At 43.7% G+C, this 57671-nt stretch carries 58 protein-coding genes and 1 pseudogene (1 of these 59 running past the window's edge); 20 read left to right on the forward strand and 39 right to left on the reverse strand.

The window, feature by feature from the left end:
• Positions 1-104: 104 nt before the first annotated feature.
• From HUJ19_RS09340 to HUJ19_RS09400, 13 genes and pseudogenes are all read right to left on the reverse strand, one after another.
• Positions 105-1211: a serine hydrolase domain-containing protein gene (locus tag HUJ19_RS09340; RefSeq protein WP_290623733.1), complete on the reverse strand. Its 1107-nt coding sequence runs from the start codon at positions 1209-1211 to the stop codon at positions 105-107.
• Positions 1192-2670, reverse strand: a complete 1479-nt coding sequence (locus HUJ19_RS09345; protein ID WP_290623735.1) for a serine hydrolase domain-containing protein — start codon at positions 2668-2670, stop codon at positions 1192-1194. The genes HUJ19_RS09340 and HUJ19_RS09345 overlap by 20 nt, the downstream gene beginning before the upstream one ends.
• 71 nt (positions 2671-2741) lie before the next feature.
• Positions 2742-3803 (reverse strand): serine hydrolase, encoded by a 1062-nt coding sequence (locus HUJ19_RS09350; protein ID WP_290623737.1) that lies wholly within the window; start codon positions 3801-3803, stop codon positions 2742-2744.
• 144 nt (positions 3804-3947) lie between these two features.
• A complete protein-coding gene (locus tag HUJ19_RS09355; RefSeq protein ID WP_290623738.1) occupies positions 3948-5255 on the reverse strand; it encodes a serine hydrolase domain-containing protein in 1308 nt (435 codons plus the stop codon).
• Complete coding sequence (locus HUJ19_RS09360) at positions 5252-5464, reverse strand: helix-turn-helix transcriptional regulator (protein ID WP_290623740.1); 213 nt, start codon at positions 5462-5464, stop codon at positions 5252-5254. Before HUJ19_RS09360 ends, HUJ19_RS09355 begins: the two co-directional genes overlap by 4 nt.
• Positions 5464-6102, reverse strand: a complete 639-nt coding sequence (locus HUJ19_RS09365) for a DUF2975 domain-containing protein (RefSeq protein ID WP_290623742.1) — start codon at positions 6100-6102, stop codon at positions 5464-5466. Before HUJ19_RS09365 ends, HUJ19_RS09360 begins: the two co-directional genes overlap by 1 nt.
• Positions 6103-6317: 215 nt before the next feature.
• A complete protein-coding gene (locus HUJ19_RS09370) occupies positions 6318-6983 on the reverse strand; it encodes an FISUMP domain-containing protein (RefSeq protein WP_290623744.1) in 666 nt (221 codons plus the stop codon).
• An 8-nt stretch (positions 6984-6991) separates the two neighbouring features.
• Positions 6992-7606, reverse strand: a complete 615-nt coding sequence (locus HUJ19_RS09375) for a DUF2807 domain-containing protein (RefSeq protein WP_290623746.1) — start codon at positions 7604-7606, stop codon at positions 6992-6994.
• 351 nt (positions 7607-7957) lie between these two features.
• Positions 7958-8710, reverse strand: a complete 753-nt coding sequence (locus HUJ19_RS09380) for a class I SAM-dependent methyltransferase (protein WP_290623748.1) — start codon at positions 8708-8710, stop codon at positions 7958-7960.
• 15 nt (positions 8711-8725) lie between these two features.
• A pseudogene (locus HUJ19_RS09385) lies at positions 8726-9331 on the reverse strand (alpha/beta hydrolase fold domain-containing protein); the annotation flags it as partial.
• A gap of 89 nt (positions 9332-9420) precedes the next feature.
• The gene (locus tag HUJ19_RS09390; RefSeq protein WP_290623750.1) at positions 9421-10524 is read right to left on the reverse strand and encodes a hypothetical protein; all 1104 of its coding nucleotides are present in this window, start codon (positions 10522-10524) and stop codon (positions 9421-9423) included.
• A 183-nt stretch (positions 10525-10707) separates the two neighbouring features.
• On the reverse strand, positions 10708-11298 hold the full coding sequence (locus tag HUJ19_RS09395; RefSeq protein WP_290623752.1) for a hypothetical protein: 591 nt from the start codon (positions 11296-11298) through the stop codon (positions 10708-10710).
• Between the two features lie 339 nt (positions 11299-11637).
• Positions 11638-13020 (reverse strand): diguanylate cyclase, encoded by a 1383-nt coding sequence (locus HUJ19_RS09400; RefSeq protein WP_290623755.1) that lies wholly within the window; start codon positions 13018-13020, stop codon positions 11638-11640.
• 288 nt (positions 13021-13308) lie between these two features.
• Between HUJ19_RS09400 and HUJ19_RS09405 the strand changes: the two genes are divergently transcribed.
• On the forward strand, positions 13309-13518 hold the full coding sequence (locus HUJ19_RS09405; protein WP_290623757.1) for a hypothetical protein: 210 nt from the start codon (positions 13309-13311) through the stop codon (positions 13516-13518).
• Here HUJ19_RS09405 and HUJ19_RS09410 read toward each other — a convergent pair.
• The 10 genes from HUJ19_RS09410 to HUJ19_RS09455 form a co-directional block, all read right to left on the reverse strand.
• Entirely contained in the window at positions 13513-14298 is a 786-nt protein-coding gene (locus HUJ19_RS09410) for a sulfotransferase family 2 domain-containing protein (RefSeq protein WP_290623759.1), read from the reverse strand. The two genes, HUJ19_RS09405 and HUJ19_RS09410, sit on opposite strands and share 6 nt — an antisense overlap.
• Positions 14299-14712: 414 nt before the next feature.
• On the reverse strand, positions 14713-15075 hold the full coding sequence (locus tag HUJ19_RS09415; RefSeq protein ID WP_290623761.1) for a VOC family protein: 363 nt from the start codon (positions 15073-15075) through the stop codon (positions 14713-14715).
• Positions 15076-15142: 67 nt separating this feature from the next.
• On the reverse strand, positions 15143-15484 hold the full coding sequence (locus tag HUJ19_RS09420; RefSeq protein ID WP_290623762.1) for a hypothetical protein: 342 nt from the start codon (positions 15482-15484) through the stop codon (positions 15143-15145).
• Positions 15485-15614: 130 nt separating this feature from the next.
• Complete coding sequence (gene bla, locus HUJ19_RS09425; RefSeq protein ID WP_290623764.1) at positions 15615-16412, reverse strand: subclass B1 metallo-beta-lactamase; 798 nt, start codon at positions 16410-16412, stop codon at positions 15615-15617.
• Positions 16413-16524: 112 nt separating this feature from the next.
• Entirely contained in the window at positions 16525-16803 is a 279-nt protein-coding gene (locus HUJ19_RS09430) for a DUF3817 domain-containing protein (protein ID WP_290623766.1), read from the reverse strand.
• A 66-nt stretch (positions 16804-16869) separates the two neighbouring features.
• Positions 16870-17520 (reverse strand): IS1595 family transposase, encoded by a 651-nt coding sequence (locus HUJ19_RS09435; protein ID WP_290623768.1) that lies wholly within the window; start codon positions 17518-17520, stop codon positions 16870-16872.
• 286 nt (positions 17521-17806) lie between these two features.
• Complete coding sequence (locus HUJ19_RS09440; RefSeq protein WP_290623770.1) at positions 17807-18913, reverse strand: serine hydrolase domain-containing protein; 1107 nt, start codon at positions 18911-18913, stop codon at positions 17807-17809.
• A 67-nt stretch (positions 18914-18980) separates the two neighbouring features.
• Positions 18981-19292, reverse strand: a complete 312-nt coding sequence (locus HUJ19_RS09445; RefSeq protein ID WP_290623772.1) for a DUF2695 domain-containing protein — start codon at positions 19290-19292, stop codon at positions 18981-18983.
• Positions 19293-19400: 108 nt separating this feature from the next.
• A complete protein-coding gene (locus HUJ19_RS09450; protein ID WP_290623774.1) occupies positions 19401-20198 on the reverse strand; it encodes a hypothetical protein in 798 nt (265 codons plus the stop codon).
• A 118-nt stretch (positions 20199-20316) separates the two neighbouring features.
• Complete coding sequence (locus HUJ19_RS09455; RefSeq protein ID WP_144820884.1) at positions 20317-20610, reverse strand: hypothetical protein; 294 nt, start codon at positions 20608-20610, stop codon at positions 20317-20319.
• 254 nt (positions 20611-20864) lie between these two features.
• On the opposite strand from HUJ19_RS09455, the gene HUJ19_RS09460 reads away from it, so the two are divergent.
• From HUJ19_RS09460 to HUJ19_RS09475, 4 genes are all read left to right on the forward strand, one after another.
• On the forward strand, positions 20865-21830 hold the full coding sequence (locus HUJ19_RS09460) for an integron integrase (RefSeq protein WP_290623777.1): 966 nt from the start codon (positions 20865-20867) through the stop codon (positions 21828-21830).
• Between the two features lie 16 nt (positions 21831-21846).
• Positions 21847-23376, forward strand: coding sequence for a YifB family Mg chelatase-like AAA ATPase (locus HUJ19_RS09465; protein ID WP_290623779.1), 1530 nt, complete (start codon positions 21847-21849; stop codon positions 23374-23376).
• 172 nt (positions 23377-23548) lie between these two features.
• Positions 23549-24337 carry a hypothetical protein gene (locus HUJ19_RS09470; protein ID WP_290623781.1) on the forward strand — a complete coding sequence of 263 codons (789 nt, stop codon included), beginning with the start codon at positions 23549-23551 and terminating at the stop codon, positions 24335-24337.
• An 84-nt stretch (positions 24338-24421) separates the two neighbouring features.
• Positions 24422-25327 (forward strand): hypothetical protein, encoded by a 906-nt coding sequence (locus HUJ19_RS09475; protein WP_290623783.1) that lies wholly within the window; start codon positions 24422-24424, stop codon positions 25325-25327.
• Between the two features lie 62 nt (positions 25328-25389).
• Here the strand turns inward: HUJ19_RS09475 and HUJ19_RS09480 are convergent, their stop codons facing one another.
• Positions 25390-26745: a S8 family serine peptidase gene (locus HUJ19_RS09480; protein WP_290623784.1), complete on the reverse strand. Its 1356-nt coding sequence runs from the start codon at positions 26743-26745 to the stop codon at positions 25390-25392.
• 258 nt (positions 26746-27003) lie between these two features.
• On the opposite strand from HUJ19_RS09480, the gene HUJ19_RS09485 reads away from it, so the two are divergent.
• From HUJ19_RS09485 to HUJ19_RS09510, 6 genes are all read left to right on the forward strand, one after another.
• Entirely contained in the window at positions 27004-27465 is a 462-nt protein-coding gene (locus HUJ19_RS09485; protein ID WP_290623785.1) for an RNA polymerase sigma factor, read from the forward strand.
• Positions 27462-28193, forward strand: a complete 732-nt coding sequence (locus HUJ19_RS09490; RefSeq protein ID WP_290623786.1) for a hypothetical protein — start codon at positions 27462-27464, stop codon at positions 28191-28193. The genes HUJ19_RS09485 and HUJ19_RS09490 overlap by 4 nt, the downstream gene beginning before the upstream one ends.
• A gap of 27 nt (positions 28194-28220) precedes the next feature.
• The gene (locus tag HUJ19_RS09495; RefSeq protein WP_290623788.1) at positions 28221-28733 is read left to right on the forward strand and encodes a hypothetical protein; all 513 of its coding nucleotides are present in this window, start codon (positions 28221-28223) and stop codon (positions 28731-28733) included.
• 143 nt (positions 28734-28876) lie between these two features.
• A complete protein-coding gene (locus tag HUJ19_RS09500) occupies positions 28877-30340 on the forward strand; it encodes an aminotransferase class V-fold PLP-dependent enzyme (protein ID WP_290623790.1) in 1464 nt (487 codons plus the stop codon).
• 45 nt (positions 30341-30385) lie between these two features.
• Positions 30386-30721 carry a metalloregulator ArsR/SmtB family transcription factor gene (locus tag HUJ19_RS09505; protein ID WP_290623792.1) on the forward strand — a complete coding sequence of 112 codons (336 nt, stop codon included), beginning with the start codon at positions 30386-30388 and terminating at the stop codon, positions 30719-30721.
• The gene (locus HUJ19_RS09510) at positions 30721-31104 is read left to right on the forward strand and encodes a rhodanese-like domain-containing protein (protein WP_290623794.1); all 384 of its coding nucleotides are present in this window, start codon (positions 30721-30723) and stop codon (positions 31102-31104) included. The genes HUJ19_RS09505 and HUJ19_RS09510 overlap by 1 nt, the downstream gene beginning before the upstream one ends.
• 71 nt (positions 31105-31175) lie before the next feature.
• Here HUJ19_RS09510 and HUJ19_RS09515 read toward each other — a convergent pair whose 3' ends face one another.
• From HUJ19_RS09515 to HUJ19_RS09530, 4 genes are read right to left on the reverse strand one after another with little or no spacing between them, the layout of a single operon-like run.
• Positions 31176-31388: a DUF2892 domain-containing protein gene (locus HUJ19_RS09515; protein WP_367273999.1), complete on the reverse strand. Its 213-nt coding sequence runs from the start codon at positions 31386-31388 to the stop codon at positions 31176-31178.
• Positions 31389-31414: 26 nt separating this feature from the next.
• Positions 31415-32734, reverse strand: a complete 1320-nt coding sequence (locus tag HUJ19_RS09520; protein ID WP_290623799.1) for a hypothetical protein — start codon at positions 32732-32734, stop codon at positions 31415-31417.
• A 14-nt stretch (positions 32735-32748) separates the two neighbouring features.
• Entirely contained in the window at positions 32749-33591 is an 843-nt protein-coding gene (locus HUJ19_RS09525; RefSeq protein WP_290623801.1) for an outer membrane lipoprotein-sorting protein, read from the reverse strand.
• An 11-nt stretch (positions 33592-33602) separates the two neighbouring features.
• Positions 33603-36116, reverse strand: coding sequence for an MMPL family transporter (locus HUJ19_RS09530; RefSeq protein WP_290623803.1), 2514 nt, complete (start codon positions 36114-36116; stop codon positions 33603-33605).
• Positions 36117-36240: 124 nt separating this feature from the next.
• Between HUJ19_RS09530 and HUJ19_RS09535 the strand changes: the two genes are divergently transcribed.
• Positions 36241-37104 carry an MBL fold metallo-hydrolase gene (locus HUJ19_RS09535; RefSeq protein WP_290623805.1) on the forward strand — a complete coding sequence of 288 codons (864 nt, stop codon included), beginning with the start codon at positions 36241-36243 and terminating at the stop codon, positions 37102-37104.
• A 97-nt stretch (positions 37105-37201) separates the two neighbouring features.
• On the forward strand, positions 37202-39226 hold the full coding sequence (rep, locus tag HUJ19_RS09540; protein WP_290623807.1) for a DNA helicase Rep: 2025 nt from the start codon (positions 37202-37204) through the stop codon (positions 39224-39226).
• A 6-nt stretch (positions 39227-39232) separates the two neighbouring features.
• On the opposite strand, the gene HUJ19_RS09545 is transcribed toward rep, so the two are convergent.
• From HUJ19_RS09545 to HUJ19_RS09560, 4 genes are all read right to left on the reverse strand, one after another.
• Positions 39233-39595, reverse strand: a complete 363-nt coding sequence (locus HUJ19_RS09545; RefSeq protein ID WP_290623809.1) for a VOC family protein — start codon at positions 39593-39595, stop codon at positions 39233-39235.
• Positions 39596-40102: 507 nt separating this feature from the next.
• Entirely contained in the window at positions 40103-41269 is a 1167-nt protein-coding gene (gene fadA / locus HUJ19_RS09550; RefSeq protein WP_290623878.1) for an acetyl-CoA C-acyltransferase FadA, read from the reverse strand.
• A 17-nt stretch (positions 41270-41286) separates the two neighbouring features.
• Positions 41287-43443 (reverse strand): fatty acid oxidation complex subunit alpha FadB, encoded by a 2157-nt coding sequence (fadB, locus tag HUJ19_RS09555; RefSeq protein WP_290623811.1) that lies wholly within the window; start codon positions 43441-43443, stop codon positions 41287-41289.
• Positions 43444-43445: 2 nt separating this feature from the next.
• Positions 43446-43697 (reverse strand): hypothetical protein, encoded by a 252-nt coding sequence (locus HUJ19_RS09560; RefSeq protein WP_290623813.1) that lies wholly within the window; start codon positions 43695-43697, stop codon positions 43446-43448.
• Between the two features lie 11 nt (positions 43698-43708).
• Between HUJ19_RS09560 and pepQ the strand changes: the two genes are divergently transcribed.
• The 4 genes from pepQ to HUJ19_RS09580 are packed head-to-tail and all read left to right on the forward strand — an operon-like array spanning position 43709 to position 46309.
• On the forward strand, positions 43709-45028 hold the full coding sequence (pepQ, locus tag HUJ19_RS09565; RefSeq protein ID WP_290623815.1) for a Xaa-Pro dipeptidase: 1320 nt from the start codon (positions 43709-43711) through the stop codon (positions 45026-45028).
• 9 nt (positions 45029-45037) lie between these two features.
• Positions 45038-45691, forward strand: a complete 654-nt coding sequence (locus HUJ19_RS09570; RefSeq protein WP_290623817.1) for a YigZ family protein — start codon at positions 45038-45040, stop codon at positions 45689-45691.
• 17 nt (positions 45692-45708) lie between these two features.
• A complete protein-coding gene (locus HUJ19_RS09575) occupies positions 45709-46050 on the forward strand; it encodes a SirB2 family protein (RefSeq protein WP_290623819.1) in 342 nt (113 codons plus the stop codon).
• A 16-nt stretch (positions 46051-46066) separates the two neighbouring features.
• Positions 46067-46309 (forward strand): accessory factor UbiK family protein, encoded by a 243-nt coding sequence (locus HUJ19_RS09580; protein WP_290623821.1) that lies wholly within the window; start codon positions 46067-46069, stop codon positions 46307-46309.
• A gap of 36 nt (positions 46310-46345) precedes the next feature.
• Here the strand turns inward: HUJ19_RS09580 and HUJ19_RS09585 are convergent, their stop codons facing one another.
• The gene (locus tag HUJ19_RS09585; RefSeq protein WP_290623823.1) at positions 46346-46903 is read right to left on the reverse strand and encodes a hypothetical protein; all 558 of its coding nucleotides are present in this window, start codon (positions 46901-46903) and stop codon (positions 46346-46348) included.
• 121 nt (positions 46904-47024) lie between these two features.
• Positions 47025-49004 carry a GspE/PulE family protein gene (locus tag HUJ19_RS09590; RefSeq protein ID WP_290623825.1) on the reverse strand — a complete coding sequence of 660 codons (1980 nt, stop codon included), beginning with the start codon at positions 49002-49004 and terminating at the stop codon, positions 47025-47027.
• Between the two features lie 152 nt (positions 49005-49156).
• Here HUJ19_RS09590 and HUJ19_RS09595 point away from each other — a divergent pair, with 152 nt between their 5' ends.
• Positions 49157-50620, forward strand: a complete 1464-nt coding sequence (locus HUJ19_RS09595) for a helicase HerA-like domain-containing protein (protein ID WP_290623827.1) — start codon at positions 49157-49159, stop codon at positions 50618-50620.
• Between the two features lie 75 nt (positions 50621-50695).
• On the opposite strand, the gene HUJ19_RS09600 is transcribed toward HUJ19_RS09595, so the two are convergent.
• A complete protein-coding gene (locus HUJ19_RS09600) occupies positions 50696-50899 on the reverse strand; it encodes a dodecin family protein (protein ID WP_290623829.1) in 204 nt (67 codons plus the stop codon).
• Between the two features lie 157 nt (positions 50900-51056).
• Between HUJ19_RS09600 and HUJ19_RS09605 the strand changes: the two genes are divergently transcribed.
• On the forward strand, positions 51057-51533 hold the full coding sequence (locus tag HUJ19_RS09605) for a hypothetical protein (RefSeq protein WP_290623831.1): 477 nt from the start codon (positions 51057-51059) through the stop codon (positions 51531-51533).
• Between the two features lie 83 nt (positions 51534-51616).
• Complete coding sequence (locus HUJ19_RS09610; protein WP_290623880.1) at positions 51617-51985, forward strand: hypothetical protein; 369 nt, start codon at positions 51617-51619, stop codon at positions 51983-51985.
• Positions 51986-52071: 86 nt separating this feature from the next.
• Here the strand turns inward: HUJ19_RS09610 and gyrB are convergent, their stop codons facing one another.
• The 4 genes in view from gyrB to dnaA are tightly spaced (at most 33 nt apart) and all read right to left on the reverse strand, a layout consistent with a single transcriptional unit that may run on beyond the window.
• Entirely contained in the window at positions 52072-54498 is a 2427-nt protein-coding gene (gene gyrB / locus HUJ19_RS09615; protein ID WP_290623833.1) for a DNA topoisomerase (ATP-hydrolyzing) subunit B, read from the reverse strand.
• A gap of 29 nt (positions 54499-54527) precedes the next feature.
• Positions 54528-55640, reverse strand: coding sequence for a DNA replication/repair protein RecF (recF, locus tag HUJ19_RS09620; protein ID WP_290623882.1), 1113 nt, complete (start codon positions 55638-55640; stop codon positions 54528-54530).
• 33 nt (positions 55641-55673) lie between these two features.
• Positions 55674-56777 carry a DNA polymerase III subunit beta gene (gene dnaN / locus HUJ19_RS09625; protein ID WP_290623835.1) on the reverse strand — a complete coding sequence of 368 codons (1104 nt, stop codon included), beginning with the start codon at positions 56775-56777 and terminating at the stop codon, positions 55674-55676.
• 15 nt (positions 56778-56792) lie between these two features.
• Positions 56793-57671 carry the 3' portion of a chromosomal replication initiator protein DnaA gene (gene dnaA, locus HUJ19_RS09630; protein WP_290623837.1) on the reverse strand. Its footprint extends 516 nt past the window's final position, so only the last 879 of its 1395 coding nucleotides appear in the window; its start codon lies off the right edge, out of view — the gene reads right to left on this strand; it ends in the stop codon at positions 56793-56795.

A 57671-nucleotide genomic window follows, 5' to 3' on the forward strand; every position in this document is an offset into this window, starting at 1 on the left:
TCTTGGTGCATAATAACACCTCTAATTAGGTGGCCAAATTTAGTTTGCCACTACACTCCGGCCTACCATCATTACCCAGAATATTCTGTTTACATGAATCCTACTTACATATAAAACCAGGTATCATCAAGATGCTCTACAATTTCTTGTGCCAAATTTGAAGAGAATAGATTATCTGAATTTCCAAACATAACGATGCCATAACCTTTTTCCTTATAGAAATGGCAATAGGCTCTGAAGTCACCGTTATTTCCAGAATGGTAATATCTCAAACCCTTTGTTGTTTGCTTAACTGGAAAGCCCAGGCTACGATGCATCTCACCCTCTTCACTCGGCATTTGAGTTTGGAGCGAAAGAAAATCCTCAACCAGCTTTCTCTTTGAAGCTGGTGGTTTCATGAGTGTAATCAAAAATTTCGCATAATTCTCTGCTGATGTATTTAAGCTGTAGGATGCTCCAAAGTTCATGTCGTGTTTGTGATTATCTGTTGGCAATCCCTTTCGATGGCCAAATGCTTTCCGTGACGGAATCTCATCATCCCATGTATACATCATAAAGTCGGCTCCGATTGATTCGACGACTTCTTTATCAACTAATTCTTGTAAACCATCATCATCGACTTGCAACAACTCCTGAAGCACTCTTCTTAAATACTCATATCCTTCACCTGAATACTGAAACTGAGTCCCTGGCGTGAATAGTACCTCTAACTCATCACCCGGATTCTTTCTCCAATTTACTAATCCTGAAGTATGCGTTAGTAGCATACGTGCCGTTATCTGTTTATGGCGGCTATCGATTAAAAGGTGTTTATTAGGATGGTATTGATATAAAGGTTCATCCAGTTCGATCAGCCCTTTTTGAACTTGTAGCATTACAAAATAAGCAAATAGAGGTTTGGAGAGAGATGCCGCTTCAAAAATTGTTTTGTTTGTTATTTTTTCTCCTGTCGAAGTGTTTTTTACTCCAAAGGCTCCCTTATAAGCAATACTACCATCTTTAATAATTACGACTGAAACACCAGGCACCTTGAGTTTTTTCATTCGCTCTTCAATAAATCGATCAAGCTTGGCTGCCTCAAGTGAATCAGCAGATTCTTTTTTGATTTCTCTGGGATTGCTTTGACACGCAGTCAAAGCAATGATTAACATGCTAACCGCTAACCAATCCCCAAATTTCATTAATCGATACTCAATATTTAATAAGGTCATAGTTCCAGCCACTTTCATGAGTAACACGCACCCACTTAATGGAACCGTCCCTGCCTTGTATGAATTCGTAAGTGGTGTATTCAGATGGTAGTATAAATTTATTGATCGCGATTGGTATTAACTCTTGACCCAGCTTCTCAACTTCCGACGATAGATAAAATTTTCCATCTTTAATTGAAAACTGGCTTACTGCACCATCTTCTTTACCATCACCGAATTTACCCAGATACCTTGCTAAGCTATCTTCATCTATTGATACAGGCTCATATACTTTTGGTTTAAGCAATTTCCAGTCATATTCTTGCGCTACCGCTCTAGCTATTGCGGCCATCAGCGCAAAGCCATTATCACTGTTGGTCATCACCACCAATCCCTGTTTATCCTCGAGAGAGCCGACCATATAGGAGGTAAACCCTGCATTGCTTCCCCAGTGGTCAAAGATCAAATCATTTCCTTCATCGCTATACTTCTTTGTAAAGCCAAGTCTGTTCTCTGTTCTGGCAAATATTTGCTGTGCCATCTTCTTTGATACCAACACATTACTTCCTTCGTGATAGTCATTCATTAGAGCATTCATGAATTTGGCTAAATCATCAGGCGTGGTCCATATTCCACCGGCCGCTCTCCATGGAAATATTTTATATGGATAGGGTTGTAATTCATTCGAATAGCCAATTGCTTTTCTCTTCTTTAAATACTCCGGTATAGGCTGCACAAAAGAACTGTCTTTCATGTTTGCTGGCGATAATACGCCTTCTTCAACAATCTCTTCGAAGCTTTTGTCAGTCACATCTTGTATCAGTTGTTCAATGATGTAATAGCCGGGATTTGAATACTTGTACCGTTCACCTGGTTCTGCCATCATCGTAATAGCAGGATCGACAGAAGGAGCTTCTCCTGCCAACATTTGTGCTACTGTTGGAATCTTCTCTTCTGTACCGTATGAAGACCCGACGAGATTCATTACACCAGCAGTATGACCTATCAAGTGGCGTAGGGTGACTTTTTGTTTTTTTGTTAAATCACTTTCCGGAACTTTCCAGCTCTCCAGCTTAAGATTAACATCCTCATCCAGCTCTAACTGCCCCTGATCTACTAATTGTAATGCTGTGATTGCCGCTATTGGTTTGCTCAAGGATGCTCCTGTGAAAACTGTTTCAGGAGTTACTTTCTCAAGCTTTACCAAGTCTGCATAGCCATAAACCTTACGCCATGCAATTTTTCCATCATCTATAAAAACGATGCTTACTCCCGCAATCTTATCTTGTAGCATCACCTGCGGAATTGATTTTTTTGTCACATGACCTTTCAGATAATGTATTGGCAAAAGATTACTTTCTATTTTCTCAGCCACTTTATTTTTTGAAGTCATATTCTCGGCAGTATTAGAAGCCATCGCCTCTACTCCGACCGTAAGTAATATCAAAACGATTGCTTTCACTAAAGTTTTTCCTGACATATACTTTATCCTTTCTATAATCTATATCATGAATAAGTTAATTCGTTGTATCTTACAACTTAATCTAAAAATTACTTTTCCAGCATCAGCTGATATAATTTTTGAATGTCTGCAGGATGGCCCTGCTTTTTTAATCCTATAAAGATCAAAAAACCCAGCATTGAATTGCCGGTGTCACGACGCGTAACCAGTACCAAATCCTGCTCACGATTAACCAACATGAACTGTCCGCCCCAACCATCGGCTGCCACAGCATCAAGCTCAGAGTTCAACCACCATGAGTAGCCAAATCCGTCATAGAAATAATTGTTTGTCTCTGAGTATGGCTTGACGCTTTTCTCGATCCACTCCTTTGAAATTAGCTGTTTTCCGTCCCATATTCCATCTTGAGCGACTAAAGCGCCTAACCGCGCAAGATCACGTGCACTCATATGAATCCGATAGGTTCGAAAATCCGAGTCGGAACCCTGCTTATCATAAAAAACATGTTTTTGACTATAATCTTGCATACCCAAAGGTATTGCCAGCCAAACTTCCAGTGCTTCCCCAATAGACAGCCCAGTTTCTTTTTCAAAAACTGCACCCAGCACATTGAAGTCCCAGTTGTTATAAAAATAATGCTCACCGGGAGCATATTGCCCACGGCCCGGACGACCATCCTTTATCTCTACCGTTTCTGCACCAGACTGCAGGTAAATCCCTGAGCGAGCCTGTAAAAGCTGTTCGATAGTCGCCTGCTTTTCAATTTCTGTCAGTGGGTTGCCAGTTTCATCAATGCCCAGTTCAGCAAGCGTTTGCTCTATATCAATCAGACCACGATCCGATGCGATGCCAAACAACAAACTCAGCACACTTTTTCGGGCAGAGGCCAGATTCATTGGCGTACCCACTTCGCCATATTGCATTAAAGCCCTTTCACCGCGCAACATCACAAAAGCATCTATACCATCGGCTTCATTCTCAATAAAAGTTTTAATCTTCTCTGCTTGGCCTTGTGGCAAAGGCGCTTCTTTCAGCGGAACAGGATTCGCTGCTTCTGCATCTCTGTCAATAAAGGGACGAAGCCCAATCACCACCGCAATGACTAGAACTACCAGCATTACAATACCGATATACTTTATAATTTTTCGCATACCAAGTGTTCCTTGTTAACTTTTATTATTCATCAGCTTTAACAAACATGTATTTGCTTGCAAGGCTAGCAGCACAGAGTTTCTTCCACGTACATCTTAGTTAGATGCTTAATAACTCATACGGGTTTAGTTAGTGGCTAGTGACTAGTTCTGCTTCTTTACTAAATGATATTCCTGGTCTTGAAACTTCATCACTGCATCATAGTCTTTTGACTCAGTCATTAAGAAGTTAATGGTTAAGGGTATCTCTGCCAGTTTGAACTGGTGCTCATTCATTCCATACATTCGTGTTCTTCGAACCAGATCTCCCTCAGCAGTTTCTTCAATGTAAATCATTCGTCCATCACTATTTTGAAAAGTAAATGAATTGCCTTCGAGATCATCTTTTATGTAATAAACGCCGACAAAAGGTGCTAACTCTTCATCGGAATATTGTCTTGCTGGCGGGCTATCAAACTTGGGTAAATCAATCGTAGGATCGAGAAAATGCAGTGCTACTTGTTGCAATGCATCATCGGCGCTTGAGTTGCTTAATAAGACAATACCCACTTTATTATCTGGACGGTAGCCTACAAACGCCTGATTACCATTGCCATCACCACCGTGGTAATAGCTGACAAAGTCTTTTTCTTCATATTTCTTCCAACCAAGATTGTTATAACCATTCTGATTCGAATTTTCCGATGTGTTGATTTGGTGCTCTATAAACTTTGCTAAATCACGCGCTGTTGAATAGAGTCCGCCTGCTCCTCGCGCGACATCAACGGTAGACATGTTCGGCTGCTTTACCGGCTCCATGACTCGATGCATGCCAACTAACCATTGCGTGTCAGGCTCATAACTGGTTTGTTTTAAATCCAATGGCTTGATGATCGTCTCCGCCATTAGAATTGCAATATCCTTTTCTTTCACTTTCGCCAGCGATAATGCCAATATAGCCATCCCTGCATTGGAATACTCATATTCTGCCGGCAATGATTGGCTACGATTCAAAGTTGCCAACAATAGTCGCACATCATTATTTGCCAATGCTTCAAAGGGAATCTTTCTGGGTAACGCAGCTTTATGACTCGCTAAGTGCCATAGCTGAGTGTCACTTCCATCAACCACACCAGGCCAAATATCTTTAACCTTGGTTTCATAGCTCAGAGTTTCATCCTCAACCACTTGTTGAAAAGCTTCGGCTGTGAATAATTTAGTTAGCGATCCAATGGCAAACTGCGAGTCCGCCGAAAGCTCTTTATTCTCACCGGCAACTGCGCTGCCATAACTATAAAAGTAAGTGCCATTAGGATTGATTAAAGCAACAACCACTCCTGGGCGATGACCACCATCTACCGCTTTTTGGATACTGTCTTTAACTTCTTGTGGGATCTCGGTTAACTTCTCAACCCTATAACTTTCACATCCAACTACCAAAAAACAAAGGATAAAGGCTTTTAATAATTTCATTCTGTATCTTCCCTGTACTCTAAGATGTTACCCGGCTGACACTCGAGCACTTTGCATATTGCTTCCAAAGTTGCGAATCGTATGCCTCGCACATGACCATTTTTTAACAACGACAAATTAGTCGTTGATACACCAACCGCTTCCGCCAGATCTTTCATCTTCATTTTGCGGCGAGCCATCATCACGTCTAAGTTAACAATAATCGCCATCAGATAATCTCATCACTATCGCGTTGCAGCTCGATCCCAATTTCAAATGCTCTTGCTATCACCAAAACGAAAACACCCGCTATCAACAAACCCACATTAAAGTCCGGATAAATGCTCATTCCTGCACTACCTTCTGTTAAAAGCTGAATATGTGTAAACCGAAATTCCGATACATCCGTAGCGTTTGGCATAAACACATAAAATCGAATAAACACTTCGAGGAATAACCAAATCGGTAAAGCAATTAATAAATAACCCGCTCTCTTCAAGTATTGGGCGCTATTAAGATTGAAGGGCCTTTCACTTCGCACATCCCCGACCACGCGTCGTAGATTGCAGATTATGGTCACCACTATTCCCCAAACAACCAGTATGTTTAAGGCTCTGCTGACACCCAGCTCCCAGGCGGTTGTGCCCACCGACAACACCCCCTGGCTTGGTTCGAGACTCCAGGCTGTAATTGGCGCTGGATCTATAACTGAGTTATACAGCTCAGGGTCATAAGACACCTGCCAAGTGGTTAAAAGAGGCTCATTCAGGATCGGCAAAGCAATCGCAATAACCATTGTCAGCACTGCGATAAGGGCAGAAATCACCAGAGATAAGGTTAAAAGAAAGTACAAACTTCGAGCGGTCATTATCATACTCAGTCACCAATAGCATGCGGCTACTTTAGAACAACAAAGTATGTTTTTCAAACGAATTATTATGTTTTACGTAATATTTTTTGCCTTTTATAATACTTTTCCCTTGACGATGACATTGAGAGTGCATTAACCGTCTTATTATGGAATCAGTATAATGCTCTGAATAATGCCTTCTTATCCCTTTATTACCCTAATTGTTGAGTCCATTAATTCTTTATATACCTGACGCTAAACCCACATCCTTTATTTCCAGCGGCTCTTCCAATTTTGCCATTATTTACCCCTATCATACGCTCACATGCTCCTCCTTCACTCATATCATCAGAGCACCAGAAATTGGCATGTTGATTGATGTAGTTGAACTGTCCATAGTCCGTCATCCAGCCACCGAAAAGTACATCCAGGCCAGTGTCGCCCTTTACTTTTAACCTGTCAGCCTCATTATTTGCACCTCGCCACTGTTTACTTTCTATATCATCAGGAGCGATACCAATATTTCGTTCTAATTGTTTCCACTCCTCATCGCTAGGTAAGTGCCATCCTTCCGGAGCCAGCTCCTTTGCTGCGCTCCAGCTATAGAGTGCACCAAAGGTTTTGTACTCTTCAGTTTCTTTTGCTTCTGAAAGTTGCTCACCAGAATAGTTATAAACCCAGACACCGCAATTATAGGCATCAGACTTACACACGTAAGGTAGGTAGGCGAAGTTTTCAGCAAACCATTCCTGGTCACCAATTTTCACCGTTTTATAAGTTCTATTATCTCTTGGATCGATGAATGCACCATATTCAATTTTTGAACTTTGCTTTTGTGGCTCAGAAGCCAAACCTGTTGATAGGGATAGCAGCAATAATAAAAAGGAGAGCATTTTCATAAATGTCCTCACTGACTAATTTTGTTTATTGAGCCACCACCAGCTGAAATATTGGATAGCACTTCGGGATTACCCTGGTATCCAATTGTCCCCCCTCCATTTATCTCGGCCTTAAGCTGTTTATCAACGTTAAGAAGCATTGTTCCACCACCATTTATCGTAGCGGAAAACGAATTTACTTTTAGTGCTTTCATATCGACGTTCCCACCGCCATTCAAAACATAGCGAAATGAATCGGCAACATCGAATCCTGCATTAACTTTAACATTGCCTCCGCCTCCTTGCTGTATGCTCACCAGCTCTGGTGTCCTGACATAATATTTTAATTGGCAATCTTGCAGGTTGTTATTTTCTCGTTTAATCACCAGGGTTTCGGAGTCCACCTCTGCATTCACCAATGACAAACAGGTTGAACTTCCCACTATCTTTAGTGTTGTCACTGGAGATTGGCTAATAAATAGCTCGCCACCACCAGCCAAGTCCACTTTGTTAAAATACTCAAACGTATTTTCCTGCTCGACAATGGAACCATCTTGCACCTCAATGGTATTGGTTTGTGCAGCGCAGGAGGTTATTAAACCCAATAACGTTATTGGTAGAAATGTTTTTATTTTTTCCATCATGTTTTCTCTTTGCGGGATTGATGCTTCTAAACTAGCATAACGATCCAATTTATCTTTACGTTTACTTCACTTTTTTGTAAGTAGGTTTTTCTATTTATCGAATGAGTGAGGTCTAGTGTTACAAGCTATTATTTTCTTTGTCAGATTGTAAGCGACTGTTATCTTTGTTCCGGCTTTTTTCCTATTTTTTCTGCACTACCTTGTAATCCTAAGGCTCTCTACCCAAATTAATTCACAAGCACCTTGTCCAATTTCATGTCTATTTAAGATAGTGTTCCTCCACTAGTCACCCATGTTCAAGACAATAAGCAATAGATAAACCAGTGGCTTTCCAGTGTTTCAAGCTAATGACTAATTCAGTTTTCTGGCAACATAAAAACCATAGCTATAATAGTCTTTATACTTTTTATATAAGGCAATCTCTTGTCTTTCCGCTTCGGCTATCTCAGTGGCTCTTTCACAATTGTCATGTCGCTTTAAAAAGTCCTCAAGGCTCTTTTCTATTGGTTGGTAATAATTATCTAACCAGCATGATTCAGGCAGAGTGAAGTATCCGATGGGTGAATAATCACTCTCTTCCAGCTGCTGTATTTTAGCCGAGGCGGTGTTGATTTCAGGGTATTCACTTTCCCAGTGCTGCTGAATTTCTTGTGGGCGTCGAGCTGTTGTCCAAGTTATTTCTGAAGCGACTAACAGTCCACCTGGTTTTAAAAACTGACGCCATTCTTTGATGCCTTTTTTAAATCCAATATTATAAATAGCACCTTCTGACCAAATGATGTCAAACTCTTGATCATTAAAAGGCAGACTCTCCATCGAACAGCACAAAGTTTTAATCTTCTCGCTTACACTCTCTTTCTTGGCTCGCTCCCTCAATACAACAAGAAACTCCTCAAGAAAATCCACTGCAGTAATTTCTGCGTTTAATGATTTTGCCAAGATCAAACTCGATGCACCCGTTCCACAGCCTATATCTGCAATCTTTAATCGTGTGGTTGCATTAATACCTGTTAAATCAATGGCCTTTCTTGTTTCGAGCTCAGCACCGGGGCCTTGCCGTTCATGACTCTTATGTAAATCAACCAACAGTTTAAATTCATCCACTATTTAGTCCTGTGTTTATCTGGTTTCATCGCTTTCTGGTGCTAGCCCATTCCTTTTTAGGAAGTCGAAAGTCATGGTTAGCCGCCCCTGACTGCCTATCGAGTTTTTAGCTATCTGGTTATACACATGATTAGCAAAAGGAATGCTTACCAGCTCTATTGGCAGCCCTTCGCTTCTGGCTTTTTCAACAAACTGATAAACCGACCATGCTGGAACCAGACCGTCCTTATCCGGCTCAATAATCATCGTTGGTGGAGCCTTCTCATTGATATAAGAATAAGAACTAACGGTCTCTACTCTTTCTGGATACTCGTATGGGCTTCCGCCAATATATCCTTCCACTAACATTTCCGGCTCAAAACCTTTTATCGGGTAGTCATGCTCATAGATAGCGAGCGGATCGACAGCGGGGTATTGAACTACAACGCCTTTAGGCTGCGGTAACTCGCCCTGACATGCTCGATCTTTTATTCCGCCCGCAACAGAGTATGCAAAATTAATTGCAAGATTACCTCCAGCAGAGTCTCCCAATATAGCCAGGCGACTAAGATCACCACCATGCTTTTCAGCATTGTTCTGTACCCACTCAGCTGCGCACTCAATATCAGCAGGTGCTAAATTCCAGGTGGGTTGATCCTTTAACTCTACCTTGACCTTCGTCCATTATCTCCAGCTGCTCATCTGACGCTCACCGTAGTAAGCTTTATTTCCTATTCCTTACCGATACGCTTTTCTAATTCTTTAATTTGTGCTGCCGCCTCTGGATGCTTCAGTCTCTCCGCTATTCGAAACTGATACAGTGCTTTCTCCAAATCGACTTCGGTGCCAATTCCATCGCGATACATCACACCCATATAGAACGAAGGATAGGTATCTTTATATTGATACGGCTGAAATGCTTTAAATGCTCTCTTTTGATCTTCCTCTGAACCATCCATCAATTTAATGACTGCGTTAAGAAATGAATTGTAATGACCTAAGTCCCACCCTTTCTGAAACCACTTCATGGCTTCTTCATGATCAACTTCAGTGTTAACGCCGTTGTCATAAATTAAGCCAAGCCTATATGCTGCTTCAGCATTCTTTGCATTCGCCAGTCTCTTCAGATCCTTAATGCCCTGGTCTTTCATCTTCAAAGTTGGTGTTGTAGCTCGCAAATAGGCAATCGAAAATTCTGCATGAGGCGAACCGCGCTCCTGCGCACGCTGCAACCACTTCATTGCTTCAGCTTCAGCCCCTGGTAATTCTCCTGCTTTCCCCCACCATAACCCAAAGATTCTTTCTAGTAGTGAATAATCAGCGCCATTTTTATAGGCATCTTCCCACCACTCGGTTGCTTCATTACGTCGTATTTTGTTATCACTGCCGCGCATCCACGTTACGACGCCCATTCCAACTTTGCCTGCATTATCATCGGCTTTAGCGGCTATCTTGAAGAAATATTCGCCATGGTCCAAATTACAGGAGCCGAATAGCCCATCCGAAGGATCACAACTTACCCACCTGAAGCCCTGCTCAACCGCCCACTCAACCAGCTCATCCTCTGGCACTTTCGTTAACCAGTAGCCGTAATCCAGATGTTCGTGCTTTCCCCACAATGCCTTACCATTGGTTGAAAACAATCGAAGCGTTTCTGAAAACTCCAATCGACTTTCTGCACCACCAGAAACCGCTTGTTGATATTCATGAACATAGCCTTCATAGCCATTATCTCTTAACAGTTGAGCGACATATTGACTGTAATTTACTGCCTTGACTGCTAAGCTTGAAACTAGCGCAACTAAAGCAATTGCTAAATAAAGTACATTCTTCATTTCTTTATCCCCATATTATTATTGGACTTAGCCCCCGATACCTATTTCAACAGTGCCCACTAATCGTCATCAGCAACCAATGCGTTTTCAATCTTTATCAATTCTAGATACAAAATCACTTCGGCTCAAATATTCACCAAGCCACATCTTAATAGTTACCCAGGCACTCTGAATTGGACCTCTTTATTTCATAATTGTCAGGCTATCCACCCAAATTAATTCACAAGCGCCATTTCCCGTATCATTCCTGGTTAGCGAACTGCTCCAAAACCAACCATCTTTTGCTTTCACATTCACCAGACTGCCAGATAACTCAATAATCTCCCCTTCTCGAATATCATCAATCAGGTGCTTAACATATTCATCAGCAGGTATCAGATGCATATTAGCACTGTGTGTTTCTATTTCACGACGAGGTATTGGAAATGACTCAACACGCCAGCGATAAAAGCGGCCTGATTGAGTGATGTTGATATGCTGTAAAATACTTTCATCCGACATTCTGCCCCAGCCCAAGGCCAGATCAGTTGGCGAAACCTCCGCCTCACGACCAAAATAGTAATTTTCCTTTGCTAATACTTTCGCTTTAATCCGAAAGTTCGCAATCTTAGTAACAGTGAACCCCTGGTGATTGAAACTTATTGGAGGGTCTAAATTTTTTTGCAGTGGTATCTCAGGTGCCATAACGCCGGGACCTAAGGATACCTCTCTGGAGTAATTCCAGAATCCCCAAACAACGACTATGAGCAAAACCACTAACAGAATTTTTTTCATGAACTAACTATAAGTTAATTCTACCTCTGATTGTAGTTCCTATGTTCTTTTATAGCTTTAACAGGGCTTTTCACTATCGACTTTCCGGGGAATCCAACAACCTTACAACCAGCCGTCATTGTTGGGCCTGACCGACAATACAGTGACGTTAATAGATTTATTATCTATAAAAATGTTAAGAAAGAAACTTTAATTTTTTTGTTAGAAATTTTTTTTACTCAGCGGTATCGCTCGTGCGTCGCATACCATTCTGCCTTGTCGCGGTACATGTCCTCATCTGCAACAGCTAACACCTTTTCGGGCTCTATATGGCTGGAGCTAGCCAAACCAATGCTAAGTTCAAGGGGTACAGCAGCCTTCCCCCTGCTCTCCATCCGGCAGTCGAATTTGGCGCCCCAATACCTCACGCCTAATCCGTTCTCGCAGTCCTTTTGCATCGTCACGACTACTGCCACGGCAAATAACCACAAACTCATCACCACCATAACGTCCGAAGGCATCCGTGGCACGACAAACTTTCTGCAGTGCGGCCGCAGTTTCTCGGATAAGCACATCCCCGGCTTCGTGGCCATATTTGTCGTTGACTTCCTTCAAGCCGATCACATCGATCATTAATACCGCAAACTCCATGGCACCGTGCTGCTTACGGCTTCGTATGGCAGAAGCTAGCTCGGCGTCAAGGCGTCCACGGTTGAAGACACCTGTCAGAGGATCCCGCTCTGCCGCATATTTCAGATCAAGCGCGAGCATCTTGTTCTCGATGTGTACTCCGAGCATTTCAAGAGACAGCCGGGTAGCTTCGCGGAGCAACGAACTGATCATTCGCGCACGTATTACCATGATGCCTTCATTGCCACGAACTCGGCTATTATCGAAGACCATTTGAAATATGATTCCATTGTCAGGATTGACCCAGGTTAACTCTCGGCTATCTGGTGTGTGTCTAGCAGACAAATACTTCACCACCGCATTCTGCTCTTCCTCAGAAATCCCCACGAATTCCACGAAACGCAGGACTCCTGGCCGCTTCACATCCCGCACTACCATCCCCAGGCCATACTTTGGGTAAAGGTCATGAATTCGTTGTAGCGCATCCTGGATGAATTCTTGCACCTCCCCCACAAGATCGGCGCTTGACGAAATCTCTACCAGCACCTGAAAGACACGATTTCGTTCCTCTACCCCACGGGTTGTGCTGACCAGACGGGCATTCTGATTGTACGCAAGGAAGCCCACACCAAGCACATAGCCCAACAGGAGGGCCATGGACATTATGTCTAGATAGAAAGGGCCTTCAATCTGCAACTTCCAACCGTTGATGATACCACCTGCAATTGCGCCTAATGTGTACAGAGCCAGCGAAAGCATCAGCTGCCTACTACCGCCAACAACTGACGCGTTCAAGGCAATAGCGACCATGAACCCGAAAGATAACCAAAGGTAAAAGTTAACGTAGGCTGCCAGGAAACCTAAAATCAGGGAATCGGCGAGGATGGCTCTTGTTTCAAATCGAGCAGTTGCCGAGAGAAGCCCACCAGCCACAACAAGCAGGTGTGGGTATATGAGAAGATACAGCGCAGGAAATGCAAGATACCAAACGCCCCAACCCCGTTCTTCAGCCAGGAGCGCAATAATTACAAAGCTTATGGTAAAGGCAATAGCTCTTGGAGCGTAATTGACGCGAGACAGGCGGTGCGCACCCGCCATGAAGTCTTTAAACATGCTCAACTCCTATTGTTACCTGGCCGTCGTCTGATATACAACCGGCCTAACTATGAGTCGATGTCACCTAGCTCTTTCCATATTGCTACATCCGATAAAGTGTTCACCTATAAACAAATATGATTCATGTCCTGCTTCATACCATTCAATCTACTGTGTATTTGCGTATCTACACATAATTTTAAAAACTCACACTTATGACCATATTCTCATTGTTAAATTTTTACAAGTATCGGCTTCCCCTCACTATGGGTTAACTCTCGCACTTGTTTAGAAATCAATGAATAAATGAAGGAATCTTCTGGCACCCTTAATGATTTGAGTAATACTGCACCCAATGACGGAGTCGCTCGAACATGGTTGGTCAAATCTGCTCTTGCCCACATCGGCCAGCAAAGAGCATCATTCGTAGGGGCGACTCGTGCCGAGTCTTTTTCAACCTACCAGAATACCACTACCCGGCAATCCAGTGACATTGCTGTACTGATCGCCTTATAAATTTTCCCAGGACTGCCGTGAATATCCGAAGTGTTCAAAATCTTTCTGATAAAGGTTGTAAATACGGTCGGCCAACTCGGAATTTAAAACAGGGGCAGCTAGAGGGCCGCTGGCATTAGCTGGACGCGAAAGCTGCTGCCTAATCCAGTCTGGCGACACTCCCAGAGGTTGCAAGAGATGCATTACCCCCTGAACCATTCCAGTTTCTATTTGATGGATATGGGTATAACACACCTTTTCTAAGCAAAGGACACTCGTCTGCGTATCCCAATGCTGGTTACGTTTCCCTTCTGGCTGAGATTCGATATAGCTCAAAAATGTCGCAAACGGCACTGGTGCCTCCTCGCTCGCCCCCAGCAGATTATTATCCCTTGCATAACGACGAATTTGCGGCACCAACTTTCTCATACTGGGCGGATATTGTGGTGCATAAAAGCCCTTAACCAGCTTGTCATTCCATGCAGATATCACTCGTGTGTAAGGGTTACGGACAAAACAATGGAATTCGTATCGTTGCGGGTGAGCAAAAGCATCAATATAGTCGCGTAGAGGAGCGGTCATGTAACGTCGCTTGCTATTCATCGGCCAACCGCGTCCTCGTGCGGGAGGTATTCCCTGCTGTTTCATTGCTGCAACGACAATCTCGCGAAATGCCGTGGAGCCCACCTTTGGATTTAAAAACACCACCCGCTTATGGTCACTCTGAATATAAACTTTATAGGGGCTAAAGTGAGGAAGACGAAAAACAGGTAACGCGGTTTTAAGGTCCTTTAATAGCACTGTGACTCCGACATTTTACAAAATTTGGGACATCCAAACTGTAGTTGATAACTCAAGTTCAGGCAAATAATCTTTTAGCTACAAGTTAATGCAGTACTATTATACTGATGAATATTTACTGAATGACTAATTAGTGTACGCCGAAAGCTTAATCATATAAAACACCACTAATTACCATATAAAGAGCAGTCTTCATTGCTGTGATAGCACCTAATAAAGCTGCCCATAAATTGGACGCACCCATTTGGCGGCATGATTGATTACTTAATCCCATAACTTTGTCACCATATGTCATTGTCGGGCGTGACCCGATAAGCCAGCGACTTTAATAAGGTTCTCGCCTATCAACAATGTGCGGAATAAACTTTAATTTGTCCGTGTGCAAATTTTTAGTCGATGCCACACTGAGTAAAATTACTCATCTTGTTTGAACTCACGCAGCTGAATATGATTACCGTCTGAATCGGCAATATTGCAAACACTGAACAAAGGATTTGACCAAGCACCATCAAAAGCCTTTCCACCTAACTCCACCGCTTTTTCCTTAGCTGCTCCAAGATTATCCACTGTTAGAAATAGCTTTACGGTATTTACATTTTGCTGCGGGATTATTGTTGGCGGCGTATGAACAATGACGTTGAATCCATCTTTTGCAAGACTAATAAATTCTGAAGTTTCTCGAATAACCTTCATCGAAAACAGTTCGGTGTAAAACTGAGCAAGCGCCTTTATATCGCTTGAGTAAATTATTGCCCCATACTTTACTGGACCGTTCATTAGTTTTCCTTAGAAGATTAATTTATGGATACGTCTTATGCTTGAATGAATTATTAGGCCGTGTTCATCAGGACTGCGGGTCGAGCCCGAATACACGTAGCTCTTGGTCACAACGACAAGCCTTCGCGATGCGCGCGGCCCACGCGATGGCTTCATCGCGTGAGGGTAGTTCGAGCACAGTGAAGCCACCATCAAGCGGTGGCGCCCATGGATAACCGCCCTCAGCGACCGACCCATTGGCTGAAACTAGAACGGGGGGCACCGTTTCGTCAATACCACCACCAAAGACATAGACTCCAGCGGCTTTCGCCTCATCGATCACGGCGTGTGCGTCGCGACCCACCGCCTCCAACTCACTATCGGATACATTCATTGCAGCACTGGGGAATGAAATTAAATATTTTGCCATAAGCTTCTTTCTCTAAAGACTTTGTAGCTGGTGATACAGGTCATGTCTAACGCCTCCAGCAGAGAAGGCAAAAACATAGCGAAGGAGCGATTTTGACTTCCCTTTGGCTGACATTGATATGCTGCATACCTTATTTACTCGGTACGCTAACTTTGTGTGCTTCAACAATATTGGCGGTGTGTTGAAGCAACTCCAGGCCTCCTGGTAGACCATGCCCAGGGACAATAACTTCAACCTCAGAATAGCGTTGCTTAATTCGTTCAATGGAAACGGGCCACTCCATCAGATCAGCATCAGCAACATTACCTGCGGTTGTGCGTGAAGCTTCGTGAATAGCACAACCTCCAAACAACACGCGTGCCGAGGGAACGTATACCACTAGATTATCGGGAGAGTGCGCCGCACCAGGGTAGAAAACCTCAACAGGACCAAAGTGCACTACATCTCCACTTGAGGAAAACTCTCCCAGCGAGTGGGCAGGCACCTCGCTACCTTCCGCCTTAGCTAGTCGGCGTGTCAGATCTGATGCGTATGTTTCCACGCCAGCTTTCCCAAGAACCTGGACTCCGCCGACCCGGTCGTCATGGAAGTGTGTGGAAATGGCGCGCGTTACGGGAAGCCCTATCTGCTTTTCTATTGCTACCAGAAGAGCCGCAGTGCTATCAGCGCCCCACGCTGAATCAATCAACAACAACTCATCACCGTCACGAACGATTAGCCCATTAGACGGATAAGCCACTTCACCAAAGTTCTGCGTTGAGATATGAGACCAAATTCCATCGTCAATCTGAAAAATCCGAACCTGCCCAACCGGCACTTCATCGGCTAACGGGTATGCACGTTCCGGCTCCGCAGCAACAGCAAGCGAAACGAATACGGCTATAAGATAGAAACCGAGCCCAAAAATAAAACGGCGAGTTTGCATCATCAATACCTCCTAAGAATCAACCGCGGCATCAGCCCGCATTTGAGGCCACAGTAAAGCTTAACAGAGCAAGAACCCGACAGAGTCGAACTATGTACGGTTATCACAAATTACTCTAATCATTTTTAGTGAGTTCTCTTTTGATAAATATTTCCACTGGTATAAAAGCAAAGGGAATAATAGATGCCAAGAAAACCATCAACCAAATGCCCAAAGACCAATTTTGGCGATGCGAAGCTAGCAGTGATAATACGAAATACAAAAGAAATATAACGCCATGCCCCATACCAATAATGAAAACATAATCTCTACTAATAACGCCTAGCGTTACACACAATATAAGCAGATATGAAATGCCTTCTATCAGGCTGACGACTCTAAAAACCTTTAACATTGAAGATACTCTTGTTACTCAGGGAGGGATAATTTTTATTATATAAATTGGGGCTGATCCAGATAACTAGCCCATTCCGTCTTTAACCCATTGTTTTAATTGCTTTAATTGAAGCTTTGGGTCGCTGTAATTAAATCGCCACTCACATTCCTTCAAATAGAGTGGAAACTGCTCTTTCGGAATACCATTAAACTGGCGTAAATGTCTCTTTGCCTGGTTCCAAAAATTCTCTATTCCATTGATGTGATTATGCTTATCTGCGAACAACTGACTATGGTTGATTCGATAGTGCTTAAATTCACTCACATCCAACGCGTTATAGCTGCGAAAAGTATCAGTATAAACAATGCTGTCTGGCTTCACTTTGTCACGAATAATAGGAAGCAAAGTCTGCTCTTTAGCATCGGGTATAATCACCGTAAAAACCTTGCCTCCACGCTTTAAAAGGCCAAACACTGGTATTTTACCTGCTGCGCCTCGACCTCGTTTTCCTTTGCGTTTACCACCGAAATAACTCTCGTCAACTTCAACCTCACCAAGTAGCTGCTCTGATGGTTCACTATACTTAAAAATCAACTGCCTTAAACGCTGATAATAGTAAATAGCTGTCTTAACATTTACGCCAATCAACTGGGCAGCACAACGAGCTGTTGTACCAGCCACAAAGTGCTCGATAAGGCGGTTCTGTTTGTATTGGCTGAGTCTACTTTTATTCATTTCCAGATAATACTAAATTATAGTTATCTGGATCAGCCCCTATAAATTTAATTGTCAGACTTTATTATCATTAGTCTTTTTTTACAAGGGCGGCTTTTCATGTCACCACTACGCAGCCAACGCTTTGTTAATCTATAGGAAATTGACTTCAAGACAGATTTGTATAGGTAATTATTTAAGCTTCCATCATGTCATTGTCGGGCTTGACCTACAATCCAGTGACTTTGCTGTTCTGATCTTCAAAAAACCAAACGGAGAAATGATTAAGTTGGCTAGTCCATAACATTTAAGGTAAGTCTGCACCCTCGCCAAGCACTATTGGCAATATATGATTTCTGCTTAGCCGATGATGCGTTGCATTTTTATATTTAGTATCGTGTGCATTTAACAACAGAACGATTAAAAGATCACGATTCGGCACAAACTGAATCAGAGCGGTGTAGCCATAGTCAGTGCTACCACCCATCTGAATAATTGACTCACCACTTATTTCGACCTGAGCCAAACTACCTAGCAACCATCGCTCGTTCGCCTCAATAAAAACTGAATTTGACGCCCCTGCGGGGAATATCGTTCCGTTTTTAAGTGCAGCAGACCAGGTAGCCAAATCATCAATTGACGTAACCATACCACCAGCACCAACTAGCGCCCAGGTTAAGCCTTTTTCAAAAGTGGTACTGCCTTGGTCATCGCCCCCATAACCACGAGCTATGTTATTTACTGATACTCGTTGATCTTGATAGAAGCCGGTGTTGCTCAAGTTTAATGGGGTCAATAAGTTGTCGTGAACGTAATCCTGAAAGGGCTGCTCGCTCACTTTCTCGACGATAGCCGCCAACAGAGTATAGCCCGCATTGGAATACGCAATTTTCTCGCCCGGCTTAGCAATTAACGGCATAGCTAAGATTCTGCTTTCAGCCTCGGCTTTATCCATCAACTCAAAGTCAGAATCATTGTGAAAGTTATCCAAGCCACTTGAATGCCCCAAGAGCTGCATAATTGTTATCGGCTTTACTTCATCAGGTGCCGTTGGATAAAAATCTCCAATCGTATCGGAAAGCTGCAACCTTTCACTCTGGGCAAGTTGTAGAACCGCAGCTGCGGTAAACGTTTTCGCAATTGACCCCATATCAAAAATAGTGACAGCACTATTCTTCACAGAGCTTTCTCTATCTGCGTAACCATAAGCACTCTTAAATAAAACAGCATCACTCTCAGTAACCAGAACCAGCCCATCAAAAGTACCCGCCATGTGTTCTCGCTGAAGTTCATCAGCCAAGCTAGCGATAACCCCATTATCCGACTGAATGATTGAAGACATATTGCGATAGTCAGATACAGCACTACAGCCTGAAAGAGTGAGGACAAATAAAAAAGTGATTAGTCGATTCATTGTATTCCTAAGTTAGCTAACGATAATAGTCCTTGACCGCCATGGAGTTCGGCGTATTATTTTCTGATTATTCATCTTCCTCTAAATGCCAACCAACGATATCTCCGACATCGTTGTAAACATTAAAGATAACCTCGCAGTCGCAATAGCCACCATGTTCCTGCAGCCAGGGGACTATCGTTTCAGGTATTAGATTGCGGGATTTCAGGAAGCCAATAGTTTCCTTATGGGTATGGTCACAGGGAGGTACATCTTCCCTGTCTAGGAATGACAGCAAATCTTTAAGTTCATCGATTTCCATAGGGATGGATGACTTTAACGCCTCCTGTTCATTCCGCTTGAATTCAGCTTTTAATCTTTTCTTCTGATCTTTATCCATGAGTATAAGTTACTTGTGATGCATAACACCGGAGTTAAGCGGCCGAGCGTAGCGAGGTCCAGCCCCGTAGGGGCGATGCTGATTGGCCTTGTTATAGGCTTCTCTGGTTTATTCATCTAATTTTTGTTTAAGCTCATCAATACGTACTTCGCAATACTTAACCTGGGATTTATACCATCTGGATCTCGGGTCAGCTTCAAGATCTTTTTGATACTTATCCTTTTCTTCTTTTAGAGTTTCGGATTCTACCAAGCAAAGCTCCCGCTCATAATCAGTGGCACTTGAGCCAAGCTTAAGAAAAACCTCGCCGTACTCTTCAATTATTCTCTCGTGCCTCTCTTTTTCCCAGTCTCTAACACTGTCATAAGGCGTAGCATGAGTGGTCTTTTTCTCGATTAGCAGGTTCGCGAAACTAGATTTCAGTTTCTTTCTATAGAGTTCTGAAGCTTGCTGATAATACCCTAAGTCTGCTGCGAGCTTCGCTGAAGGGATCTCCTTCAATAACCTTTCTGGTGTTGAATATTGTTGAAACCACTCGAGCCCAGGACCTGATAAAGCATCTACTACCTCTTGAATAGACTTTTGGGCTCCTTCAGGCGTTTTAGTCCACCATGTATGTTGCCCATGCCCAAACCCCTCAGGCGACAGATGACCTAAGTAACCAACACCGCGAGGAAATGGTTCATCTTTGTGCTGGCAAGGTATCCAGTAAGGAGTAATTAGGACATCAAATAATGGGTTACCTCTATGCGAAAAATTCAAGCATACGACCCATGCTAGCCTTTCATCTTCATTCGGAAACTTCCAATATGTGGGGGTACTAGTTTTCTTTCTAATAAATCCAATCTCAGCCATTTTCTTATCCAATTCTGGCATCAATTGTTTTTTGAATTCTTGGTAATTCATCCTAGTACCTTGGCCCTATAACGAATGAGCTTAGCGGCGACCTTGTAATGGAGGCGTAGCCGCAATGAAAAGGGCGTCCGGCGGCCATCGGCCGCGTACTACAGCGACTTGTTAAAAGTTATCGCAGGCCACCCAAGGCCATGAGAGCTACGAACGATACCAACCTGCTAACGATAACCATCAGAATTATATCCGGCCAGATATTTGCTCTGCTGAATTTTTTGAGCAGAACAAAAAGCACGACAAGCGACAATAACCAGCCAATCGTAGGCACCAAAGCAACGGCAGCGGCCCCACCCGCCGCAATGACAGTCTCACTCAATGCTAAGTCGACAAGGGTAATCTTTGCGGCAAGCCACAAAACCACGCCGCCGACTAAGGCATCCAGCACTACAACTAACAACTCACCCATGGGGTCTATCCTTACCTTTTAACATTATATTACCGGACGTCGCCGATAACCTTTTGATTTTAAATAATTTATTTTCAATGTCCGTTTTTCCGGCTAATACCATATAAAACCGGACATTTCTGTTCTGGTATCTCTTTTTGAATTGGGTTTACAGATACCATGGTCAATGACCTACAGGCCTTATAGTAATTGGCTCTTTAGTAATTGCAACGCTTTTTTTAGTATGCAGCTAAATCCGACAAACAGGACAAGGAATGTCTGGCTCTCCTTTTTTACAATCTATTCGTACATACCTGCGAACGAATCATTACAGTTATCAAACTGAGAAGTGTTATCTGTATTGGATTAAGGATTTTATTCGCTATCATCGAATGGAGCATCCTCAAAATCTATCGGATGCTGATGTCAGTAACTATTTATCTTTTTTAGTTGTTGAACGTAACGTCAGTAGAAGCACTCAAAAACAATCCTTGAATGCTCTGGCTTTTCTCTATCGAGAGATTATCGGCAATCCTCTGGGTGTCCTGCCAGGTATTACACGCTCTAAAAAGCCTCTTCGTTTGCCTACGGTATTTAGCCCTGATGAGGTTTCCCGGATATTTTCAGTTCTCACGGGGGAATATAAAGTTATTGCTTCTCTTTTATATGGTAGTGGCATGCGTATTTCTGAAGCTTTGTCGCTACGCGTCAAGGACATTGATTTCACAAGAAGCACTGTGACTGTTAGGCAAAGCAAAGGTGAAAAAGATAGAGTCACGATTTTATCCAAATTATCCGCTCAATTACTTTCTGACCATTTCTCTCACCTGAAAATTAACTATGATAGTCTTAAACTAGATTCTGATTGGCCTGGCGTGCATTTGCCTAATGCTCTAGGTAAGAAATATCCAAATGCCCATAGATCCTGGGGATGGCAGTTTGTCTTCCCTTCCTCTACCAACCCTCCCGATTTGATTACGGGTGTTCGTCGTGGCTATCATCGCCATCCTAGAACCATTGGTAGAGTGCTTAACCATGCGTTCAAACAAGCCAACATAACAAAGCATGCTTCGAGCCATGCTTTCCGTCATTCTTTTGCGACTCATTTGTTAGAAGCTGGTTACGATATTCGCACTGTGCAGGAGTTGCTTGGGCATAAGAGCGTCGAGACGACTCAGATTTACACGCACGTTATGAATAAGGGGGCTAATGCAGTTAAAAGCCCATTGGATCATTTATAATTTAATAAGGATATTTATGTCTCTCGCTATTGTTTATTCCCGCGCTGGGGTTGGGATTGAGGCGCCGTTGGTGACGGTTGAGGTACATTTGTCGCACGGTTTGCCGAGTTTGAATATTGTCGGTTTGCCGGAGGCTGCGGTTAAGGAGAGTAAGGATCGGGTGCGTAGTGCGATTATTAATTCGAACTTTGAATTTCCGGCGCGACGTATCACGATCAATCTAGCCCCTGCGGACTTACCCAAGGAAGGCGGTCGTTTTGATTTGCCGATTGCCTTGGGCATTTTGGCGGCTTCTGGGCAGTTGCCGTCTGATTATTTATCCAATTATGAATTCATTGGCGAGCTGGCTTTGACTGGTGAGCTCCGTCCGGTTAAGGGTGTCTTGCCGGTGGCGCTGGCTTGCACTGAAGATCAACGTACCTTGGTTGTGCCGGAAGCTAATTCTTCGGAGGCGGGTTTGGTGCCATCGGTGCAGGCGGTTCACGCCAAGCATTTATTGGATGTCTGCCAGTCGTTGATGCGTAACACACCTTTACCCGAATGCATCAATGACGCAGTGGTTAATGATTACGACTTTGATATGGATATGTCGGATGTGATTGCCCAGGAGTCGGCCAAACGTGCCTTGACGATTGCGGCAGCGGGTAAACATCACCTGTTATTTATCGGTCCTCCCGGTACGGGTAAAAGTATGCTTGCTTCACGCATGCAAACCATTCTGTCGCCCATGACCGAGCAGGAAGCGAAAGAGTCGGCTTCGATTTATTCGGTCAGTCATTTTGGTTTTGATGCGAGTCAGTTTTTTGTGCGAAAGTATCGTGCGCCCCATCATTCCTGTTCCGCACCTGCTTTGATTGGTGGCGGCAGTCATCCCAAGCCCGGGGAAATTTCCTTGTCGCACAATGGTGTTTTATTTCTTGATGAGCTGACCGAGTTTTCGCGTCAGGTGTTGGACAATCTGCGCGAGCCACTGGAGAGCGGCAAGGTTACGATTTCACGTGCGGCTCATCAGGCGGAGTACCCAGCCAACTTCATGTTTCTTGCCGCGACCAATCCGTGCCCTTGTGGTCATTATGGTAATCCGAAAGGCGCCTGTCGCTGTTCGCCGGATGTCATTCGTCGCTACTTGGGCAAGATTTCTGGGCCGCTTTTGGATCGCATTGATATGCAGGTTGAAGTGCCCTTGTTAAGTCAGCAGGAATTGACCAATGGCAAACCTAAAGAAGCTAAGCCGCAGGAAACTAGCGCATATTTACGTGAGCGCGTGATGAAATGTCAGGAGGCTCAATATAAAAGACAGGGTAAGCTGAATGGTCAGTTGCAGGCTGGGGAAATTGATGACCATTGCCGCCTATCGGATTCAGCGAAGATGCTTTTAAATAAAGCTCTGGAGCAATTGAATCTTTCGGCACGTTCCTATCATCGGATTATTAAGGTTTCGCGAACCATAGCGGATTTGTCGGGTGAAGAGTTGATTCAGCCGCATCATATTAGCGAGACATTGAATTATCGGAAGATGGAGCGGTATCTGGCGCAGTTGCCGTAACCCATTTGTTACCAATTAATAATTTGATGGGTTACGCATAAATGCTAACCCATCCTATAAGAGCGGATTGCCTTAATGTGATCTTTTTCACTTTATCCCTATCTGTTAAGAATAATACCTTGCCCTGATACGTCACCTTAATGACATGCATATAAAACAAGAGGTGATGATTATGTCTAAATTTACACAATCTACATTATTGCTTGCGACTTTAACTTTTGCTTCGAGTCTTGCGATGGCGCAAAACCTTGATGCCGAAGCTGATGCAGAAGCAAAAGCGGGGCTTGAGGTTGCGGCTGAAGCAACGCAAAGCGCGACCGAGGAAGCTGACGCAGCTGCTGAAGCAGGTCTTGAAACTGCTTCAGATGCTATTGCTGATGCTCAAACCAAAGTATCTGAAACTGAAGAAGAAGTTGAGTCTACGGTAGACGGTTCAGCTCAGGCTGGTCTTGAAGTTGCTGCTGATGCGACGCAAAAAGTCGGCGAGCGTGCTGACTCTGCTGCCACTATTGGTATCGAAACTGCCGGTAATGCAACCGCTAATGCGCAAACTCAAACCGAGCAAGCCAGCGACGATGAAGAAGAAATCGAGTCTGAAGTGGGTAACTCTGCTCAGAATGGCTTATCTGTAGCTGCTGAGGCCACGCAAAAAGTAGCGGAAAACGCTAACCCTAATGCTTCTATCGGTATTGATGCTGCTGCTAACTCAACTACTCAAGCTGAAATTGCAACTTCTGACTCTTCGACTGAGGCAAGTGCCGAATCAAGCAGCGACGTTAATGCCGAGGTTGAAGGCAGTGTTTCTGAGTCAGTCAGTGCTACCGTTAACTCAGCATTAAACCAGTCGGTTAATGCTCAGGTTAGCACTTCGATTAAAGAGCAGGTGACTGAAACTGTAGAAGATGCTATTGATGGCAACATTCGCGATTCTATTAAAGATAGAATTCCAGGTCGTCGTTAATAGTGATTATGGCCAGCTTCGGCTGGCCTTTTTTTCGATTAGAATATAGTTAATGTTTAGCTTATTCCTGTGATAGGAGATGGTATGAAATACTTCTTAATTCCTGTTTGTGCTTTGGCAGTAAGTCAGGCTCTGTCTGCAGCTCAAAACTCAGATGGCGAATTTACTGTCGCTGTTGAAGCCGGTCTGGAAAGCGACTCGCAACTTACCGTTGAAGAAATCGACCAATATGAGGCTACTAGCGACATTGCAAGGCATTTACAGCTTGAAGCTGAGGGTGACTGGCAGGCTGGTTCCAACTTCAACATTAAAGCCGGTTACAATTATATGAGTAAGTCCTATCAAGATAATCCAGACTTTGACCTGGATATTGGACGATTGTACGGTGATGTTTCTTATGACTTCACAGAAGTTACTTTAGGAACAAATCATCACTCTATCGATGCCAAACTGGCTGGTGATAGCTTTCTTGATATGAGTCGCACTGGTTTCTACGCTGGCCGCTTATTTGCTAACAGCTTCTATGTTCGCGCTGAGCTGCTTGATATTGAAAAAACGTTTAATACTTTAAGTGATCGTGATGCCAATGCCGATGTGATTGCGCTTGACGCCTACTATTTTTTCAACCAAGGCTTGAGCTTTATAGCTTTCGGGCTGGAGAACGAGGAAGAAACAGCACAAGTTAATTACTACAGTTATGATGCTGATAATTATCGTGCGACCTATTCCAACGAGTTTAATTGGCTCAGCAAACGCAATCAGTTAAAACTTAACTGGCGTTACTATCAGCGTGACTATCAGGGCATCTATCCTGATATTGAAGAAAGTCGTGAAGATACCAGAAATAGCTTTAGCCTGACCTGGGATCTGTTCTTTAATGACTCATTATCCTTGATAACCCATCTGGAACAAACTTATTCAGAATCTAACTTACCCTCTGCAGATTATGATGCTACGCAAATTAGCTTAATCCTGAGAGCTGAGTTCTAAGTTAGCTATTCGTTTACCAGAGTCCATTGCTCAGCAGGGATGCCGAGCAAACTTTGTTCCCTTTATGGATGCAATAATCCATTGCCAAAAACCTTATCTTTCCCGGCTCTTCCTAAATCTATTACTTGCTTGTTTAGCTCAGTAACTACATTTTCTTTTTCTGATAATCCGTTGGCATAACAGGCAACAAAAGAGCTGATCACGGGCGCAGCAATTGATGTGCCACTTTCTCGGCCCAACTGATTGCTCGCTCGCGCAGTTAATACCGATACACCAAGTGCTGCAAAGTCAACATAATCGCCCTGGTTTGCCCAGCGATAAATTTGCTGCTTTTTATCAACAGCGGTTGCGCCAATAACTTCCGGATACGCTGCTGGATACAGCGGTTGTGATGCTGGACCTTCATTGCCAACGGCAGCAACAATCATGGTTCCTTTATCACCGGTTCTTTCAATTGCCTGTTGCAATATTGGGTTCTCCGGCCCAGTTAAACTCATATTGATTACAGAAACATTGTTTAACACCAGCCAATCCAGCGCCTGCACCAGATTAATCAGGGCTGCGCCCTGTGAGTATTCATTTCTTGGATAAAAAACCGATGCCGCATACAGCGTCGCATTAGGCAGTAACGGAACCAGTTCATCATGCTGACCAATCAGCAATCCTGCTACCGCAGTGCCGTGCGCCGTTGGTACGCTAATATCCTCACTCATAAAATTTTTTGCTTGAATGGAAGCTTTACTAAATGCCTGGTGGCTCTCTTCTACTCCAGTATCAATCAAGCCTACTTTGACACTCTTGCCACAGACCGCTTTTTGTATCTTTAATCCTTCTTCTTGTACAACCAATTGTTCGCCAGCAGGATCACTGTTGGCCTCATAGATATGATTTCTTCCCAATTGTTTTATCCATTCGGCAGGTAAGTGTTTTTTCAGTACAGAAAGTGAATCAAACTCATTCGGCACACGGAACTGTACTAGAGCCATATCCAGGCTTTGCAGTTCGGTTTTTTTTATGATGACAGCATTTACTTTATTCAGTTGATCGATATCCTGATTATCCAACATCAATAACCATTGATTGGCCACCGCGCGCCAGCCGTCCTCTACTTCTTTTTCAATCAGCACTGTCTGACCAGCTTTGTCCATTATTGGTAGCTCTTTGGGCAAATTTTGCAGAGGGTCAAGTGTTTTCAAAGCAGCGACATCCAGTTCTTTTAATCGCTGCTGAACATCTTCCAGAGCTTGCTCCGGCATTTGCATCTCAATCGGAGGTTGCTTGATATCAATAGAATCTATTGGAATATTACGCATATCAGGAATTCTATCCTCAATATTGCGGATAGCTTTATTAATTCTCTGATCGGCAGCCTGTGCTGCTATACAGCCAAGCAGGACCAATAGGACAGCTAACTTCATATAATTCATGCAAGGGTCACCAATAGTTTCTTCATTGTATACAATCTCTATAGAATTGACGTTTGAAGAGTGCAAAAAATTCCCACTTTGATGGAATAATTCATGCTTTTAATCCGTCTTCATAGTAAATGAGCCACTTATTAGTTTTTAATAGGTAAAAACCCTCATTGATTCTGGTGCTATTTTTTTGTTCACTGAAATCAAAGAGTTATTATTCGGAGCATACTCATGAGGCAAAAGCTGGAACCTATTATCCCAATGATTAGGCGTTTTGCCTATTCCTTGACAGGTAATCAACATGACGCTGATGATTTATTGCAGTCAACCTTAGAGCGCCTTTTAACCAAAGACTTGCCGCGTGATGTTGATCTGACTAAATGGGCTTTTCGGGTATGTCGTAACCTTTGGATTGATGAATACCGCTCACAAAAAGTTCGTCAGGAAGCAACCCAGAAACCTGAGCTGCAACAGCTGGATATTGTTGATGGAGACAAGGTTATGACCAATCAGCTAACTGTACAACAGGTCCAAAGAGCACTTCAACAACTGCCGGAGGATCAGAAATCCATATTGACGCTGATTGCTGTTGAAGATTTAAGTTACCAAGAAGTTGCCGATCTGCTCAACATTCCAGTTGGAACAGTTATGAGCCGATTGTCACGAGCACGCAAGGCGATGGCCAAATGGTTCAACGATCACGATATGAGGATAATCGCATGATACATTTTTCTGATGAACAGCTTTCTGCTTTCCTTGATTCAGAATTGCCTGAATCTGAGATGGAGGCTATTCGTGATCAATTAGCTGTTGATGATATTCTGACGAACCGGATAGCACAGCTAGCAAGTGTCGATGCGATTGTGTCATCCACATATCATGCCATTGATGAAAAACCTCTACCTGATTCAGTGCTTCAGCTTCTGGATTCGATTGATAGCCAGCAGCCGACGCCTGCTGCAAGTGTCACTCCTTTGTCAGCCTGGCAGCGTATTATGTCCGGCCTGAATAATCATGCGCCTTTAGCCACCGCTGCTGCTTTGATTATTGGCCTGACTATTGGATTGATGTCGCGCATCAATGATGTTCAGGATTCAGACTACTGGTCAACTATTGCAGCCAGCCTTGATAACAATATCAGTGGTAAGCCAATTACGCTTGCCGAAGGTTATACCTTATTACCTCGTGTTTCCTTTTCAAATGCCAACGAACAGTTTTGTCGCCAGTTCGTGTTAAACACGCCCAATAACAGCCAACACAGTATTGCCTGCCGCAATTCTGACGGGTGGCAACTGGCCGCAACCATATACGACAAACCCATTGAAGCCGGCAGTTATCAAACAGCCAGTAGTGACTCTGCTATCAACAAGCTGGTTGATACTATGGCAGTCGGTACATTCCTTAACACTGAGCAGGAACAAAAAGCCATTCGCTCAGGTTGGGCTCAATAATTCATTTACTTTTTTCGGAGGTTATGTATGAAACACTTAATTTCGCTACTAACCATCACACTATTTCTGACGGCCTGTACTTCAAGGCCTGTCTATAGTCCTTCCACTGGCAATGGCTTTGGTTACAGTCACACACAGCTGGATGGCAACAGTTATCGCGTGCACTTTAAAATGCGTGGTGATGACAGTCAGCAGGCGATGGACTATGCCATGCGTCGCGCCGCACAACTGACTCTGGAAAAAGGTTATGACTGGTTTGTAATCAATGACCAGCAAACCTTAACCCATACCCGTGAAAAGGCAGATCCCAGTATCACTCACAGCCAGACTATGGTAGTAACTCGAGATTGCGGCCTGATTGGCTGTAAAACTCGCAGCTACCCGGTTCATCAAACCAGTTTTGGCACTCAGTTAGATTCTAATCAAAGCATGGTCGAAAGTATTCTTGCCATTCGCATGGGTAAGGGCGTCCGTCCCAATTCAGACAATAGCTATGATGCACTTGAAGTGCATGAGTCTATACTTAATCAGGACTCCTAATTAGATTCACTTGCGGCACCCCTCGTAAAGCACTGGCTAGATTGGTCTAGCCAGTCGCTTTATGTCGAGTCGTTACTTGCTTATATGTAACTCCCTGTCTATATTAGTTTCTTTGCATATTTTTTCAGACAATTACTCCTATAATGAGCCTAACCGAACATTTTGCGCCTTTCCGTCAGGGAATTATTGGCGAGAACCACCGTTATGATACTGCGCCAAATGGCGATTCCATTTTATACGCCGACTGGACTGCCAGTGGTCGTCTGTATCGTCCAATTGAAGACTTTATTATCAATACCTTAGGGCCTTATGTAGCCAACACTCATACTGAAACGACGCTCACCGGCACCACCATGACCAATGCCTATCATGATGCGCAGCAAATTATTAAGCGTCATGTTAACGCTGATGAGAATGATGTGTTAATTGCTGCAGGTTCAGGTATGACACTGGTGATTAACAAGTTCCAGCGCATGTTGGGTTTGCGCGTTCCTGAAAAGTGGCGAGACCGGTTAGATATTCAGGAACATGAAAAGCCATTGGTGCTGGTGACTCACATGGAGCACCATTCCAACCAGACCACCTGGCATGAGTGCGAAGTGACTTTAGAGATTATTCGCTCTGATTCGCGTGGTCGCCCTGACTTGGGTCACATGCGCGAACTGCTTGAAAAGTATCAGGATCGATTGGTTAAGATTGGTTCTTTTACGGCCTGTAGTAATGTTACCGGGATTAAGACGCCCTACCATGAAATGGCGAAAATCATGCATCAGCATAATGGTCTGTGCTTTGTGGATTTTGCTGCTTCCGCACCTTATGTCGATATTGATATGCACCCTGCCGATCCGGAACACAAGCTGGATGCTATTTTTATCTCACCGCACAAGTTTCTAGGCGGCCCCGGCAGTAGCGGTATTCTGATTTTTGATAAAAAACTCTATGATTGCAAAGTGCCGGATCAGCCAGGCGGCGGTACTGTGTCCTGGACTAACCCCTGGGGTGAGCATCGTTTTTTCGATAATATCGAAGCACGCGAAGATGGCGGAACGCCCGGTTTCCTACAAACCATCAAAGCGGCGTTGGCCTTTAAACTTAAAGACGCCATGGGTGTTGATAAAATTCAGCAACGTGAAGCCCATCTCGCCAACATCTTACTAGAGGGTTTCTCTTCCATTCCTGACGTTCGGATTTTAGAAGGTGAACAGAAGGAGCGACTTTGTATTATATCTTTTTATGTTCTTGGCATTCATCACAACCTTATTGTTCGCTTATTGAACGATAAGTTCGGTATTCAAACTCGTGGTGGTTGCTCCTGCGCCGGCACTTATGGCCATTTATTGCTAGGCGTCGATCAATTACAAAGCCATGAAATCACTAATAAAATTGACCAGGGTGATCTGACTGATAAGCCAGGTTGGGTTCGAGTTTCGTTACATCCAACTAATCATGATGAAGAGGCCCACTTTATTGTCGATGCACTCAGGCAAGTGATTGAAAATGCAGAAGCCTGGTCGCAAGATTATGATTTTAATCCAGCTACTGGCGACTTTATCCCAAGTTTTTCCCAGCCAGCATTAAAATCATTGCGCGACTTTTCACCTTTATAGAAAGTGCGAATTGCGCATTGTTATAGATTAAGGCAGAATTTGATAATGAATGAACGACCTAACTCTAGCACTATGGCATTTACTGATGAGATGCAACAGCACTCTGCCGAAGCTGCAAAGCTTCTAAAAAATATTTCCAACGAACAGCGATTGATGATTCTCTGTATTTTACTTGAGAAAGAATTATCTGTTGGTGAGTTAAATGAAATGCTTCCCCAACTAAGTCAATCTGCGTTATCACAACACTTGGCCTTGTTGCGTAAAAGTGATCTGGTGAACACCCGTCGTCATTCACAAACCATCTATTATTCCTTGGCATCGACAGAAGTCGCTCGCATCATTCACCTACTGCATGAAATCTATTGTCAGGAGACTTGTTAATGCAACCTTGTTTACAAAATTACATTGGTACGATTAAGCAAAATATTAAAGAAATTTCCATTGAAGATTTTAAGTGCACCGATTGCTCAGATGCTTTGGTGATTGACGTTCGCGAACCAGCTGAACATGCTGATGGAATTATTGAAGGTGCTTTGCCGATTCCTCGAGGCGTTCTTGAATTTAAATTATTCAGCCACCCCGAAGTTGAAGGCCTGTCTGAAGAAGAAGTTCTTAATAAACCTGTATATATCTATTGTGCAACAGGTGGCCGTTCCGCATGTTGTGCACATGCTCTTGAGCAAATTGGTTTTAAGAATGTGTTTTCGGTTGCTGGTGGAATTAAGCAGTGGGTCGAAAGCGGCGGCAAAATTGTTAAGCCTTAATATCCATATTTCAGACCATATTAAAAAACATAGGGACAACTCATGAGTTGTCCCTACATAAACTCTAACTACTAAGATCCTGTTGCAGTCTGTCTTTCAGTTTTAAAACCCAACTTCTTTATCACCATCATGGCCGGGCAGAATCCTGTGAATGCTGACTGGAATAAATTCGCGCCGACAAAAACCGTTAGCCACAACCAATAAGGATGAACATACCAGGTTAGCACTACTGATAATAAAACCATAAAACCGGCGAAAGCCATCAGTACTCTTTCGGCGGTCATTTTTTTCTCTGCCATAGGATTGCCTCCTAAAATTGATATCTCACACGCACATAGGCGTTACTTGCATCTTCAAACTGGCCAAAGAAGCTGTGTGCTTCTTGACCATTGAATAGGTTTGCACCAACCGTAAACAACCATTCATCACTGAAACGGTAATTCATGCTGGGGCGTAAATAACTGTCATCATCACTCGGCGAATAGAATGCAAACAGTGACCAGACAAACTTATCTTTAGGCGTACGATAGGTGACTCTCGTTGTCACCAGATGACGCTTTTCCTCTCCCTCATATTGCGGGAATGGTGAATTCGCAATCAGTTCATCATAATCCTGTGTCCACTCCAGATAATACTGAAGTCCAAGCGTTAATCGCGTCGCCACTTCCGATTCATAACCAGCTAAGAATCGCCATTGCGAATTTTTAACAAAGGGATCGGTGCCATCAGAATCTTCAGCTGCATCGTGGTAAGCCACCTCAAAATTATAAAGTCCACTTTCAATACTTCCTCGAACACTGGCACCAAAAATATCTTTACGATGAAAGGTTGGTCGAAAATTGTTGGTGATACCAACCGGCTGCTTATCGAATCCTCGATAACCATATAAAGCGTACTCGGTGCCTTCCACATTTTTGTATAAACGCAACGCTATTTCGCTGTTACCAAAGTTTTCATCAGGCTCTACCGGATTAATCACATCAAAGCCACCAATATTGTCACCTACGATGGGGTTAAATAATGAAAATCGCTCGCCATTAATGTAACGATCTTCTTCAAACACAGGTGTCCAAACCAGATCCACATTCAGTGCATCAAAATAACTGGTGATTCGTACCGAGTTTGCCGGCGCTTTCAAGTAAGTGTCTTCGCGTCCTGAAAAAAATGACTGCCAATCTTTTGGAAACAGATCATTCAGGAAAACCAAATCTCCGGTTCCCCAGGTGCTGATTTGACGACCAACTTTAAAATCTGTATTTCCGAACGCAGAAAAGCTCCAGGCTAATTCCCGAATATCCAACTCCATATCATCGGTCACACCGTCATACCAGGTATCACCTCGAAAACTGAAATCTACATCTTCACCGTTGTAATCAGCTTCCAGATGTCCGCGTATTTCATTCAGGGTTTCTTTATCATCAAATAACGGATCGGTTTGCAACCGACGGCCGTAACCTGCTTCAACAAACCCCGCCCAGGACCAATTGGAAGACTCTTCTTCATCCCATTCCTCTTCCCACACATCGCCCCATTCATTTTCTTCAGCGGCCATGCTTACGGGCAGTCCATAGGTGGTTATCAAACCACCCAGGATCAACCATTTGAATATCCGTGTTTTTACTCGCATCATTTTTCCTTTGCCTGCTAGTCTTGACCGGCTTCCAACCATTCGCTTGGCGGATTTCTCAATGAACGTGAAGTAAATACATCTTCAGGTACACCAATGTTATATACCGGACGACGGAATTCCATGTAGGTAACACTGCCACTTTCCAGATTCGAAATCTTCGATTTCATCACCGTTGGAATACCCTGCACTTCTTCAACTTCAGCAACGTCCATCCGACGATAGACTTCACCTTTATCGTTAAAGTATTCCACCGTCATCGGCAAAAAAGTTTCCTTGTTGATATTCGCAATGTAATAGGCAAACTCAACATTCGCTTTATCCTTCGGTGTGTTTTTGACAATGTAGGCAGTATCCGTTACTTCCATTAGCTCATGACTATCGAGCGCAGGGTTACGTCCCGATACATCCTCATAAAAGAAATCCGATCCTACAAAGCTGGTACGTTTATCACCTGCCGAGATCCGTTTTTCCAAATCCAGGCCAGGCAGATACAACCAGCGATCATCATCACGATCCACATGCTTATTCACTAGAAAAACAGTGCCACGCACATCGGATGGACGACTGAACACCACCAGAAAATTCTGATCGCCTTCATCTTCGATATCTTTTCGCAGAATAACAAACTGTCTTAACTGACGATTACCATCTTTATCGACAATCATCATACGCGCATCACTACGGCCATCATCTCCTGCATAGTAGGACACTTTATTTGCCTTACTAATAATTTCTTCAACGCTTAATTCGCTGTCGCTTTCCGCTACCTGTAGGCTGGCGGCCATCATTGGCAGGGCGAGACCAGTTACCAATAATGCTAAAACTTTTTGCTTCAAACTTTTGTGTAAGCTTTTCATGTAAAGCCTCCTTATGATTTAAATGCCCACTTGCGTGTAGCTTTTAACGCCACCGGTAATAAGACCAGTGTTACCACTGCTGACGCAGCCATAATGGTTGCCAGGAAGAAACCTACTGTTATGTAGGGCACTAATGGCGCGAACAGTAATGGTGTAAAACCAATTGCAATCACAATCGCATTACGACTGATTGCTGATGCCGGTTCTTCAAACATTTTGACCATGGTTTGTTTAAAGCCTCCTGTCTGCTTGAAGATCTCTCGAGAGCGCTCCAAGAAATGGATTGCAAAGTCAATCGACAAACCGAGCGTCAAGGACGATAAGACTGCAATCGGCATGTCATAGTCTTTGCCCACCCAGCCAATCAGTCCGTAAATAAACAGAATGGTGATACTTAATGGCAACATAGCCAGCAATCCAAACAGAATGCTGCGGAATAAAATGATCATCATCAATAGCACTACCACAAAGGCGCTCATCAAACTGTCCAACATGCCTTTGACCATTTCATCCTGCCAGACCATGTTAAGATAACTCTTACCGGCCCATTGTGCCTTAACACCATCCGGTAATGGATTTTCCGCAAAGTACTGTTCAACAAACTCCACCACCTTCGTCATATCCTGGTTATCACCACTGGTTAACTGTAGCCAGACCGCTGTTGAGTCATACTCCTTAGTCACCATATGCCACAGATCCTGCGGTCTATGCGATGACTGATATTGCAACAACGCCTGTGCTACACCATTCTGACTATCTGGAATAACAAAATCTTTTGGCTGACCGGTTTTTAATTCACGGGTCACCGTTTTAACCACATCAGCTAACGAATTACTTTTACCGACATAACCACTGTCCGCCAACGCCTGTTGTAATTCCTCTATTTCATGCAGAATTTCTGGCTGCTGGAAATAGGCAACTTTGATCCGCGCTTTATCAGTCTGCATGATCAAGTTTTCCAAAATCTCAGCCTGCTCATCGGTTGCATCAAACAACTTATCTTCCAACAGGATAATGACCTGATTCAGTTGTGTTGCCAGTGCATTTTCGTTTTGCATGACGCCCTCGATTTCGCTACGTAATGTATCGTCTTCGATCACACTGACCGCACTCATCCACTCGTCTTTAGCCACTGCATCATCTGCTTCTAAAATCAGGTAAGCATCGTAGGTTCCGGCAAAGTGCTCATTGAGCACCTTATCCGCCACCCGAATTTCATGATCCGCCTTAAACCAGCGCACAGGGTTATCATTAATCTGAATCTGCGTAATACCCCAGACACTTAACGCCACCACCGCAACGAAGAATACTGTCACCAGCTTGCTGGCTGCCAGGCTGCCTTTGCCAATCTTGTGCAGCACTTTCTGCAATGCATCTTCTTTTTTCGCTTCTGTCTGCAATGACGCCAGCGCTTTTGGCTTTAATGCAACAAGATAGGCTGGAATAAAGATGATGGTTAGCAGGAATGCCAACAAAATACCAAAACCAACATAGGCACCGAAAATCTGTACCGGTGGAATTGGCGTTAGTAATAACGAGAAGAAACCCACCGCCGAAGTCACACTGGTGTACAACATGGGTGTGAATAGATGACCAATGACTTCTTTAATCACCTCTTTGCGATCACGCCCCGGCTTATAGCTATCGGCAAATTCTGACATGATGTGGATGGAATCCACCACCGCAATTGGCATCAGGAAGATCGGAATCATCGAGCTCATGATGTGTACGGTAAAGCCCATGCCAATCAGCAACCCCATGGTGATAATCACCGTCGCCATGGCGATAATCATAGGCGCCGCAATAAATTTATAGTTACGAAAGAATACCCACATCAGGATGAAAATGACTAAAGCTGCCAGCGGTGCTGAAATTCCCATCTGCACAAACATCTGATAACCAAAAGTATCTTCGGCTACCGGTAAACCGGTAATGTGGTATTCATCCTCTGAATCCAATTGGCTAATTAAGCCTCTGATTTCCTCTGAAATACGATAGCTTTCATCTTTATCCAGAATAGGCACATATATCGCCGTTGCCTTATCATCGCCCGAGGCCAGGGTATCCTGTAATAATGGTAGGCGTTCCACCTGCTGATTAATCCAGTCAGCCCGCTGCTGAGTCTCTGGAGCCTCTTTCATCAACCATTCAAAGCGAATGGTGCCCGGGCCTTCCTGACTGATATTGTCCACGGTTGATAGGGCCATCATATCCGGCGCTACCACTCCTTCAATCTCTGCAATACCATCGGTCAGCTGTTTAATAGCCTGTAGTGACTGTGGGTTAAAAATCCCCTGCTCGCCATGGTTGACTGCACCAACCACAATGATGTCATACAGGTCAAAGCGATCTTTAACGTCATTGTGATAGACACGCGACGCCTGATCTTCAGCCAGCATATTCTCCGGATCCGTATCCACCACGATGTTCGGGATCATGGCTCCGGTAATTGCTGTCAGTAGCAATGTCATGATGAAAACCCACTTGGGCTTCGTCATCGAGAATTTAAGCAGAGACTGTTTCATAGGACCTTCCATTAAGCTCTTTATTAGGCATTCATTAGAGATAGCTAATATATTGTAGATTAGTGTTTGCTAATATTCAAGCAATAAACTATCCTAACTAGCAAATTTATTGATTCAATATAGCATGTCTATCGAAATTAAATCCTTCTATCACGATGATACTGGCACCTGGAGTTATATCCTTATTGATCCTGATCAAAAAATAGCCACTATTATTGACCCGGTCATGGACTACGACCTCAGCTCAGGCAAAGTTAGCTATCAGTCCGCCAACCAACTTATTGATTACATTAAACAAAACTCCCTCAGCTTACAATGGATACTCGAAACTCATGCCCACGCAGATCACATTTCTGCGGCCCAACATATAAAACAGCAGCTTGGCGGCAAAATTGTTATCGGCGAAGGTATAAAAGAGGTGCAAAGCCATTTCAGCGAGTTTTTCAATATTGATATGCCAATTGATGGCAGCCAGTTTGACCGCCTGATGGCCAAGGGTGAAAAGCTTCCTTTCGGCTTTTACGAATTTACCGCTTACCCAACCCCCGGCCACACCAACGACAGCATGAGTTACCTGATTGAAGGCAATCTGTTTATTGGCGATACCTTCTTCCACCCCGACACAGGCACCGCGCGCTGTGACTTCCCCGGCGGTGATGCCGAAAAACTGTTCGACAGCCTGCAATTCCTCGTTTCCTTCCCGGATGACTATAAATTGTGGTTGTGTCATGACTATCCCGATGGCCGTGAACCGGAAACAGGCATCACTGTGGTCGATATGAAGCAAAATGTCCATTTGCAGCAGGCGCATAACAATAAAGACGAATTTGTCGCAATCCGCACCAAGCGAGACTCGACTCTGGATGTCCCCCGTTTGATTTATCCGTCGGTTCAATTAAATATTCGCGCTGCTGAGTTACCGCAGGATGAGACCAACGGACGTAAGTATCTGAAAATGCCCTTGTTTGTACAAAAAGACAACAACTGATATTGAGTGTCCAGCCCATTTCTTGATTTTCCATTGTCTTTGCTGGCGGCAAATTGCTAAACTTGCCGCCAGTTTTGATTAATCCTCTTGCAGCCTTTTGTCACTACCACAACTCAACGAAAAACAACGTGAAGCACTCTTAGCCACTCAAGGTCCGCTCCTGGTATTGGCCGGTGCTGGCAGTGGTAAAACAAGTGTGATTACGCGCAAGATGGTCTATCTAATCAAAGAAAAAGCAATACCCGCCCGCAATATTATTGCCGTAACCTTTACCAACAAAGCTGCTCGCGAAATGAAACAGCGAGTCAGTAAACTGGCCGGTGCAAACGCTACTCAGGGCCTGACGGTTTCGACCTTCCATAACTTTGGCCTTAACTTTATTCGTCGCGAATATAAAAAGCTCGGCATGAAGTCCAACTTTACTATTTTCGATGATCAGGACAGTCTGGCGCTGATTAAAGATCTGGGGTTCAAGGTAGCTGAAAGCGACAAGCAATTGCTGTTTCGTCTGCAACAACAAATTTCGGCCTGGAAAAATGATCTGATTCTTCCTGAGCATGCAATCAATCATGCCAAAGATCAGGAGCAGCTTATTTTCTCCAAGGTCTACGAAAAATATGCACGCAGCATGAAAGCTTACAATGCGGTTGATTTCGATGACCTGATCCTGATTCCAACTTTATTGTTGCGCGATGATCCGGAAGTTCGTGAAAAATGGCAAAACAAAATTCGCTATTTGCTGGTCGATGAATATCAGGATACCAATACCAGCCAGTATGAATTAATCAAACATCTGGTCGGTCAGTTTGGCAATTTTACAGTGGTCGGTGATGATGATCAGTCTATCTATTCATGGCGCGGTGCTCGGCCTGAAAATCTTGATCAATTAGCCAGAGATTATCCTAATTTACAAGTTATTAAGCTCGAACAGAATTACCGTTCTTACGGCCGCATTCTTAAAGCAGCCAACGTTCTGATCGAAAATAATCCCCATGCCTTTGAAAAGAAGTTGTGGTCAGACAAACCTTATGGGGATCCACTGAAAGTCGTCACCTGTCCCAATGAAGATGCTGAAGCGGAAAAAGTAGTCACTGAGATTATCAGCCGCAAGGTGCGCACAAAAAATGGTCGCTATTCAGACTTTGCCATTTTGTATCGTGGCAATCATCAGGCAAAAATTTTTGAACGTACTTTAATTGCCAATAATGTTCCCTATAAAATTTCCGGAAGCACATCCTTCTTCTCTCGCGCAGAGATTAAAGACATTATGGCTTACCTGCGTTTGCTGACTAATCCAGATGACGATAATGCCTTTTTGCGCATTGCCAATACACCCCGTCGCGGTATTGGCCCAACAACATTGGAACAGTTGGGCTCCTACGCCAATATGCGACATATCAGTTTGTTTGCCGCCACCCAGGAAATCGGTCTGGAGCAGCACTTGCAAGGTAAGGGCCTGGAAAATGTCCGTCGTTTCTCTGATTTAATTTCTCGCGCTGCGGATAATGCCGAGCGAGGTGATAGCGTGGGCGTTATTCATGATCTGGTAGCACGTATCGGTTATCACTCCTGGCTACACGAAACCTCCAGCACACCTAAGGCAGCTGAATACCGTTGGAATAATATTCAAGAATTACTAGGTTGGGTAGAGAAAGGTATTGATGACAATGAGCAGGATCCAAATCCTTTCGCCGCAGCCGTAGCTAATCTGATGTTACGCGATATGCTGGATCGCAATGAAAAAGAAGAAGAGGAATCCAACGAAGTACAGCTGATGACTTTACACGCAGCCAAGGGTCTTGAATTCCCGCATGTTTATCTGGTAGGTATGGAAGAAGAGTTTCTCCCTCACAAGTCCAGCATTGAAAACGATGATATCGAAGAAGAAAGACGCCTCGCTTATGTTGGCATTACCCGAGCACAGAAAACTCTGACTTTTACCCTTTGCAAAAAACGTTCAAAGTATGGTGAAGTAATGGCCTGCGAACCCAGTCGTTTTCTTGAGGAGCTCCCTCAGGATGACCTCGACTGGGATGCAAAGCGCAAGCCGCTAACCGAAGAAGAACAGGAGCAGCTCGCTACTGATAACATTTCGATGTTGAAATCACTTTTTGCTGATTAAAAAGTTCTACTCTGGTTTGCCTTCCTTAAACTGTGCGAAGCAAACCCAATTATCATAAGGGTCAGTACAAATAGTTTCGGTTGCACCGTAAAAAGTTTCCCGCTCTTCAATGAGAATTTTCTCCCCTACCAAGTTTCTTTGAATCAGCTTAAGATCATCAACCTCAACAAATAAAAAGGTTTTTGATTCGGGCAGTTTTTGATTGATATCTTCTTCAATACTAGCCGTAGTTTGATACATGATTTCAGTTTTTCCATTGCTCAAAATGACAAAACCAATGTCATCACCCTGCGGCACAGTTGTCACTGCTTCAAAACCCAGCTTTTCCCAAAACTTGATTCCTTTTTCCACGTTTTTGACCACAATCACATTTGTTATCTTCTGACAGTTCGATTGCATCACATTTCTCCCTCCACTATTCACCTTTGATTCACTCGTTTCAGTATAAACTACAATTAAACTTTTACATTCTTTTAGTTGCTAACTTTTCTTTTATTCGCCAAGATGAAAGAAAAGCACAGGAGGTGCCTTATGACACTATTCGAATGGATCATAGTGATATTAGTATCACTACTTATATTCCTTTTCGGCCTCGCCGGAATAACCGGTAGCATATTCTTTGATAGCCAACGCAATCAAAGCTCGTCCGATCAAAAACTCAAAAATAAACCCTAGTATGTTTTTATTCTGTGTCGTAGGCTGGTGATGAGCAAAGCGAATCCCAGCACCTAAACGATTAATACAAAACCTTGCTGGGATTCGCTTCGCTCATCGCCAGCCTACCAGGTCTTTTTGTTACTAACCCGATACTACTTTTTTACTTTCCCAATAAAAAAAGGCTCCTGATGGAGCCTTTTTCTGTTTTAAAGTTAAAGCTTAATTCAACCTCTGGAATACAGTAGCAATACCCTGCCCTAATCCAATACACATGGTTGATATACCTAACTCTTTATCTTTATCTTCCATCAAGCGAAGCAAGGTGGTTGAGATTCTGGCACCGGAACAACCCAGCGGGTGGCCAAGTGCAATAGCGCCACCATTTAGGTTAACTTTATCCAGCCAGTTGTCGCGCATGCCCAATCCATCCAGTACCGCGATAGACTGTGCGGCGAAAGCCTCGTTTAATTCGAACAGGTCAATATCTGACAACTTCATACCGGCACGCTTTAGTGCTTTATTGACTGCTGGAACTGGGCCAAATCCCATTATAGATGGGTCACAACCAGCAACACCCATGGAAACGATTTTTGCAATCGGCTTTAAGCCTAGTGCATCTGCTTTTTTACGCGACATGACTAACATGGCTGCTGCGCCATCGGAAATTGCTGATGAGGTTGCTGCAGTTACTGTTCCGTCTTTTGGATTAAACACTGGGCGTAACTTTGCCATATCCTCTATGGTCGATTCAGGACGAATCACTTCATCAAAATCGTATAAACGTAAACCACCCGTTTCATCATGCGCTTCCATTGCCAGGATTTCTTTTTTGAAACGCCCTTCGATGGTGGCTTTATGCGCTAATTGGTGTGAGCGGTAACCAAACTCATCCTGCTCCTGGCGAGATACTTTATGCATAATCGCCAGCATTTCAGCAGTCAGTCCCATCATGCCTGATGCTTTTGCTGTGTACTTGGCCAGTTCCGGATCAAAATCAATGCCATGATTCATCGGTACATGACCCATGTGCTCGACACCACCAATAATAAAGACGTCGCCATCACCGACCATGATTGAGCGGGCGGCTGTATGCAATGCCTGCATTGATGAACCGCACAAGCGGTTAATGGTCTGTGCAGCAACTGTGTGCGGCAAGCTGGTTTTCAGCATGGCGTTACGTGCGATGTTAAAACCCTGCTCCAGGGTCTGTTGCACACAACCCCAGATCACATCTTCCACTTCTGCAGGATCCACTGCTTGGTTGCGATCCAATAAGCCTTGAATCAAACGTGCGGATAATTCCTCAGCGCGAGTGTTTCTGAACATACCACCTTTCGAACGCCCCATTGGGGTGCGAATGGCATCAACTATTACTACTTCATTCATCATTTTTTCCCCTCTGGTTACGCGTTGTAGAATGTTTTGTTGTCTTTAGCCATCGCCAGCATACCTTCGGTCGGCTCGTAAGCCTTACCCAGATGTTTATACTTATTGGCTAGATCAACAATGTTTTGCATGCCGTTGTCATCTACGTATTTGAAGACACCGCCACGGAATGGAGGGAACCCTAATCCATAGATTAGCGCCATATCACCCTCTGCCGGGCTGGCAATAATGCCTTCTTCCAGACAGCGAATGGTTTCGATAATCATCGGCAACATGCTGCGTGCAATGATCTCTTCGTCACTGAAATCTTTGCTATCAGCGCATACTTCTTTGAGGATTTCATAAGCCTTGGGGTCAGCTTCTTTGGTTGGTTTACCGCGCTTGTCTGTTCCATAAATATAAAAACCTTTGCCGTTTTTCTGGCCATAGCGCTCATGTTCAAACATCACGTCAATGGCATCTTTTTCTTCTTTGCTCATGCGATCAGGGAAACCTTCTGCCATCACTTCGGCAGCATGTTTGCCTGTATCCATGCCTACGACATCAAGCAAATAAGCAGGTCCCATTGGCCAGCCGAATTTTTTGCTCATGATTTTATCCACTTGTTGGAAGTCAGCACCATCACGCAACAACTTAGTGAAACCACCAAAGTAAGGGAATAAAACACGATTGACGAAGAAGCCCGGACAGTCGTTAACGACTACTGGCGACTTGCCCATGGCGCTGGCATAAGCCACAACACTGGCAATAGTTTCTTCGGAAGTATCTTTCCCTCGAATCACTTCAACTAATGGCATCTTGTGCACCGGATTGAAGAAGTGCATACCGCAGAATTTTTCAGGGCGTTTTAATGCAGCCGCCAAACGGTCGATGGAGATGGTTGAAGTGTTGGAGCAAATGATGGCATCCTCCGGCATTATCTCTTCTACTTCTTTCAATACCGCTTCTTTAATCTTTGGATTTTCCACCACTGCCTCGACGACGATATTGGTGTGTTTTATTTCGTCGTAACTTAAGGTTGGTTTGATACTGGCAATGCCCTGGGCCATTTTTTCGGTGCTGATTTTGCCGTATTTAACACCTTTTCCGAATAGCTTGATAGCTTCATTCATCCCCTGCTCAAGCGCTTCCTGGCGAATGTCTTTCATGATTGCCGGTACGCCTCTTGAGGCTGACTGGTAGGCAATGCCTCCGCCCATAATGCCGGCACCTAAAACTGTTGCTGCTTTCACATCAACATTCTTCGCTTTAGAGGCTTGTTTGGCTTTTTTCTTTAATACCTGATCATTAAGGAATAACTGGATTAACGATGACGCCTGTGGGGTTTGTGCAACGTCAACAAAGGCTTCATGTTCAAACTTAATCGCTTCCGCCAACGGCAAGCCAGCACCTTTTTCTATCGCTTCAACTGCTTTGACCGGCGCAGGGTAATGCGGGCCCGCCTGTCCAGCGATATAGGCTTTTGAAGTCATGAATGACATGGTCGCTTCAATCTTGTTAAGCTGCAAAGGGCCTGTTTTTTCAGCACGGCGGCCTTTCCAGTCCAACTTGCCTTCTATTGCTTCAATCAACATGCGCTCGGTCGCTTCAAACAGACTGTCACCATCAACCACCGCATCAATTGCACCGATTTTTAAGGCTGCATCTGGCTTACTTGGCTTACCACCGGCAATCCATTCAAAGGCATTATCGGCGCCAATCACACGAGGCAGGCGAGTGGTGCCGCCAAAGCCCGGAATTAATCCTAGTTTGGTTTCCGGTAGTCCAACCTGAGCGTTAGTCGAAGCCACACGCAGATCACAACTTAAGCACATTTCCATGCCGCCACCCAGAGCAACACCATTAATCACCGCTGCAGTTGGGAATGGTAAGTTTTCAAATCCGCTGAAAATCTCGTTGGCCTTAACAGTCCATTGCAACAGCTCTTCACGCGGTAATGCGAATAAATCGACGAATTCTGTAATGTCTGCGCCTACAATGAATACCGGTTTGCCACTGGTAACCATGGCCGCTTTTACATCTGAGTTATCTTTTAACAGAGCGATAACTTCATTGAGCTCTTCTAAGGTGGCGCGGTCAAATTTATTGACCGACTCTTTTTGATTGTCAAAACAGACTTCAGCAACCCCTGTTGGGTGCAATCTGCATTGAATCGATTGACCTTCAAATATCATTCTTAATCTCCATTGCTGGCTGCCAATTGTCTAGCAAGAAATGCTATGGCGGTAATTGTTCTGGCGGCAGAGTCTGTTAGTTGAATCAGCGCCAAAATAAAGAAAACCAGTGTACTGCCGCAGTTCGGCAGACACAATTGAAACTTCTGGTCTGACCAATCATAACGAAGTTTGCCAGTAAACGAAAGCCCCTGACTGCCCTTCTGATCGGGCGTGATTTCTGGAATAATGGTGCCACTATTGATTAACCACAATCGGATATTTTATGCACGATTCTTCGTTGGCCCCTTTATTCAAGCATCATATTGACGTTGTTACACAACGCTATCAAAAAGCTATGGCTAACCACGACTTCGATCACCTGGTGATCCCGGCCGGCTCACAGCATGGCATCTTCCTCGATGACATGTCTTATCCGTTTAAATCGAACTTCCACTTTAACGGCTTTGTACCGCTGGATGATTTGCACGATAGCGTTCTTATCATTTCTGCTGACGGTACACGCAAGCTGTGTTATTACCAGCCAGTGGACTTTTGGCACTATGTAGCTGGCGATCCGGAAGGTTTCTGGGTTGAGCATTTTGATATCGTCATGACCCGCACCAAAGATGAAGTGCTGTCTCATATTCCGACCAGCGGTAATGTTGCCTATATAGGTGAAATGGCGTTTCCATTCGATGAAGACGGTTTTGCCGCAGTCAATCCAGGTTACTTCATGAATGAGATCAACTGGCACCGTGCCATCAAGTCTGATTATGAGGTTGAGTGTGTTTCACGTGCCAACAAACGTGCAGCACTGGGCCACATGGCTGCTCGCGATATGTTCTTTAAGAAAGGTTCGGAGCTGGAGATTCATCTGGCCTACCAACTGGCAACTGGCCATACCGAGCACCAGCTTCCTTATGGCAGCATTGTGGCGCTGAATGAACACGCAGCTATTCTGCACTATACCTTATATAACAATACAGCACCCGATCAGCACAAAACCTTCCTGATAGATGCCGGTGCTCGTTATAATAATTATGCAGCGGATATTACTCGTACTTATGCTTTTGAGCAGAATGAGTTTGCTGAGTTGATTGGTGATATGGATGCATTGGAACAGCGCATCTGCGGCAAAGTTACGACCGGTCAGTCTTATGTGGATCTGCACATTGAAACGCACCATGAAATTGCCAAGCTACTCAATAAATACAAATTCTGCGATATGTCACCAGAATCTATGGTTGAAGCGGGCGTAACCTCGACCTTCTTCCCACATGGGCTGGGTCACCATATCGGTCTACAGGTACATGATGTCGGTGGACACCAGGCCAATATTGCCGGCGATCCGGCTCCGCCACCGAAAGCACATCCATTCCTACGTAATACTCGCGACATCGAAGTCGGCAATATCCTGACTATTGAGCCAGGTCTTTATTTCATCGACTCTCTGCTCGGTGATCTCAAACAGACCGAACATGCTAAAAGCATAAACTGGGATAAGATTGAACAGTTTAAGCCTTTCGGTGGTATTCGTATTGAGGATGAAGTACTGGTTACTGCTACCGGCCCACGTAACTTGACTCGTGAGCATCTGGATTAATTTCTTTTGATGTCAGACTCAACAAAGCAGGAACTTGCTGGTTATCGGGTGCCTCGACATAGCGTTGAGCACCCGTTTTCATTTGAAGAGGTGATTAAAGGCAGTCGTTTCATTGCCCGAATTGCCTATACGCCGTCGGTCGAGGATGCCAAAGCCTTTGTTCAGCACTTTAATCAGACAGAACCTGATGCGACCCATCATTGCTGGGCCTATATTGTTGGCAACCCATCAAGCACAACTTTAATTGCCTGTTCCGATGATGGCGAACCGAGCGGCACCGCCGGTATGCCGATGCTTAATGTGTTGCAGCACAGCGATGTTGGCGATATTACCGCTGTAGTGACTCGCTATTACGGCGGCACTAAATTGGGAACCGGCGGTCTAGCTCGCGCCTATGGCGGTTCAGTTAAGCAGGCCATGGAGCAACTTACACTTGGTTCGCGGATCTACACCCAAAAAATTGATCTAACCTGTGCTTATGATCTTCAAAAACAGGTAGAATACCTGCTTAAAGAAGCGCAGGCAGATATTATTGATACCCAATTTTCTGATCAGGTAACCATTCGCGCGGAAGTTCCTATTAATTATTTAAGTGAACTTGATTCTGCGCTAGAGGCTTACCTCAACCGAAATCAAATAAAGGTGGATAAAATTCAATGTTAGCATTAAAGCATTTTCATATGACGTTAGCGGCATTGACCGTTTTAGGTTTTTTAATTCGTAGCGTCTGGCTATTTAGAGGCAGTCAGTTATTACAGAAAAAAGTAGTAAAAATCTTACCGCACATTATTGATACTTTTTTGTTAGCTAGCGGTATCGTATTAATGGTGCAGTTTAAGATGTACCCACATCATCAACCCTGGTTAACAGTAAAGATTCTGCTTATAGTTACCTACATCATGTTTGGCATAAAAATGTTTCATGCCACTGAAAACAAAAAGCGACTGATCTTTTTTGTGCTAGCACTCGCCAGTGTTTTAGCCGTTCTTTACTTGGCAAGAGTTAAACCACCACTCTGGTAATAGAGGGATACTAAAAATGATCGACCCCAAAGTACTTGATGGTATTGCCAGCAAGCTGTCTGATGCAATTCCACAGTCAGTAAAAAATACCGGTGACGAGTTTGCCAAACAGGCTAAACAGATACTGCAAAGCCAATTAGCCAAACTGGACCTGGTGACCCGCGAAGAATTTGACGCACAGACTAAAGTGCTACAGAGAACTCGTTTAATGCTCGAAGAGCTGGAAAAGAAATTATCAGAATTAGAAAAGAAGTGTTAATGAAAAGGCAAGCTGTCTAGCTTGCCTTATTAGATCCTATTGAGATGCTTCTATTGTTAGACTTAGCTCCACAGGCACTGGGATAATTGTCGCCTCTGCTTCAGAGGATCCTAGTTGCACACGCGCATAACCTATCACTGTATAGTCTCCTGGTTGTAAATATTCACCGGTATCTGAAATTGCTCCAGTATCAGGATCTACATTATATAACTCTTGATCCCAAAGTGTTTGCGTCCCTATTGTTTCTCCTGTGTACATTACCTCAACATTCCACACTGCACTGCAACCCGTTGTTGTATATTCAGAGCTATAAACCATGTCACCATTCGAATCATATATTTCAATAACATCAAATCCACACCCTCCGAACTCTACACGCTCTGTTTTGAGTCCAGTATTGGTCAACTTCATATCAAATGCGATAGGCTCTTGCTCAGAAAAAACCGTTTTATCTTCCCCATAAATTATTTCCGGATTTCCTATCTCCCAGGTTTTTAGGGTTAAACTCGCTTCTAATTTTGTTTCATCATCACTTTTACAACCCGACAAACCCAAAGCCATCAATCCAGCAACCAGCAATATCCAGTTTTTCATACCCACTCCTATTTTAATTTTAACTTTAAAAACAAAACGTTATATAACATCAACCTAATTTTCAATTAATTCTTTTAACTGTTGTTAACTGCTAGACGTTTTGTTATTGGGTATGGTTACATTATTCTTCTTCTAGAGTTTTTATCTGACTGGCATTAGCCCGGATTTTATAGACTTCGAGTGCTGATATTTCTTTTTTACGAGCTAACTCTAAAGCCATTTCCGCTAAAGTGACCATTCCCTGTTTCTGCGCGATTTCATTTAACTTATTAATATCCAGGCTGTCCTGAATTTCTTTGGCCACTTCTGGACTGATACTAAGCAATTCATAAACCGAGCGCCTTCCTGCAATGCCCGTGTTAAAACATTCTGCGCAACCCGCACCTTTATAAAACTTATCGTTTTTTGCCGCCTGTATTTCTTTGCGAATCGACTCGGGAATTTTTTCTTCAATCAGGCAGTGCTGACAGTTTTTCTTAACCAGTCTTTGGGCTAAAATTCCAACCAGTGCATCTTTTAAAAGATAAGGCTCCACACCCATTTCAATTAGTCGTGTAATAGTACTGACCGCACTGTTGGTATGCAGAGTGCTTAACACCAGATGCCCCGTTAAGGAGCTCTCCACTGCAATTTTAGCGGTTTCTCCATCACGGATTTCACCTACCATAATCACATCCGGATCGTGTCGTAAAATATTCCTTAAGGCTCTTGCGAAGGTGTAGCCAATTTTATGATTAACCGGTATCTGGGTTACGCCCTCCATTTTGTATTCTACCGGCTCTTCAACCGTTACGATGTGTGGTCCTTCTTTAATCTTTTCGTTAATCGCAGCATACAGGGTTGTGGTTTTTCCTGAACCAGTCGGCCCTGTGACCAGAAACATGCCATAACTTGAATGCAATAAATTAATGAATCGCTCGGTATCTTTCTCGTTAAATCCCAATTCACTAATATCACGTAAACCCTGTGAGCTATCCAGAATACGAATCACCACACTTTCGCCATAAACCGTTGGCATCACCGAGATCCGCATATCAATACTTTTGCCGCTCCCTGTATATTCGATTCGTCCGTCTTGCGGTAAGCGTCTCTCTGATATATCCATACCACCGATGATTTTTATTCGACTGACCAGAGCCTGGTGGAGCGATAAATTCAACTTTCTGATTGGGGTTAATGTTCCATCCATTCTATACAATAATTGCAAATATTTTTCTCTTGGATGAAGGTGGATATCTGATGCGCCTTTTTCGATGGCATCAGTAATAATGGATGCCATTAAATTGATGACACCTTTTTTCTTACCTAAGCTTTCAATTTCATTCGTTGCTAAGCTTTTACTGGCATCAATTCCCACTCGTTCCAGTTCGTTGAGCGCTTCTTTTTCATTCTGGAACTGTACAATGCCACTTAAATACTCTAGCAAGTCGCGCTTATTGGCTTTTAACGGTTCTATGTTGCAACCGGCTATAAAGCTCATCACCTGCATGGCATCAATCTGTTGTGGATTGGTAAAAGCTACTTCAAGAAAGTTATTCTTTTTAAATAGTGGTAGTGCCTGATACTTAAATAATAATTCGGGTGGAAACTTATGGACCCATTTTTCATCAATCTTTACAGTGCCTAAATCTACTTCTTTTATCTCTCCCGTGTAGCGCTCCTCCTCACGGCCAAATGTTGAACGACCATTGCTTTGAATAAGCTCCATATTGGTAACGTTTTTTTCCGAGACTAAAATAATAAAGATATGATTTTTATGTAATCGAAGAAGTTTCCATAACCCTTCTTCTTTTTCGCAATAAACACATTGTCCTGTAATAGTAAATTTATCGCTCATCTCAATGCGGTAATTAGAGTAGTTTAGATTGCCGGTTTCTTTTTGATATTCTTCGAGGTTTTCATAAACGGGTTTCTGGATCACAACATACTGAACATCAGCAAAGGGAATGCTCTGCCCTTCGGTTACAAATAACTGCTCTTCAAAACTAACTTCAACCAGTTTTACATCCTGTAGTTTATTGTTCTTATCACAAAATACGCTGTTGGTAGCCTGCTCCTGATTAGCGCCGATAGCATTGCTGAGCAATTGATTGAAGTTCATGCTTTCTCCTTTGTTGAGATCTCATTTTATCTGACTTTGGCCCTTGTTTATTGACTACAATCAGTTTCCCTGTTTAGCTATGTTGATCTTTTTCCTTGCCTTTTCGTTCTGATTATTTATTCTGAATTAACATTTATGTATGGACTAACCCTATGATACTTATTGGCGGTAATAAAGAACAACAGCATATTCGGTTAAACCCCAAAATGGCCAATCGGCATGGATTAATTGCTGGTGCAACCGGTACCGGTAAAACGGTCACCCTGCAGGTATTGGCCGAAGCCTTTTCCAACATAGGTGTTCCGGTTTTCGCGGCCGATATAAAAGGCGATCTTAGTGGTATAGCTAAAGCAGCGGGCTCTCATCCGAAAATCATTGAACGTATCAATCACATTCAAATCCCTGATTATCAACCACGCGCCAATCCTGTTCTCTATTGGGATGTCTACGGCAAGCATGGCCACCCTGTTAGAACGACCATCACTGAGATGGGGCCATTACTGCTGTCGCACCTTTTGGAACTTAACGATACTCAAAGCGGCGTTCTGCATATCGCCTTTGATATAGCTGATGAAGAAGGTTTGCTGTTGCTTGACCTCAAGGATTTGCGTTCCATGTTGAACTGGCTGAGTGATAACCGTCAGCAAGTCAGCCGTGATTATGGCAATGTCACGCCACAAACTGTTGCCGCTATTATCCGCAAACTGTTAGTTCTCGAAAATTCTGGTGGCGATCATTTTTTTGGTGAGCCAGCTCTTAACATTAATGACCTCATGCGCCAGGATCATAACGGCAAAGGTTTTATCAACCTGTTATACAGCCGTGAACTCATGCTTAATCCTAAAATTTACTCCACCTTCCTGCTCTGGATGCTGTCTGAACTTTTTGAAGAACTGGACGAGGTTGGCGATCCTGAGAAACCCCGTCTGGTTTTCTTTTTCGACGAAGCCCATCTTTTGTTTGATCATGCACCTAAAATCTTATTGCAACGTATTGAGCAAGTGGTTCGCCTGATTCGCTCTAAAGGTGTCGGTGTTTATTTTGTTACCCAGAACCCAACTGACATTCCTGACTCTGTACTTGGTCAGCTGGGTAATCGTGTGCAACATGCTTTACGCGCCTTCACCCCCAAGGATCAGAAAGCCATAAAAGCCGCTGCTGAAACTTTCAGGCCCAACCCCAAGCTCGATACCCAGTCCGTTATAACCCAACTTTCCGTTGGCGAGGCATTGGTGTCCGTATTAGACGAAAAGGGACGACCAACGCCAGTAGAACAAACTCTGATCTGTCCACCCTGTTCTCAGATTGGCCCGCTTTCTGATGCAGACTGGGAAACTTCCTTTAAGCAATCAGTTCTTAAAGGTGTTTATGACGATGCGGTCGACAGACAATCCGCCTATGAAATTCTACTTAAGCGAGAACAGGAACTTGAACAGCGGCAAGCAAGGGAAATGAAAGAGGCTGAAGCCATCCGCAACAAATCTAAAACCAACCGTCGATCGAATCGCCAGTCAGTTGGAGAAGCTTTCACTAAAACTCTGGTTCGAACGATCAGCTCAGGTCTTGGTCGAAGAATCGTTCGCGGCCTACTTGGCTCAATTCTTGGTAGTAAGTAATTACTTCTACACAAACCCCTGATAGCAAAAAGCCCATGAGTAGTCATGGGCTTTTGATAGTAACTACTCTAGTTTCTAATCTTTCAGTAAGAAAGTGACTTTCATAACAACACGAAAGCTTTCAACTTCACCATCTTTAATCACAACCTGCTGCTCTTTAACCCAGGCCGCTTTGACCTGGTCGAGGGTTTTATTTGCTCGACGTATACCTCTTCTCACAGCATCTTCGAAACTATCCTCTGAGTCAGCAATAATTTCGGTAACTTTTGCTACAGACATATTAACTCCTTTTTCTTATTGATTCGCTTTTTATCTTACTCCTGCTGTCACATAACTCAATGATATAAGACTCATTTTCAAAAGTTTAACAATTCAAACTTGTGATTTACCGGTTATTATAAGATCTTGAAATTACCTTTTTTGTGGAGCACCCAGCATGAACCTATCCGATAGCCGCCTAACCCCTGGCTTTCGTTGTATTGAATCACCTTACCTGATGCCCTTTGATGGCAAGCTTAGCCTAAGCCAGCAACCGACCAAACCTATAGAGCAGCTGTCAAAAGAAGATTACAAAGCTCAATTAAAGGTTAACAGCGACTCTCTTTATCACCTGCAACATAAGATGTACGCCGATAATCGTTTTTCTCTCCTGCTCATTTTTCAGGCATTGGACGCAGCGGGTAAGGACAGCACCATTCGGAAAGTTTTCAGTGGCATCAACCCAGCCGGCTTTCAGGTTCATAGTTTCAAACAACCATCACCTCAGGAGTTAGAACATGATTTTCTATGGCGTACCGTAAAAGCTCTTCCTGAGCGTGGCCGCATTGGTATTTTAATCGCAGTTACTATGAAGAAGTTCTGGTTGTTAGAGTACATCCCAAATACCTGCTTAATCAGCATTTACCAGACCTAAACCCCGACAACATCGAATCAATTGATTCCAACGATGCTTTCTGGACCGCTCGTTATCAGTCTATCAATGACCATGAGGCGCATCTGGCTCGTAATGGCACCATTATTTTGAAATTCTTTCTTAATGTTTCACAGCTGGAGCAACACCAGCGGTTCCTCTCACGAGTCCAAGACCCAGAAAAGAACTGGAAGTTTTCCAGTGGCGATATTGAAGAAAGTCAGTTATGGGACAAATATCAGCATGCCTATCAGCAAGCTTTATCTCACACTTCCCGGCCCTGGGCTCCCTGGTACATCATTCCGGCCGATGATAAGCCGGCAATGCGGGCAATAGTTTCTGAGCTGGTATTACAAAATATGCAGCAACTCCCTCTGGCATTTCCTCAGTTATCAGCTGAAGATCAGCAGGCCTTACCTGTTTATGAGGCCCTCCTCAACAAAGATTTAAAATAAAGTAAGTATTTACTTCCCTTTTTTCCTTCCTTAACAAAAAACCGCCATTGAGGCGGTCCTTTGCTACGAACTTGTTAAATTAAGCTTTAAACATCCAGGTTAGATACTGAAAGTGCATTACTCTCAATAAATTCACGGCGAGGTTCAACCTGATCACCCATCAAGGTAGTAAACAACTGGTCGGCTGCTACCGCATCTTCAATAGTAACCTGAAGCATACGTCGGCTTTCTGGGTCCATGGTGGTTTCCCAAAGCTGACCAGGGTTCATTTCACCCAGACCTTTATAACGCTGAATAGCCTGGCCACGACGAGCTTCGGACATCAACCAATCCAGTGCATCCTTGAAGGACTCGATCTCCTGGATCTTTTCACCGCGCTTAACGAAGGCTCCTTCCTCTATCAAGGTTTCCAGCTTCTCGCCCAACAATGAGATTTTTTTATAATCACTGGATGCAAAGAAGTCTGTTGAAAGTAAGTACTCACTTTCAACACCATGGTGGAACATCGTGAAATGCGGAAGATAGTGCTCTAATTCATTATCCTTACGCAGGTTAAAGATAAAGCGCACGGCACCGCTTTTCTGATCTTTATTCAGTTTTACTGACAGAGTCTCCATCCATTCTTTAACTTTTGCCTCATCTTTTAAGTCATCCGTTTTTAAGGTTGGATGATAGATCATGCTGTTAAGGATATTGGACGGGTATAAGCGGCCAAGACGACGAATGGTGGTCTGAACGTCGCGATATTCATTAACCAGTTTCTCAAGCCCTTCACCAGTAATTGGTGGAGCATCCTTAGTTACATACAACTCAGTATTATTCAGTGCCAGCTGAGTTAAATAATTTTCCAGGGCTTCATCATCTTTCAGGTACTGCTCCTGTTTACCTTTTTTGACCTTATACAAAGGTGGTTGAGCGATATAGATGTAACCGCGCTCAATTAATTGTGGTACCTGACGGTAGAAGAAGGTCAGTAACAGGGTACGAATGTGTGCGCCATCTACGTCCGCATCGGTCATGATAATGATTCGATGATAACGGGTTTTATCTGCATCGAACTCTTCACGACCAATTCCGCAGCCCAAAGCGGTAATCAAAGTACCAACCTCTTGTGAAGATAGCATCTTATCAAAACGGGCTTTCTCTACATTTAAAATCTTACCTTTCAGCGGTAGAATCGCCTGATTCTTACGATCTCGACCCTGCTTGGCCGAACCACCTGCGGAGTCACCCTCCACAATATAAAGTTCTGACAGTGCCGGATCTTTTTCCTGACAATCAGCCAGCTTTCCTGGCAGACCAGCAATATCCAGTGCACCTTTACGTCGGGTCATCTCCCGAGCCTTTCTTGCAGCTTCACGAGCTCTCGCCGCATCGATCATCTTATTGACCACAGATTTAGCTTCACCCGGGTTTTCCAAAAGGAAATCTTTCAGATGTTCACCCATTGCCTGCTCTACTGCTGTCTTCACTTCGCTGGAAACCAACTTATCCTTAGTCTGTGAGCTAAATTTTGGATCTGGAACCTTCACCGAAATAACAGCGGTTAAGCCCTCTCTAGCATCATCGCCAGTAGTGTTAACCTTACCTTTTTTGTTATAACCCTCATTTTCCATAAAGTTATTCAAGCCACGAGTTAGAGCAGCTCGGAAACCTGCTAGGTGAGTACCACCATCGCGCTGAGGGATATTGTTGGTAAAGCAGAAAATACTCTCCTGGAAACCATCATTCCACTGCATGGCCACCTCTACAGTGATACCATCTTCTTCACGCTCATGGGTAAAGTGGAAGACCTTTTCATGGATTGGGGTTTTCTTGCTATTCAAATATTCCACAAAAGCCTTGATACCCCCTTCATACATGAAGTGATCCTGCTTTCCGGAACGCTCATCGGCCAGACGAATACTGACGCCTGAGTTTAAGAAGGAAAGCTCTCGCAAGCGTTTGGCCAGGATATCGTAGTGATATTCGGTGTTGGTAAAGGTTTTATTGCTTGGTTTAAAGCGGATTTCTGTTCCTGTGGTTTCAGCATCTCCCACCACTTCAAGCGGGGCCTGTGGCTCACCATGCACATATGTCTGCTCATAACGCTTACCACCACGACGGATAGTCAGCTTTAATTCTTCGGACAAGGCATTAACTACCGATACACCGACACCGTGTAAACCTCCGGACACCTTGTATGAGTTATCATCGAACTTACCGCCGGCATGAAGTACCGTCAGAATAACTTGAGCAGCTGAAACCCCTTCTTCTTCATGGATTTCTGTAGGAATGCCACGTCCGTTATCTTTTACCGATACTGAGTTATCGCTATGAATAGTGACATAAATATCTGTACAGTGACCGGCTAAAGCCTCATCAATAGAGTTATCCACTACCTCAAAGACCATATGGTGCAAACCGGTACCATCATCGGTATCACCAATATACATACCTGGACGCTTACGAACAGCATCCAAGCCTTTTAATACCTTAATACTGGACGAATCGTAACTGTTATTTTCCGACATACGGATTCCTTATGATTGTTCTATTGAGCTTATTGCGCATACTTCTCTGAGGCTGTATCTATCACAGTAACAGCCCCATGTTCCACGTGGAACAACCTGACGTTATTATACCTGTTTATGAGGCTTTTGAGAGGATCTAAATGCACACAAGTAATAAATATCTGTTGGCTTTTGGGTTGCTGAGCAAGGAAATCAAGTAACATCTGTTGATGCTGTTGATCCAGCTCGGCACCTATATCATCGAGCAAAAAAACAGGATACTGTTGCCCTCTTTCTTGTGCAAGGCTTAATTGAGCAAGCTTCAAAGCAGTGGTCACAAGCTTTTGTTGACCACGGGACAGATAGTCTGCAGCAAGCCTTTTTCCGGACATAATCTTTAGATCAGCCTTTTGAATGGTAGAGTGGGTGTAACCTTGCTTTGCGTCTTTGGGGTACTGTTCGATCAATAACTGCTTTAGATCGTCACCCTGCCAACCTTGATAAAACTGCAACGACACATCAACATCAGGAAGAAACGATTTAATGATGCTATTGAAAAAAGGCTTTAGAAGTTGACAATATTCCTCGCGGTATTGATTAACATTTATGGAAAGAGGCACCAGTTGGCTATCCCATGCTTCTAACTCTCTATAGTTATTACTGGTCTTAAGTAACTTGTTTCGTTGCAATATCAACCTCTGGCAATCTTGCCAGCGTTTGAGAAAGGAATGTTCCACGTGGAACACTCCCCAGTCCAACATTTTTCGTCGCCCGCTGGAACCTTTGGTTAATAACTCGTAGTGCTCTGGAGCTAGAACTTGCACTGGTGCGAGGGTCACCAGATCACTGAGTTTAGACAGTGGCTCCTGATTTAATCGCATTCGGACATCATTATTACGAAAACGCTGAATACCAAGTTTATGACTAGAACCTTGGGCGATCAGTTCACTAAACAAAGTAAAAGAGTCATGCTCATGATTAACAAGTTTATTATGACGGCTGGTTCTAAAGGAACGGCCGTGGCCAAGAATGTAGAGAGACTCAAGAATACTGGTTTTTCCAGCTGCATTATTACCGTAGATAATATTAAGCTGTGGAGAAAAATGCAGCCTCGTGGGCTGCAGATTTCTAAAGTTTTGGATAGATAGGGATTGTATGTGCATCAAAGATGCTTGCTGATTAGCAGTAAATGGTTATTAAAGACGCATCGGCATAACAACATAGAGACTCTCGCCGCCATCGACTTCTTCTATCAGAGTACTGCTGTTAGCATCGATGAAAGTCAGCTTGACCTGAGGCGTTTTGATGGTATTCATAACGTCGATCATGTAGCTGACATTAAAGCCAATTTCCAGATCAGAACCTTGATAGTCAACACCGAATTCGACTTCGGCTTCTTCCTGCTCCGGGTTGTTTGCATGTAAACGCACCTGGCCATTGGAAAGCATGAAGCGCACACCTCGGAACTTTTCATTACAAAGAATAGAAGCTCTTGAAAGAGACTCTTTAAATAACTCACGATCCGCAATCACGATCTTGTCACCGTTACGTGGTAACACTTTGTCGTATTCAGGGAAACGACCATCAACCAATTTTGAAGTAAAGGAATAGTCAGCACCGATAACTTTAATATGGTTAGAGCCCAGGTTAAGAGTCACCTTTTCATCGCTGTGTTCTAGAAGTCGGGCTAATTCTGTCACCCCTTTACGAGGAATGATGGCACTAATCTTATCTTCCGTATCAATGGATACTTTGGCGCGCGACAAAGCCAGGCGATGACCATCGGTAGCAACTGTGGTTAAACGATCGTTATCGAATTCGAACAGCATGCCATTGAGATAATAGCGAACATCCTGTTGAGCCATGGCAAATTGAGTTTTCTCAATCAAAGTCTTAAGTACTTCCTGGGTCAACTCTAAAGAAGCGAGGCTGGCAGTTTCGTCTAGATTAGGGAACTCATTAGCCGACATGGTTGAAAGGCTGAAACGACTGCTTGGGGTAATGATTTTAAGGCGTGTCTCAGACTGTTCAACTTTAACATTTTCGCCATCACCAAGACTGCGAACAATATCCAGCAACTTTCTGGCTGGAACGGTGATCTCTCCGGGTTCAAACTCTCCCTCTAAATCTACCTGAGCCTTAAGTTCGACCTCAAGATCAGTGGCGGTTAGTGATAACTTACTATCATCAACAACCATTAGAACATTAGAAAGAACAGGAAGTGTTTGTCGCTTTTCAACTGCACCGCTGACTAATTGAAGCGGCGCCAGCAATTGATCCCGGCTTATGGTAAAACGCATAGAGACACCTTATTATTAGCTGGACAGAGTCCTGAGTAAATTAGAGAAATCTTCTTCAATATCGATGCTTTCGCCTTTCAGCTGCTCAATCTTACGGCAGGCATGTAAAACCGTGGTATGGTCTTTCCCCCCAAAAGCATCACCAATTTCTGGCAGACTGTGGTTCGTCAGATTCTTAGCTAGAGCCATAGCCATTTGGCGTGGTCTGGCGATAGACCGACTACGTCTCTGAGATAATAGATCAGAAACCTTTATCTTGTAATAGCTGGCAACAGTTTTTTGAATATTTTCAATAGAAATCAGTTTGTCCTGAGCGGCAATAAGGTCTTTTAGTGCGTCTTTAACGAAATCGAGGGTAATGGCACGGCCGGTAAATTGTGCATTGGCAATCACCCGTTTAAGAGCACCTTCGAGCTCTCGAACATTGGAGCGAATTCTTTTAGCAATAAAAAAAGCTACCTCATTAGGTAACTCAATTTTTGAGGAATGGGCTTTGCTCATAAGAATGGCAACCCGCGTTTCTAGCTCCGGTGGCTCAACGGCTACCGTCAACCCCCAACCGAATCGGGACTTTAACCGCTCTTCCAAACCCTCAACTTCTTTTGGGAAACGATCACAGGTAATAATAACCTGTTTATTTTTTTCAATCAGGTTGTTGAAAGTGTGGAAAAACTCTTCCTGAGTACGACCTTTATTGGCAAAAAACTGAATATCATCAATTAACAGAGCATCAACCGAGCGATAGAAATTCTTAAACTTATCCATGGTTCCAGTCTGTAAAGCCTTGACCATGTTAGCCATGAAACGCTCAGAGTGAAGATAGACGATGCGGGCATTAGGCTTCTGCTCAAGAATGGCATTACCGACAGAGTGCATAAGGTGAGTCTTACCCAG

Origin of the sequence: Kangiella sp., assembly GCF_014762745.1 — a bacterium.
Classification (GTDB): domain Bacteria; phylum Pseudomonadota; class Gammaproteobacteria; order Enterobacterales; family Kangiellaceae; genus Kangiella.

What these genes read in the sequence shown, in the direction of transcription:
- HUJ19_RS09340 (WP_290623733.1), bottom strand. Translation starts at nt 1,211, where the DNA reads ATGACCTTATTAAATATTGAGTATCGATTAATGAAATTTGGGGATTGG.
- HUJ19_RS09345 (WP_290623735.1), bottom strand. Translation starts at nt 2,670, where the DNA reads ATGTCAGGAAAAACTTTAGTGAAAGCAATCGTTTTGATATTACTTACG.
- HUJ19_RS09350 (WP_290623737.1), bottom strand. Translation starts at nt 3,803, where the DNA reads ATGCGAAAAATTATAAAGTATATCGGTATTGTAATGCTGGTAGTTCTA.
- HUJ19_RS09355 (WP_290623738.1), bottom strand. Translation starts at nt 5,255, where the DNA reads ATGAAATTATTAAAAGCCTTTATCCTTTGTTTTTTGGTAGTTGGATGT.
- HUJ19_RS09360 (WP_290623740.1), bottom strand. Translation starts at nt 5,464, where the DNA reads ATGGCGATTATTGTTAACTTAGACGTGATGATGGCTCGCCGCAAAATG.
- HUJ19_RS09365 (WP_290623742.1), bottom strand. Translation starts at nt 6,102, where the DNA reads ATGACCGCTCGAAGTTTGTACTTTCTTTTAACCTTATCTCTGGTGATT.
- HUJ19_RS09370 (WP_290623744.1), bottom strand. Translation starts at nt 6,983, where the DNA reads ATGAAAATGCTCTCCTTTTTATTATTGCTGCTATCCCTATCAACAGGT.
- HUJ19_RS09375 (WP_290623746.1), bottom strand. Translation starts at nt 7,606, where the DNA reads ATGATGGAAAAAATAAAAACATTTCTACCAATAACGTTATTGGGTTTA.
- HUJ19_RS09390 (WP_290623750.1), bottom strand. Translation starts at nt 10,524, where the DNA reads ATGAAGAATGTACTTTATTTAGCAATTGCTTTAGTTGCGCTAGTTTCA.
- HUJ19_RS09395 (WP_290623752.1), bottom strand. Translation starts at nt 11,298, where the DNA reads ATGAAAAAAATTCTGTTAGTGGTTTTGCTCATAGTCGTTGTTTGGGGA.
- HUJ19_RS09400 (WP_290623755.1), bottom strand. Translation starts at nt 13,020, where the DNA reads ATGTTTAAAGACTTCATGGCGGGTGCGCACCGCCTGTCTCGCGTCAAT.
- HUJ19_RS09405 (WP_290623757.1), top strand. Translation starts at nt 13,309, where the DNA reads ATGAAGGAATCTTCTGGCACCCTTAATGATTTGAGTAATACTGCACCC.
- HUJ19_RS09415 (WP_290623761.1), bottom strand. Translation starts at nt 15,075, where the DNA reads ATGAACGGTCCAGTAAAGTATGGGGCAATAATTTACTCAAGCGATATA.
- HUJ19_RS09420 (WP_290623762.1), bottom strand. Translation starts at nt 15,484, where the DNA reads ATGGCAAAATATTTAATTTCATTCCCCAGTGCTGCAATGAATGTATCC.
- bla (WP_290623764.1), bottom strand. Translation starts at nt 16,412, where the DNA reads ATGATGCAAACTCGCCGTTTTATTTTTGGGCTCGGTTTCTATCTTATA.
- HUJ19_RS09430 (WP_290623766.1), bottom strand. Translation starts at nt 16,803, where the DNA reads ATGTTAAAGGTTTTTAGAGTCGTCAGCCTGATAGAAGGCATTTCATAT.
- HUJ19_RS09435 (WP_290623768.1), bottom strand. Translation starts at nt 17,520, where the DNA reads ATGAATAAAAGTAGACTCAGCCAATACAAACAGAACCGCCTTATCGAG.
- HUJ19_RS09440 (WP_290623770.1), bottom strand. Translation starts at nt 18,913, where the DNA reads ATGAATCGACTAATCACTTTTTTATTTGTCCTCACTCTTTCAGGCTGT.
- HUJ19_RS09445 (WP_290623772.1), bottom strand. Translation starts at nt 19,292, where the DNA reads ATGGATAAAGATCAGAAGAAAAGATTAAAAGCTGAATTCAAGCGGAAT.
- HUJ19_RS09450 (WP_290623774.1), bottom strand. Translation starts at nt 20,198, where the DNA reads ATGAATTACCAAGAATTCAAAAAACAATTGATGCCAGAATTGGATAAG.
- HUJ19_RS09455 (WP_144820884.1), bottom strand. Translation starts at nt 20,610, where the DNA reads ATGGGTGAGTTGTTAGTTGTAGTGCTGGATGCCTTAGTCGGCGGCGTG.
- HUJ19_RS09460 (WP_290623777.1), top strand. Translation starts at nt 20,865, where the DNA reads ATGTCTGGCTCTCCTTTTTTACAATCTATTCGTACATACCTGCGAACG.
- HUJ19_RS09465 (WP_290623779.1), top strand. Translation starts at nt 21,847, where the DNA reads ATGTCTCTCGCTATTGTTTATTCCCGCGCTGGGGTTGGGATTGAGGCG.
- HUJ19_RS09470 (WP_290623781.1), top strand. Translation starts at nt 23,549, where the DNA reads ATGTCTAAATTTACACAATCTACATTATTGCTTGCGACTTTAACTTTT.
- HUJ19_RS09475 (WP_290623783.1), top strand. Translation starts at nt 24,422, where the DNA reads ATGAAATACTTCTTAATTCCTGTTTGTGCTTTGGCAGTAAGTCAGGCT.
- HUJ19_RS09480 (WP_290623784.1), bottom strand. Translation starts at nt 26,745, where the DNA reads ATGAAGTTAGCTGTCCTATTGGTCCTGCTTGGCTGTATAGCAGCACAG.
- HUJ19_RS09485 (WP_290623785.1), top strand. Translation starts at nt 27,004, where the DNA reads ATGATTAGGCGTTTTGCCTATTCCTTGACAGGTAATCAACATGACGCT.
- HUJ19_RS09490 (WP_290623786.1), top strand. Translation starts at nt 27,462, where the DNA reads ATGATACATTTTTCTGATGAACAGCTTTCTGCTTTCCTTGATTCAGAA.
- HUJ19_RS09495 (WP_290623788.1), top strand. Translation starts at nt 28,221, where the DNA reads ATGAAACACTTAATTTCGCTACTAACCATCACACTATTTCTGACGGCC.
- HUJ19_RS09500 (WP_290623790.1), top strand. Translation starts at nt 28,877, where the DNA reads ATGAGCCTAACCGAACATTTTGCGCCTTTCCGTCAGGGAATTATTGGC.
- HUJ19_RS09505 (WP_290623792.1), top strand. Translation starts at nt 30,386, where the DNA reads ATGAATGAACGACCTAACTCTAGCACTATGGCATTTACTGATGAGATG.
- HUJ19_RS09510 (WP_290623794.1), top strand. Translation starts at nt 30,721, where the DNA reads ATGCAACCTTGTTTACAAAATTACATTGGTACGATTAAGCAAAATATT.
- HUJ19_RS09515 (WP_367273999.1), bottom strand. Translation starts at nt 31,388, where the DNA reads ATGACCGCCGAAAGAGTACTGATGGCTTTCGCCGGTTTTATGGTTTTA.
- HUJ19_RS09520 (WP_290623799.1), bottom strand. Translation starts at nt 32,734, where the DNA reads ATGATGCGAGTAAAAACACGGATATTCAAATGGTTGATCCTGGGTGGT.
- HUJ19_RS09525 (WP_290623801.1), bottom strand. Translation starts at nt 33,591, where the DNA reads ATGAAAAGCTTACACAAAAGTTTGAAGCAAAAAGTTTTAGCATTATTG.
- HUJ19_RS09530 (WP_290623803.1), bottom strand. Translation starts at nt 36,116, where the DNA reads ATGAAACAGTCTCTGCTTAAATTCTCGATGACGAAGCCCAAGTGGGTT.
- HUJ19_RS09535 (WP_290623805.1), top strand. Translation starts at nt 36,241, where the DNA reads ATGTCTATCGAAATTAAATCCTTCTATCACGATGATACTGGCACCTGG.
- fadA (WP_290623878.1), bottom strand. Translation starts at nt 41,269, where the DNA reads ATGAATGAAGTAGTAATAGTTGATGCCATTCGCACCCCAATGGGGCGT.
- fadB (WP_290623811.1), bottom strand. Translation starts at nt 43,443, where the DNA reads ATGATATTTGAAGGTCAATCGATTCAATGCAGATTGCACCCAACAGGG.
- pepQ (WP_290623815.1), top strand. Translation starts at nt 43,709, where the DNA reads ATGCACGATTCTTCGTTGGCCCCTTTATTCAAGCATCATATTGACGTT.
- HUJ19_RS09570 (WP_290623817.1), top strand. Translation starts at nt 45,038, where the DNA reads ATGTCAGACTCAACAAAGCAGGAACTTGCTGGTTATCGGGTGCCTCGA.
- HUJ19_RS09575 (WP_290623819.1), top strand. Translation starts at nt 45,709, where the DNA reads ATGACGTTAGCGGCATTGACCGTTTTAGGTTTTTTAATTCGTAGCGTC.
- HUJ19_RS09580 (WP_290623821.1), top strand. Translation starts at nt 46,067, where the DNA reads ATGATCGACCCCAAAGTACTTGATGGTATTGCCAGCAAGCTGTCTGAT.
- HUJ19_RS09585 (WP_290623823.1), bottom strand. Translation starts at nt 46,903, where the DNA reads ATGAAAAACTGGATATTGCTGGTTGCTGGATTGATGGCTTTGGGTTTG.
- HUJ19_RS09590 (WP_290623825.1), bottom strand. Translation starts at nt 49,004, where the DNA reads ATGAACTTCAATCAATTGCTCAGCAATGCTATCGGCGCTAATCAGGAG.
- HUJ19_RS09595 (WP_290623827.1), top strand. Translation starts at nt 49,157, where the DNA reads ATGATACTTATTGGCGGTAATAAAGAACAACAGCATATTCGGTTAAAC.
- HUJ19_RS09600 (WP_290623829.1), bottom strand. Translation starts at nt 50,899, where the DNA reads ATGTCTGTAGCAAAAGTTACCGAAATTATTGCTGACTCAGAGGATAGT.
- HUJ19_RS09605 (WP_290623831.1), top strand. Translation starts at nt 51,057, where the DNA reads ATGAACCTATCCGATAGCCGCCTAACCCCTGGCTTTCGTTGTATTGAA.
- gyrB (WP_290623833.1), bottom strand. Translation starts at nt 54,498, where the DNA reads ATGTCGGAAAATAACAGTTACGATTCGTCCAGTATTAAGGTATTAAAA.
- recF (WP_290623882.1), bottom strand. Translation starts at nt 55,640, where the DNA reads ATGCACATACAATCCCTATCTATCCAAAACTTTAGAAATCTGCAGCCC.
- dnaN (WP_290623835.1), bottom strand. Translation starts at nt 56,777, where the DNA reads ATGCGTTTTACCATAAGCCGGGATCAATTGCTGGCGCCGCTTCAATTA.